General features: G+C 59.9%; 55 protein-coding genes (1 of these 55 only partly in view). 21 read left to right on the forward strand and 34 right to left on the reverse strand.

Annotation, left to right across the window (positions count from 1 at the left end; translation table 11 throughout):
- Positions 1-139 precede the first annotated feature (139 nt).
- A complete protein-coding gene (pepN, locus tag FHT86_RS11020; protein ID WP_133706763.1) occupies positions 140-2788 on the forward strand; it encodes an aminopeptidase N in 2649 nt (882 codons plus the stop codon).
- A gap of 230 nt (positions 2789-3018) precedes the next feature.
- Positions 3019-5334 (forward strand): PAS domain-containing sensor histidine kinase, encoded by a 2316-nt coding sequence (locus FHT86_RS11025; RefSeq protein ID WP_133706764.1) that lies wholly within the window; start codon positions 3019-3021, stop codon positions 5332-5334.
- A gap of 1 nt (position 5335) precedes the next feature.
- Here FHT86_RS11025 and FHT86_RS11030 read toward each other — a convergent pair whose 3' ends face one another.
- The 13 genes from FHT86_RS11030 to FHT86_RS11090 form a co-directional block, all read right to left on the reverse strand.
- Positions 5336-8296, reverse strand: coding sequence for a bifunctional [glutamine synthetase] adenylyltransferase/[glutamine synthetase]-adenylyl-L-tyrosine phosphorylase (locus FHT86_RS11030; protein WP_133706765.1), 2961 nt, complete (start codon positions 8294-8296; stop codon positions 5336-5338).
- Positions 8297-8434: 138 nt separating this feature from the next.
- Positions 8435-9850, reverse strand: a complete 1416-nt coding sequence (locus FHT86_RS11035; RefSeq protein WP_133706766.1) for a sensor histidine kinase — start codon at positions 9848-9850, stop codon at positions 8435-8437.
- Positions 9847-10605: a response regulator transcription factor gene (locus tag FHT86_RS11040; RefSeq protein WP_133706767.1), complete on the reverse strand. Its 759-nt coding sequence runs from the start codon at positions 10603-10605 to the stop codon at positions 9847-9849. Before FHT86_RS11040 ends, FHT86_RS11035 begins: the two co-directional genes overlap by 4 nt.
- A gap of 148 nt (positions 10606-10753) precedes the next feature.
- Complete coding sequence (locus tag FHT86_RS11045; protein ID WP_133706768.1) at positions 10754-12313, reverse strand: Do family serine endopeptidase; 1560 nt, start codon at positions 12311-12313, stop codon at positions 10754-10756.
- 175 nt (positions 12314-12488) lie between these two features.
- On the reverse strand, positions 12489-12944 hold the full coding sequence (locus FHT86_RS11050) for a cytochrome c-type biogenesis protein (RefSeq protein ID WP_133706769.1): 456 nt from the start codon (positions 12942-12944) through the stop codon (positions 12489-12491).
- Complete coding sequence (locus FHT86_RS11055; protein WP_133706770.1) at positions 12941-14929, reverse strand: heme lyase CcmF/NrfE family subunit; 1989 nt, start codon at positions 14927-14929, stop codon at positions 12941-12943. Before FHT86_RS11055 ends, FHT86_RS11050 begins: the two co-directional genes overlap by 4 nt.
- Positions 14926-15375: a cytochrome c maturation protein CcmE gene (ccmE, locus tag FHT86_RS11060; protein WP_133706771.1), complete on the reverse strand. Its 450-nt coding sequence runs from the start codon at positions 15373-15375 to the stop codon at positions 14926-14928. The genes FHT86_RS11055 and ccmE overlap by 4 nt, the downstream gene beginning before the upstream one ends.
- Positions 15372-16523, reverse strand: coding sequence for a c-type cytochrome biogenesis protein CcmI (ccmI, locus tag FHT86_RS11065; RefSeq protein ID WP_133706772.1), 1152 nt, complete (start codon positions 16521-16523; stop codon positions 15372-15374). The genes ccmE and ccmI overlap by 4 nt, the downstream gene beginning before the upstream one ends.
- Before the next feature lie 197 nt (positions 16524-16720).
- The gene (locus tag FHT86_RS11070) at positions 16721-17155 is read right to left on the reverse strand and encodes a hypothetical protein (protein ID WP_133706773.1); all 435 of its coding nucleotides are present in this window, start codon (positions 17153-17155) and stop codon (positions 16721-16723) included.
- A gap of 91 nt (positions 17156-17246) precedes the next feature.
- Entirely contained in the window at positions 17247-18644 is a 1398-nt protein-coding gene (locus tag FHT86_RS11075) for a sensor histidine kinase (RefSeq protein WP_133706774.1), read from the reverse strand.
- Positions 18634-19305, reverse strand: coding sequence for a response regulator transcription factor (locus FHT86_RS11080; RefSeq protein ID WP_133706775.1), 672 nt, complete (start codon positions 19303-19305; stop codon positions 18634-18636). Before FHT86_RS11080 ends, FHT86_RS11075 begins: the two co-directional genes overlap by 11 nt.
- A gap of 136 nt (positions 19306-19441) precedes the next feature.
- Positions 19442-19690 (reverse strand): hypothetical protein, encoded by a 249-nt coding sequence (locus tag FHT86_RS11085; protein WP_133706776.1) that lies wholly within the window; start codon positions 19688-19690, stop codon positions 19442-19444.
- A 562-nt stretch (positions 19691-20252) separates the two neighbouring features.
- On the reverse strand, positions 20253-20561 hold the full coding sequence (locus FHT86_RS11090) for a Dabb family protein (RefSeq protein ID WP_133706777.1): 309 nt from the start codon (positions 20559-20561) through the stop codon (positions 20253-20255).
- Positions 20562-20721: 160 nt separating this feature from the next.
- On the opposite strand from FHT86_RS11090, the gene FHT86_RS11095 reads away from it, so the two are divergent.
- The gene (locus FHT86_RS11095) at positions 20722-21051 is read left to right on the forward strand and encodes an MmcQ/YjbR family DNA-binding protein (RefSeq protein ID WP_133706778.1); all 330 of its coding nucleotides are present in this window, start codon (positions 20722-20724) and stop codon (positions 21049-21051) included.
- Here FHT86_RS11095 and FHT86_RS11100 read toward each other — a convergent pair.
- Positions 21029-21514, reverse strand: coding sequence for a YcgN family cysteine cluster protein (locus FHT86_RS11100; protein WP_133706779.1), 486 nt, complete (start codon positions 21512-21514; stop codon positions 21029-21031). The two genes, FHT86_RS11095 and FHT86_RS11100, sit on opposite strands and share 23 nt — an antisense overlap.
- A gap of 165 nt (positions 21515-21679) precedes the next feature.
- On the opposite strand from FHT86_RS11100, the gene FHT86_RS11105 reads away from it, so the two are divergent.
- The 3 genes from FHT86_RS11105 to FHT86_RS11115 all read left to right on the forward strand — a co-directional run bounded on the left by FHT86_RS11105 (position 21680) and on the right by FHT86_RS11115 (position 25318).
- Positions 21680-23875: a transglycosylase domain-containing protein gene (locus FHT86_RS11105; RefSeq protein WP_133706780.1), complete on the forward strand. Its 2196-nt coding sequence runs from the start codon at positions 21680-21682 to the stop codon at positions 23873-23875.
- A gap of 314 nt (positions 23876-24189) precedes the next feature.
- Positions 24190-24777, forward strand: a complete 588-nt coding sequence (locus FHT86_RS11110) for a DUF1214 domain-containing protein (RefSeq protein WP_133706781.1) — start codon at positions 24190-24192, stop codon at positions 24775-24777.
- The gene (locus FHT86_RS11115) at positions 24770-25318 is read left to right on the forward strand and encodes a DUF1254 domain-containing protein (RefSeq protein WP_133706782.1); all 549 of its coding nucleotides are present in this window, start codon (positions 24770-24772) and stop codon (positions 25316-25318) included. Before FHT86_RS11110 ends, FHT86_RS11115 begins: the two co-directional genes overlap by 8 nt.
- Positions 25319-25455: 137 nt before the next feature.
- Here the strand turns inward: FHT86_RS11115 and FHT86_RS11120 are convergent, their stop codons facing one another.
- Positions 25456-25623 (reverse strand): hypothetical protein, encoded by a 168-nt coding sequence (locus tag FHT86_RS11120; protein WP_166656783.1) that lies wholly within the window; start codon positions 25621-25623, stop codon positions 25456-25458.
- A gap of 536 nt (positions 25624-26159) precedes the next feature.
- On the opposite strand from FHT86_RS11120, the gene FHT86_RS11125 reads away from it, so the two are divergent.
- Complete coding sequence (locus FHT86_RS11125; RefSeq protein WP_133706783.1) at positions 26160-26366, forward strand: hypothetical protein; 207 nt, start codon at positions 26160-26162, stop codon at positions 26364-26366.
- Between the two features lie 478 nt (positions 26367-26844).
- Positions 26845-27873, forward strand: coding sequence for a DUF2336 domain-containing protein (locus FHT86_RS11130; RefSeq protein ID WP_312862286.1), 1029 nt, complete (start codon positions 26845-26847; stop codon positions 27871-27873).
- 7 nt (positions 27874-27880) lie between these two features.
- Here the strand turns inward: FHT86_RS11130 and FHT86_RS11135 are convergent, their stop codons facing one another.
- Genes FHT86_RS11135 through FHT86_RS11145 form a run of 3 tightly spaced genes read right to left on the reverse strand, consistent with a single transcriptional unit; the run spans position 27881 to position 30865 of the window.
- On the reverse strand, positions 27881-28243 hold the full coding sequence (locus tag FHT86_RS11135; protein WP_133706785.1) for a DUF1491 family protein: 363 nt from the start codon (positions 28241-28243) through the stop codon (positions 27881-27883).
- A gap of 47 nt (positions 28244-28290) precedes the next feature.
- Positions 28291-29358: a peptidoglycan-binding protein gene (locus tag FHT86_RS11140; RefSeq protein WP_133706786.1), complete on the reverse strand. Its 1068-nt coding sequence runs from the start codon at positions 29356-29358 to the stop codon at positions 28291-28293.
- Complete coding sequence (locus tag FHT86_RS11145; RefSeq protein WP_183868777.1) at positions 29330-30865, reverse strand: sensor histidine kinase; 1536 nt, start codon at positions 30863-30865, stop codon at positions 29330-29332. Before FHT86_RS11145 ends, FHT86_RS11140 begins: the two co-directional genes overlap by 29 nt.
- A 471-nt stretch (positions 30866-31336) precedes the next feature.
- On the opposite strand from FHT86_RS11145, the gene FHT86_RS11150 reads away from it, so the two are divergent.
- Positions 31337-31810: a DUF5330 domain-containing protein gene (locus FHT86_RS11150; protein ID WP_133706788.1), complete on the forward strand. Its 474-nt coding sequence runs from the start codon at positions 31337-31339 to the stop codon at positions 31808-31810.
- A gap of 129 nt (positions 31811-31939) precedes the next feature.
- Positions 31940-32362: a SufE family protein gene (locus tag FHT86_RS11155; protein ID WP_133706789.1), complete on the forward strand. Its 423-nt coding sequence runs from the start codon at positions 31940-31942 to the stop codon at positions 32360-32362.
- Positions 32363-32440: 78 nt separating this feature from the next.
- Here FHT86_RS11155 and FHT86_RS11160 read toward each other — a convergent pair whose 3' ends face one another.
- From FHT86_RS11160 to FHT86_RS11195, 8 genes are all read right to left on the reverse strand, one after another.
- Positions 32441-32872, reverse strand: coding sequence for a MucR family transcriptional regulator (locus FHT86_RS11160; RefSeq protein ID WP_028750805.1), 432 nt, complete (start codon positions 32870-32872; stop codon positions 32441-32443).
- A 534-nt stretch (positions 32873-33406) separates the two neighbouring features.
- Positions 33407-33769, reverse strand: coding sequence for a monovalent cation/H(+) antiporter subunit G (mnhG, locus tag FHT86_RS11165; RefSeq protein ID WP_133706790.1), 363 nt, complete (start codon positions 33767-33769; stop codon positions 33407-33409).
- A complete protein-coding gene (locus tag FHT86_RS11170) occupies positions 33769-34137 on the reverse strand; it encodes a cation:proton antiporter (RefSeq protein WP_133706791.1) in 369 nt (122 codons plus the stop codon). The genes mnhG and FHT86_RS11170 overlap by 1 nt, the downstream gene beginning before the upstream one ends.
- Positions 34134-34607, reverse strand: coding sequence for a Na+/H+ antiporter subunit E (locus FHT86_RS11175; protein WP_133706792.1), 474 nt, complete (start codon positions 34605-34607; stop codon positions 34134-34136). The genes FHT86_RS11170 and FHT86_RS11175 overlap by 4 nt, the downstream gene beginning before the upstream one ends.
- A complete protein-coding gene (locus FHT86_RS11180; protein WP_133706793.1) occupies positions 34604-36169 on the reverse strand; it encodes a Na+/H+ antiporter subunit D in 1566 nt (521 codons plus the stop codon). Before FHT86_RS11180 ends, FHT86_RS11175 begins: the two co-directional genes overlap by 4 nt.
- A gap of 4 nt (positions 36170-36173) precedes the next feature.
- Positions 36174-36554, reverse strand: coding sequence for a Na+/H+ antiporter subunit C (locus FHT86_RS11185; protein WP_409527575.1), 381 nt, complete (start codon positions 36552-36554; stop codon positions 36174-36176).
- Positions 36551-36970, reverse strand: coding sequence for a Na(+)/H(+) antiporter subunit B (locus FHT86_RS11190; protein ID WP_133706794.1), 420 nt, complete (start codon positions 36968-36970; stop codon positions 36551-36553). The genes FHT86_RS11185 and FHT86_RS11190 overlap by 4 nt, the downstream gene beginning before the upstream one ends.
- The gene (locus tag FHT86_RS11195) at positions 36967-39342 is read right to left on the reverse strand and encodes a putative monovalent cation/H+ antiporter subunit A (protein ID WP_133706795.1); all 2376 of its coding nucleotides are present in this window, start codon (positions 39340-39342) and stop codon (positions 36967-36969) included. Before FHT86_RS11195 ends, FHT86_RS11190 begins: the two co-directional genes overlap by 4 nt.
- 230 nt (positions 39343-39572) lie before the next feature.
- On the opposite strand from FHT86_RS11195, the gene msrB reads away from it, so the two are divergent.
- Entirely contained in the window at positions 39573-39983 is a 411-nt protein-coding gene (gene msrB, locus FHT86_RS11200) for a peptide-methionine (R)-S-oxide reductase MsrB (RefSeq protein WP_133706796.1), read from the forward strand.
- 12 nt (positions 39984-39995) lie between these two features.
- Here the strand turns inward: msrB and FHT86_RS11205 are convergent, their stop codons facing one another.
- Complete coding sequence (locus FHT86_RS11205) at positions 39996-41078, reverse strand: FAD-binding oxidoreductase (RefSeq protein ID WP_133706797.1); 1083 nt, start codon at positions 41076-41078, stop codon at positions 39996-39998.
- Between the two features lie 99 nt (positions 41079-41177).
- A complete protein-coding gene (locus tag FHT86_RS11210) occupies positions 41178-41684 on the reverse strand; it encodes a GNAT family N-acetyltransferase (RefSeq protein ID WP_133706798.1) in 507 nt (168 codons plus the stop codon).
- Between the two features lie 205 nt (positions 41685-41889).
- Here FHT86_RS11210 and FHT86_RS11215 point away from each other — a divergent pair, with 205 nt between their 5' ends.
- The gene (locus FHT86_RS11215) at positions 41890-42405 is read left to right on the forward strand and encodes a hypothetical protein (protein ID WP_133706799.1); all 516 of its coding nucleotides are present in this window, start codon (positions 41890-41892) and stop codon (positions 42403-42405) included.
- On the opposite strand, the gene trhA is transcribed toward FHT86_RS11215, so the two are convergent.
- A complete protein-coding gene (gene trhA / locus FHT86_RS11220) occupies positions 42380-43048 on the reverse strand; it encodes a PAQR family membrane homeostasis protein TrhA (protein ID WP_133706800.1) in 669 nt (222 codons plus the stop codon). The genes FHT86_RS11215 and trhA overlap by 26 nt on opposite strands.
- Before the next feature lie 330 nt (positions 43049-43378).
- On the opposite strand from trhA, the gene FHT86_RS11225 reads away from it, so the two are divergent.
- Positions 43379-44245, forward strand: coding sequence for a VOC family protein (locus FHT86_RS11225; RefSeq protein WP_133706801.1), 867 nt, complete (start codon positions 43379-43381; stop codon positions 44243-44245).
- A 103-nt stretch (positions 44246-44348) separates the two neighbouring features.
- Entirely contained in the window at positions 44349-45521 is a 1173-nt protein-coding gene (locus FHT86_RS11230; RefSeq protein ID WP_133706802.1) for an AI-2E family transporter, read from the forward strand.
- A 64-nt stretch (positions 45522-45585) separates the two neighbouring features.
- Here the strand turns inward: FHT86_RS11230 and FHT86_RS11235 are convergent, their stop codons facing one another.
- Positions 45586-46380, reverse strand: coding sequence for a polysaccharide deacetylase family protein (locus FHT86_RS11235; protein WP_133706803.1), 795 nt, complete (start codon positions 46378-46380; stop codon positions 45586-45588).
- 272 nt (positions 46381-46652) lie between these two features.
- Here FHT86_RS11235 and FHT86_RS11240 point away from each other — a divergent pair, with 272 nt between their 5' ends.
- Entirely contained in the window at positions 46653-47564 is a 912-nt protein-coding gene (locus FHT86_RS11240; protein ID WP_133706804.1) for a DnaJ C-terminal domain-containing protein, read from the forward strand.
- A 3-nt stretch (positions 47565-47567) separates the two neighbouring features.
- Positions 47568-47900, forward strand: coding sequence for a chaperone modulator CbpM (locus FHT86_RS11245; RefSeq protein ID WP_133706805.1), 333 nt, complete (start codon positions 47568-47570; stop codon positions 47898-47900).
- 107 nt (positions 47901-48007) lie between these two features.
- On the opposite strand, the gene FHT86_RS11250 is transcribed toward FHT86_RS11245, so the two are convergent.
- On the reverse strand, positions 48008-48397 hold the full coding sequence (locus FHT86_RS11250; RefSeq protein ID WP_133706806.1) for a DUF930 domain-containing protein: 390 nt from the start codon (positions 48395-48397) through the stop codon (positions 48008-48010).
- A 392-nt stretch (positions 48398-48789) separates the two neighbouring features.
- On the opposite strand from FHT86_RS11250, the gene FHT86_RS11255 reads away from it, so the two are divergent.
- A complete protein-coding gene (locus FHT86_RS11255; protein WP_133706807.1) occupies positions 48790-50883 on the forward strand; it encodes a S9 family peptidase in 2094 nt (697 codons plus the stop codon).
- Positions 50884-50903: 20 nt separating this feature from the next.
- Positions 50904-51422, forward strand: a complete 519-nt coding sequence (locus FHT86_RS11260; protein WP_133706808.1) for a DUF1697 domain-containing protein — start codon at positions 50904-50906, stop codon at positions 51420-51422.
- Here FHT86_RS11260 and FHT86_RS11265 read toward each other — a convergent pair.
- The gene (locus FHT86_RS11265; protein ID WP_133706809.1) at positions 51419-52036 is read right to left on the reverse strand and encodes a TetR/AcrR family transcriptional regulator; all 618 of its coding nucleotides are present in this window, start codon (positions 52034-52036) and stop codon (positions 51419-51421) included. The two genes, FHT86_RS11260 and FHT86_RS11265, sit on opposite strands and share 4 nt — an antisense overlap.
- Before the next feature lie 226 nt (positions 52037-52262).
- Between FHT86_RS11265 and FHT86_RS11270 the strand changes: the two genes are divergently transcribed.
- The 3 genes from FHT86_RS11270 to FHT86_RS11280 all read left to right on the forward strand — a co-directional run bounded on the left by FHT86_RS11270 (position 52263) and on the right by FHT86_RS11280 (position 55452).
- Entirely contained in the window at positions 52263-53225 is a 963-nt protein-coding gene (locus FHT86_RS11270; RefSeq protein WP_133706810.1) for a homocysteine S-methyltransferase family protein, read from the forward strand.
- Positions 53226-53342: 117 nt separating this feature from the next.
- The gene (locus FHT86_RS11275; protein ID WP_133706811.1) at positions 53343-54851 is read left to right on the forward strand and encodes a YdiU family protein; all 1509 of its coding nucleotides are present in this window, start codon (positions 53343-53345) and stop codon (positions 54849-54851) included.
- A gap of 73 nt (positions 54852-54924) precedes the next feature.
- Complete coding sequence (locus FHT86_RS11280; RefSeq protein WP_133706812.1) at positions 54925-55452, forward strand: hypothetical protein; 528 nt, start codon at positions 54925-54927, stop codon at positions 55450-55452.
- A gap of 90 nt (positions 55453-55542) precedes the next feature.
- Here FHT86_RS11280 and bla read toward each other — a convergent pair whose 3' ends face one another.
- Both bla and dmeF read right to left on the reverse strand, forming a co-directional pair.
- Positions 55543-56568 carry a class A beta-lactamase gene (gene bla / locus FHT86_RS11285; protein WP_133706813.1) on the reverse strand — a complete coding sequence of 342 codons (1026 nt, stop codon included), beginning with the start codon at positions 56566-56568 and terminating at the stop codon, positions 55543-55545.
- 85 nt (positions 56569-56653) lie between these two features.
- Positions 56654-56680, reverse strand: partial view of a CDF family Co(II)/Ni(II) efflux transporter DmeF gene (dmeF, locus tag FHT86_RS11290; RefSeq protein WP_133706814.1) — the end only. Its footprint extends 933 nt past the window's final position; 27 of the gene's 960 nt are visible here — the last part of the coding sequence; its start codon lies off the right edge, out of view; its stop codon occupies positions 56654-56656.

A 56680-nucleotide genomic window follows, 5' to 3' on the forward strand; every position in this document is an offset into this window, starting at 1 on the left:
TCACAAATTGTAGTGGTGCGATGATATGACTTTAGCTTTGGTTCAGATTTCGATGTAATGATGCGCGCGGATTTACCGTCTGGAGCGCCGCTCCGGATCAACGCCGCCCGCCGCAGTAGAAGCCTGATCAGGATAGACCATGCGAACAGACACCGGCCAGATCGTGTATCTGGCAGATTATCGTCCCACCGACTTCGTTCTGGAACGCGTGGACCTCACCTTCGAGCTGCATCCGACAGAGACCAAGGTCGAAGCGCGGTTGATCTTCCACCGGCGCGAGGGCACTGACCGACAAGCGCCGCTTGTGCTCGACGGTGACGAGCTGACCCTCTCGGGACTGCTGCTCGATCAAGTGGAAGTTCCGGCCGAGCAATACGAGGCGATGGCGGAAAGTCTGACCGTTCGCGACCTGCCGGAGAGCGCGCCTTTCGAGCTGACGATCACGACCGTCATCAATCCCGAAGCCAATACGCAGTTGATGGGCCTCTACCGCACGGGCAGCATCTATTGCACACAGTGCGAGGCCGAGGGCTTCCGCCGCATCACCTATTTCCCCGATCGGCCCGACGTGCTCGCTCCCTACACGGTCAACATCATCGCCGATAAAGCCGCAAATCCTCTGCTGCTGTCGAACGGCAATTTCCTCGGTGGCGCCGGTTATGGCGAAGGCAAGCATTTCGCCGCCTGGTTCGATCCGCATCCGAAGCCGAGCTATCTCTTCGCGCTCGTCGCCGGCGACCTCGGTGTTGTCGAGGATACGTTCGTTACGGCCTCCGGCCGGGAAGTGGCGCTGAAGATCTATGTCGAACATGGCAAGGAGCCGCGTGCGGCCTATGCCATGGATGCGCTCAAGCGTTCGATGAAATGGGATGAGGAGCGGTTCGGCCGCGAATACGATCTCGACATCTTCATGATCGTCGCCGTCTCCGATTTCAACATGGGGGCGATGGAGAACAAGGGCCTCAACGTCTTCAACGACAAATACGTCCTTGCCGATCCGGAAATTGCCACCGATGCCGACTATGCCAATATCGAGGCGATCATCGCGCATGAATATTTCCACAATTGGACCGGCAATCGTATCACCTGCCGCGATTGGTTCCAGCTTTGCCTCAAGGAAGGCTTGACGGTCTATCGCGACCACGAATTTTCTGCCGATCAGCGCTCGCGGCCGGTCAAGCGCATCGCCGAAGTCCGCCATCTGAAATCGGAGCAGTTTCCGGAGGACGGTGGGCCGCTTGCTCATCCGGTTCGCCCGACGAAATATCGCGAAATCAACAACTTCTACACGACGACGGTCTACGAGAAGGGCAGCGAAGTGACGCGCATGATCGCCACCCTCCTGGGTCGCGATCTGTTCAAGAAGGGCATGGATCTTTATTTCGACCGCCACGACGGCCAGGCCGTGACGATCGAGGATTTCGTCAAATGTTTCGAAGACGCCAGCGGCCGCGACCTGACGCAGTTCTCGCTCTGGTATCATCAGGCTGGCACGCCGTTGGTGACTGCTTCAGGCGCCTATGACGCGGCAGCCAAGACCTTCACTCTGTCGCTCGAACAGATGGTGCCGGCCACCCCGGGCCAGACGGCCAAGGAACCGATGCATATTCCGCTGCGCACGGCGCTTTTCGCCGAGGACGGCGCATTGCTGACGCCGACATCGGTGACCGGCGCGGAGCTGACCGACGACGTCCTGCACCTGACTGCGCGGACGCAGACGGCTGTCTTCCACGGCATTCCTTCGCGACCGGTACTGTCGGTGAATCGTAGCTTCTCGACACCGATCAATCTGCAATTCAGCCAGAGTGCCGAGGATCTGGCGTCGGTCGCCCGGTATGAGACCGATCATTTCGCCCGCTGGCAGGCGCTGATCGACCTTGGCCTGCCGAACCTGCTGCAGGCGGCCCGCGATGCCCGGCAGGGCATTCCGGTCACTTGCGACGCAGCCTTCGTCGATGCGCTTTTGGCGGCAGCAAGCGACGAGAGCCTCGAGCCAGCCTTCCGCGCCCAGGCGCTCGCCCTGCCGAGCGAGGCAGACATTGCCCGCGAGCTCGGCGGCGACAACGATCCCGATGCGATCCATGCCGGTCGTCAGGCGATCCTCTCACTGATCGCCGAAGCTGGAAAAGGCGTCTTCGCCGGCCTCTACGAGAGCATGCAGACGCCAGGCCCCTTCAGCCCGGACGCAGCCAGCGCCGGACGGAGGGCATTGCGTAATGCTGCTCTTACCTATCTGTCACAGTCCGACAATGCACCGGCCCGCGCCAAAACGGCCTTCGATGCGGCCAACAACATGACCGATCTCAGCGCAGCTCTGACGATCCTCGCCCACCGCTTCCCGGAGACGGCGGAGGCCAAGGCGGCGCTCGAGAACTTCCACGATCGCTTCACAGAAAACGCACTGGTCATCGACAAATGGCTTGCCGTCCAGGCGGCCATTCCAGGCGCAGCAACCCTGGAGCGCATCCAGGGTCTGATGGAAACGCCCCTCTTCAAGCGCACCAATCCGAACCGTATGCGCGCCCTCGTCGGCACCTTCGCCTTTGCCAATCCGACTGGGTTCGGCCGCGCCGACGGCGCCGGCTATCGTTTCCTCGCTCAGGAAATCCTCGATATCGACCAGCGCAATCCGCAGTTGGCTGCACGAATCCTGACCTCCATGCGCTCCTGGCGCTTGCTGGAGCCTGTTCGCGCCGATCATGCCCGCTCCGCTTTGATGCAAATCGAACGCGCCGGCAACCTTTCGACCGACGTTCGCGATATTGTGGATCGTATCCTCAAGGAGTGATTTTCTCCTTGCTTATTGGCGATCAAGGCGGGTGATTTGCATCCGCTTTTTTCAGCCAGAACGAGTCACGGACATCCGCGCCCTACCATTGCGAGTACAAAAAACCACGAAATCGCAGATGGTTAAGAAAGTTTTACCCTTGCCTCTGGACAAGGCGAATCACGAGTGATTCATTAAGACAGATTCGGGCGAGCGGCGCAGCGAATCACACGAGGGACAAGGCTAGAGCGATGGTGGACGTGCGGCGGGCAACCGCGGCCGATGGAAGGCTGCGTGTTAATTTCGACGGTCTGAAATCCTGGCATAGCGGTGTTACCGATCGCGCGGGAACGCGGGCGGAGACGGTTTCGCGCCGCTTTCCGAAGGCGGAACACATTCTGAAGCGGGTCATTCCTGTCCTCATCGTCTCCTTTCTGATGGTCGTCGCCGCCTCGCATTTCTTCGGCATGATGATGGAACATGGGCGAATGGCGGCTGCGGCGCGGCGCGCGACTTCGCTCTCCATCGCCGCCGCTTCCGCCGCCTTTTCCAATGATGCCAGCCTGTTCCAGATCGGCGACCGCAATGGCGCCGAAAAGAAACTTGCAACTTACCTTCCGCAGGATCGGCTCGACACCGGTGCATTCGTCCTTCTCGTTCAGGCGAGCGGCCGTGTCTTCGGTTCGTCGGCCGCTGGCTCCGCCTATATCGGCCTGACCATCTCCGATTTCTTTCCGGAGGTTTCAACCATCAGAAGCTTCGGCGATCATGCCGGTGTGATCGAGACAATGATCGACGGCGCGCCCTATTATGCGGCAATTTCGCTGATCGGCGACAAGGGCGATTTCGTCCTCTCAGCCGCCTCGATGGAGCAGATCGACAAGCTCTGGCGCGATGAGCTGACGCTCAATGTCACGCTTTTCGCCGGCATCTCCTCCATCCTGCTTGTCATTCTCTACGCCTACTATACCCAAGTGAAGCGGGCGCGCGATGCCGACGAGATCTTCCTCGAATCCAATCTGCGCGTCGAAACCGCGCTGTCGCGCGGCCGTTGCGGTCTCTGGGATTTCGATTTCGCCAGCCGCGAATTCTTCTGGTCACGGTCGATGTACGATATGCTCGGCCTGCCGGCTGCCGATCGGCCGCTGTCGTTCGTGGATGCGGCACGCATGATGCATCCCGATGACAATAGCCTGCATACGTTGGCGCGGTCGGTCACCCGCGGCAATGCCGGCCAGGTGGATCAGATCCTGCGCATTCGTCATGCCAAAGGGCACTATGTCTGGATGCGTGCCCGTGCGCAGGTCATCCGCACCAATTCCGGCCATGTCCATATGATCGGCATCGCCATGGACGTCACCGAACAGCATCGGCTGGCACAGCGTTATGCCGAGGCCGACCAACGCTTGGCGGACGCGATCGAGTGTACTTCGGAAGCCTTCGTGCTCTGGGACAAGAACGACCGCCTGGTGATGTGCAACGGCCATTTTCAGCAGGCTTACGGCCTACCGGACAACGTGCTGGTGCCGGGCACTGAGCGCGCTGCCGTCAACGCCGCCGCGGCCCGCCCCGTCATCGAGCGGCGCATCGTCGATCCCGACCGCTCCAATCACTCGCAAACGACGGAAGTGCAGCTTGCCGACGAGCGCTGGCTGCAGATCAACGAACGCCGCACCCGCGACGGCGGCCTCGTTTCCGTCGGCACCGACATCACGCAGTTGAAACGCAACCAGGAACGTCTGCGTGAGTCCGAGCGCAGGCTGATGGCGACGATCAACGATCTCTCAGCCTCCCGGCAGATCCTCGAGCGGCAGAAGGCGGAGCTTTCGACCGCCAACACCAATTATCTCGCGGAAAAGGAACGCGCCCAAGCCGCCAACAAGGCCAAGTCGGAATTCCTCGCCAACATGTCGCATGAGCTGCGTACGCCGCTCAACGCCATTCTCGGCTTTTCCGAAATCCTGCAGGACCAGATGTTCGGCCCACTGGGTTCGGCAAAATACAATGAATACGCCAAGGATATCCACGACAGCGGCAAGCATCTGCTGAACGTCATCAACGACATTCTCGACATGTCGAAGATCGAAGCGGGCCATATCAAGCTCTCCTGCGAGCGGATCGATCTTGCGCCGTTGATCGAGGAATGCCTGCGCTTCACCTCCATTCCGGCCGCCTATAAGAACATCCTCATCGAACAGCGCATCTCCTCCGGTATCAAGCTGACGGCCGACCGCCGCGCCATGAAACAGATCCTGCTCAATCTCCTCTCCAATGCCGTGAAGTTCACCAATGACGGCGGCCGCATCGCGGTGCGTACGCGCAAGGTCGAGGACGCCGTGATGCTGACGATCGCCGACACCGGCATCGGCATTCCGAAGTCGGCGCTTGGCAAGATCGGTCAGCCCTTCGAACAGGTGCAAAACCAATACGCCAAGAGCAAGGGAGGCTCAGGCCTTGGGCTTGCCATTTCGCGGTCGCTGACGACGCTGCACTGCGGCCGCATGCGCATCCGCTCACGCGAAGGCATCGGCACCGTGATTGCCATTCGTATCCCCGACATGGGTTGAGCTAGGCGCCCACGACCGACTGGAAGACTTTCCGCACGGCTTTCGAAAGCCGTTTCAGTTCCGCTTCCAGCGTACGAATGTCGGGGCAATCGCCGGCGCGGCAGACCAGCTCGATCAGCCCGGAAGGGGCTCTGTCCGGATCGAACGGCCCATCGACACAGAGCCGGATCAACTGCGACAATTCTGTATAGAGATGCAACGCCTCCAGGCAGAGGTCGAGATCGTTGCGGTCCATCAGGCTACCGCCGAGCAATTTCAGCGCCTCGGTAGTACTGAGGCCGTTGGCATCGATGCCGACGCCCCGGGCGGGTGCGATCAGCCGCAGATATTGCGCGATGAATTCGATATCGATCAGGCCGCCGGGGATGAGCTTCAAGTCCCAAATGCTCACGGGCGGCTTTTCCTGCTCGATCAAACCGCGCATCTCGGCGACATCCTTGGCGATCTTTGGGATATCTCGCCTTGCCGAAAGCACTTCGCTGATGATGCGCTCCGCATTCAGCACGAGATCCTCATCGCCGCAAATCAGGCGCGCGCGGGAAAGCGCCATATGCTCCCAGGTCCAGGCCTCCCCGCGCTGATACTTCTCGAAGGAATTGATGCGCGTTGCGACCGGACCCTTATTGCCGGACGGACGCAGGCGCAGGTCGACCTCATAGAGCACGCCCTCCGCCGTCGGCGCGGAGAGCGCCGCCATCAGCCGCTGGGTGATGCGGGTAAAATAGCGCGTCGCATCGAGCGGCTTCTGCCCGGAGGATTCATCAGCTTCATCGTCGTAGTCGTAGAGCAGGATGATATCGATATCCGAACCCGCGGTGAGCTCGAAACTGCCGAGCTTTCCCATGCCGACGACGGCTACGCGTCCGCCGGGATAGTCGCCATGTGCGGCCTGAATTTCCTTCATCACCGCGTTCAATGCCGCCTCGACGATCAGATCGGCAAGATAAGTGAATGCACGGGCCGCCATGGCACCGCCGATTGCGCCGGTCAGCAGGCGAATGCCAATCAGAAAACGCTGCTCCGAAGCGAAGATGCGCAACCGATCCAGCACCTCCTCGTAGTGCTGCGCCGGCGCCAGAAAGCTGTCGATGCGCTCGGCCAAATAGTCTCGTGTCGGCAGCTCTGCCATCAGGCCCGGGTCCAACATGCCATCGAAGACATGCGGCTTGGCGGCGATAATCTCGGCAAGTCGCGGTGCTGACGACATGATGTTGACGATGAGCGAGAGCAGCGTCGGATTTGTACTCAGCAGCGAAAAGAGCTGAATACCAGCCGGCAGGCCGGAGATGAAACTATCGAAACGCAGCAGCGCCTGATCCGCCCGCTTGCTCTCGCCGAAGACGCGTAGCAGCTCCGGCGTCAATTCGGTCAACCGCTCGCGCGCCTCGACCGATTGCGTGGCACGGTAGCGGCCGTAGTGCCATGTGCGGATGACATGGGAGATATCGGAAGGACGCTCGAAGCCCAGGCGGCGCAATGTTTCCAGCGTATCTGGATCATCGCCCTGGCCGGTAAAGACGAGGTTGCCGGTCTCGGTCGAAAGCTTGGTCTCCTGCTCGAACAGACGCGCATAGCGCCGCTCGACCGTCTTTAGCGTGGCGACCAACGCCTCGGCAAAGCTGGATAGATCGGGGAAGCCCATCATGAAGGCGATACGCTTCAGCTCGGCATCCGTTTCGGGAAGCAGATGCGTTTGCTCGTCGCGCACCATCTGGATGCGGTGCTCGACATCGCGCAGAAACCAATAGGCCTCCGTCAGTTCATCGCGCGTTTCCGCGTCGATCCACTTCGCCTTGGTCAGCTCCGCCAATGTTTCCTCGGTGGCGCGGCCGCGCAGCGCCGGCATGCGTCCGCCGGCGATCAATTGCTGCGTCTGCACGAAGAACTCGATCTCGCGGATGCCGCCGCGGCCGAGCTTGACATTGTGGCCTTTGACCGCAATCGCGCCGTGACCCTTATGCACATGGATCTGCCGCTTGATCGAATGGATATCCGATATCGCTGCATAGTCGAGATATTTGCGGAAGACGAAGGGTACAAGATCGCGAATGAAGGCTTGGCCGGCGGCAATATCGCCGCCGACGGCGCGCGCCTTGATGAAGGCGGCGCGCTCCCAATTCTGTCCCCTGCCCTCGTAATAGATCATTGCCGCATCGACGGGGATGGCAAGCGGCGTAGACCCGGGATCGGGGCGCAGACGGAGATCAGTTCGGAAGACGTAGCCGTCTGCAGTGCGCTCCTGCAGGATGCGCACCAGTCGGCGCATCAGCCGCGGGAAGATATCGATCGCATCGTCAGGGTTGGGAACGATGCCGGCCATCTCGTCGAAAAAAACGACCAGGTCGATATCGGAGGAATAATTCAGCTCCTCGGCGCCGAGCTTGCCCATGCCGAGCACGATAAGGCCAGAACCGCAGCTCGGCGTCGAAGGGTCGCGGACCGTGATCTTGCCGGCCTCGTGCGACGATAGCAACAGATGGTCGATCGTTGCTGAAATCGAGGCTTCGGCAAGGGCGCTCAGCCAGCGCGTCGTCGCTCTCCCGTCGAAGATGCGGGCGAGGTCGGCAAGCGCAATCAGGAAGGCGGCGCGGCGCTTGGCGATGCGCAAGCGGCTCATTACCTCTGATTCCGAGGGCGACGATGCATCATCGGAGGCCGGCAGCCAGGCGCGACGAGCATCGGCCACGAGAACCTCGATTTGCGGCGACAGCGGTTTGCTGATGGCTGCGGCGAGCAGCGCCGGGTCGAGATTGGCGGTTTCGCGGAGATAGGGTGAGAGTGTCAATGCGGCGGCAATGAAGTCGCGCAGCGGACCGTCGCTATTGAGAAGCGCGGCAATTAGCGGTTCCGATGCGGCGATATCCTTGAGGTCGGCGAGCGTCGATTTCAGCTCCGTCTGATTGAGCGGGCGAAGTCGCCCGGGCGGAACATCCTGCAACAAATCGCTTTCCGTCGTCGTCATCCAGCTCTCCCCAACTGCGCCGCGCCTCCGATTGAACGGGTAAAGACGCAAGTAACATCTTGAATCGATACATGATCTCTAAAATCGGGCGTCGATTTGGAGACGATGCACGGAGCAATCCGATAGTGCAGGATTAATCTATTGTTTCTGCGTGGGGAAGATCATGGTTACGGTCAGGCCGCGAGCGTCTGCACTGGCCGGGTCGGTATCGGAAAGTTCCAGCCGGCCGCCATGCAGCTCCATCACCGCTTCTACCAGTGCGAGACCAAGGCCGGTGCCGGGTTTGGAGCGGCTCTCGTCGAGGCGGAAGAAGCGTTTGACAACCTCCGTCCGCTGGTGGGCAGGAATACCCGGACCATGGTCCGCGACAGCAAGATTCACGGCATCGGGCGTACGCGACAGTCTCAGCACGACCGCCTGCTTGCCTGGGCAGCCGGAGGCATATTTGACGGCATTGTCGATCAGATTGAAGATCGCCTGGCCGATCAGCTCGCGATTGCCCTGCACCTCGACATCAGACTCGATATCGGTCGTCAGTGTCAGGCCTGCCTCTTCAGCGACCGGCTCATAAAGCTCGGCCGTGTCCGCAACAATGGTAGAGAGGTCGACGCCTGTCATCTCAGCAGCAACGGAACCTGCCTCGACGCGGGAGATCATCAGCAGCGCATTGAACGTGCGGATCAACTGGTCAGACTCGCCGATAATGCCTTCCAGAGCGACACGCCGGCCTTCGTTGTTGGCATTGTCGAGCGCATCAGCCGCTTTGTTGCGCAGCCGCGTCAGCGGCGTCTTCAAGTCGTGGGCGATGTTGTCAGAGACCTGCCGCAAGCCTTCGTTGAGCTTCTCAATGCGCTCCAGCATGGCGTTCAGCGATGTCGACATGCGATCGAATTCGTCGCCGGAGCCGCCGACCGGCAGCCGCTGCGAGAGATCACCGGCCATGATCTTGCGGCTGGCATCGGTCATGCGGTCGATGCGCTTCAGCGCGTTGCGGCCGATACCGAACCAGATGACCAGCGCACCGAGACCCATGATCGCCAGCGCCAGCATCAAGGCTTGGCGCACCAGCACGCGGAAGCGCTCCGGCTCGCCAAGGTCGCGGCCGATCAGGATGCGCAGGCCATTGTCGAGAAGGAAGATATTGGCGATCGCCAGATGCCGTCGTTCAGGGTCGGTGCCTGAGTCCGTATAGCGCTCATAGATGAAGGGCAATTCCGTCCAACCGGCTTCGCCGAGAACGCCAGGCTGCACCGACGCGACGTTGCCGGCGAGGATATCACCGGAGGGGCTGGCGATGACGTAGAGATTGGCGCCGGGTTGGCGCGCGCGGCGCTCCATCGTGCGCAGCAGCAGGTTCAAGCCGCCCACATCGTAAGCGCGCTTGACCTGGCTGACTTCCTGCTGCACGGCATCGCGGATCTGCCCGGTCAGCAACCGCTCCGACATGGCCGTGACGTAGAAGACGAGTGTAGCGGCGCAGAGCGCAAAGAGGAGGATGTAAAGGGCGGACAGGCGGACTGCGGTGGACTTGAAGAGAACGCGAAAGCGGCTCATCCCTCGTCCTTGATCATGTAGCCGGCGCCACGGATCGTCTTCAACAGCGGCTGGCTGAAATCTTTTTCGATCTTCGAACGCAGCCGCGAGACGTGCACGTCGATAACGTTCGTCTGCGGATCGAAATGGTAATCCCAGACATTTTCGAGCAGCATGGTGCGCGTCACCACCTGGCCGGCATTCTTCATCAGATATTCGAGCAGGCGGAATTCGCGCGGTTGCAAGAGTATCTCCTTGCCGCCGCGGCGAACCTCATGCGACAGCCGATCGAGCTCGAGATCGCCGACGCGGTAGAGCACATCCTGCTCCGGCGTGCCCTTGCGGCGACCGAGAACTTCGACGCGGGCGAGCAATTCACTGAAAGCATAGGGCTTCGGCAGGTAGTCATCGCCACCCGCACGAAGTCCGGTGACGCGATCGTCGACCTGACCGAGTGCGGACAGAATGAGAACCGGCGTATGCACACCCTTGCGACGCAGTTCGCTGATGACGGAAAGACCGTCGCGGCGCGGCAGCATGCGGTCGATGATGGCGACATCGTAGACGTTTTCAGTCGCCATGAAGAGGCCGCTCTCACCGTCGCTCGCATGGTCGGCAATAATGCCGGCCTCGCGAAACGCCTTGGTGAGATAAGCGGCGGCTTCGAGATCGTCTTCGATAATCAAAATCTTCATGTGAACAACATTACCCGTCGGCGATGCCTCAGCACAACCGGAATCGGAGGAGTTCACAGCATGTTGGCCAGCGGTTGTCATCTTCTACCTGCCCTGAAAGCCATTCGTCGATAAGCCATGGTCCTGTCCCAAAAATCACTATGCACTTTTGGAGACCACGCCTGGAAACAAAGGAGCCGCGCTAGCCGTGGCCTGCGCGGCTCCCAAATCACTTCAATTGGCCGAAATATCAGCCGGCGTTGATCGGCAGAGCGACGAAGCGGCTACCGTCGTTGGACTGAATCTGGAACAGCGCGCGGGTGCGGCCGTCCTTCTTCGCCTGGTCGATAACCTTGGCGATGTCGCCGGCATTGGAGACCTGCTGGTTGTTGACCGAGGTAATCTTCTCGCCTTCCTTCACGCCCTTGTCGGCAGCGTCGGAGTCCGGATCAACACCCGTAATCGCGACGCCCTTGCCATCATCGGATGGACCGACGGTGAGGCCGAGATCAGCAAGCGCCTTTTCCGAGGATGGCTGCTGCGGCTGGGGCTGCTGCGAGTTGTCGTCGTTCGAAGCCTGGTTCTGGTCGGCCGGCAGCGTGCCGAGTTCGACAGTAACCGACTGGGCCTTGCCGTCACGCCACAGCGAGACATCGACCTTGGAGCCCGGCTGCATCGCGCCGATACGGCGGGCGAGATCGCGCGGATCCTTGACCGGGTCGCCATTGACGGCGGTCACAACGTCGCCATTCTTGATGCCGGCCTTCTGGCCGGGAGAGCCGTCCTGCGGGGATACGACGAGCGCACCGCTCGGCTCGGACAGGCCGAGGGATTCGGCGATGTCCTTGGTCACCGGCTGGATCTGCACGCCGAGCCAGCCGCGCGACACGGTGCCGGTCTTGATCAGGTCGGTGACGACGTTCTTGGCGGTGGTCGCGGGGATTGCGAAGGCGATGCCGACGCTACCACCAGACGGAGAGAAGATGGCGGTGTTGATGCCGACAACCTGGCCGTTGAGGTTGAAGGTCGGGCCACCCGAGTTACCACGGTTCACCGCTGCGTCGACCTGAATGAAGTCGTCATAAGGCCCGGAGCCGATATCGCGGCCACGGGCCGAGACGATGCCGGCGGTGACTGTGCCGCCGAGGCCGAAGGGGTTGCCGACCGCAACGACCCAGTCGCCGACGCGAACCTTGTCGTCGTCAGCCCAATTGACGTAGGTGAACTTCTTGCCCTTGCCGTCGACCTTCAGCACGGCGAGGTCGGTGCGCGGGTCCTTGCCAACCAGCTTGGCATCGAGTTCCGTGCCGTCATTGAGCACGACGACGAAAGCTGCGCCGTCTGAAACGACGTGGTTGTTGGTAACGAGATAGCCGTCTTCGGAAATGAAGAAGCCGGAGCCCTGCGCAACCGGGCGCAGACGGCCCTTGCCATCCTGCTGGCCCTTCTGCTGGTTCTGGCCTTGCTGCTGGTTATGACCCTGCTGCTGTTCAAACTGCTTGAAGAACTTCTTCAGCGGATGATCGTCCGGCAGTTCGTCGAAACCGCGACCGAGGCCGAAGGAATCGTCTTCATCGGCGACCGGATTGACGCGCGACTCGACGCGAACGGAAACAACTGCCGGAGACACGGCGTCGACGACATTGGCGAAGCTCGGAACCTGCGGAGCCTGGACATTGACGGCATCGGCATAGGAACGGCTGATTTCAGCCGGAACGCCGGTGGCGAGGGCAGCGACAGCGAGGCCGGCGACGACAGAAGCCTTCATAGCGGTGCTACGGGACAGAACGTCCTTGATATTCCTGAACATATGCGAGTTACCTTCTCTTCTCTCGTCCGATTGTTCTTCTGCCGGTGGAACCGGCGGTGATGGGTTATGGGAAAGATATAGGGCTTCAGACCTTACAGCGAACTGTCCGACCAATGAAAAGTTCGTAATGTAGCGAAATGTCTTCGACGGGGTAAAGACAACTTGTCGTGCAACATCACTTGCCGAGGATCTCGTTGAGACGCGCTTCTTCCTCTGCCGTCAGCCGCGTCCCCGTCGGCTTACCCGCACGGCGTCGGGCATAGACGATAAGAGCAAGCCCGCCAACGAGGAAGAGCGTGGCCGGTGCGCCCCAGAGCAACAGCGTCTTTTCGCTGAAGCGCGGCTTCAATAGCACGAACTCGCCGTAACGAGAAACGAGATAGTCAATTACCTGCTTGTCGGTATCGCCGTCGACGAGGCGCTTGCGCACCAGAAGGCGCAGGTCGCGGGCAAGATCGGCATTGGAATCGTCGATCGACTGGTTCTGGCAGACCATGCAGCGCAACTCGGCCGAAATCGTTCGCGCGCGTGCTTCGAGGGTCTTGTCGGGCAGCACCTCGTCGGGATTGACTGCGAAGGCGGGTGCGGCGGCGAGGAGGACTGCCAGAGCCAGGACCAATTGCCGGATCATTCCGCCGGCTCCATAACTGGGCGGACCGGCTTCGCCTTACGGCTCGGCGCGCCGACGCGCAGGCGACGGTCACTGAGCGAGACGAAGCCGCCCAGCGCCATGACGATGGCGCCGCCCCAGATGCAGATGATGAAGGGCTTCCACCAGATGCGCACGACCATGCCGCCATCGTTGGTGGGATCGCCGAGCGAGACGTAGAGCTGGCTCGGACCAAGGGTCAGAATGCCGGCCTCGGTCGTGGCCGTTCGGCTGGCGGTGAAAAGGCGCTTGGAGGACGAGACGTTGGCGACGGCGACGCCACCGCGGGTAACCGTGAAGCGGGCACGATCCTCGGTATAATTCGGACCGACACCCGGTTGGATGCCGTCGAAACGCAGCGTATAGCCGCCGAGATCAGCGGTGCCACCCGGCTTCATCTCGGTGATGTTTTCGGTTTGGAATGTCGTGACCGCGACGATGCCGAGCACGGTGATGCCGAGCCCGGCATGCGCAAGCGCCGTCCCGAACGCCGAGCGCGGCAGACCCATCAGCCGCCGCCACGCAACGTTGCCCGCCACCTTGCCGACGCCGGCGCGATACCAGAGATCGGTGACCGCGCCGAAGACCAGGAAGAAGCCGGCCGCCAGACCGAGAACGGCAAGCACCGGCCCGCCATGGCGGAGGTAGAACAGGACCAGACCGGCGATCAAGGCAAGACCGGCAGCGACATAGAGCCGCTGCAGCACGCCGAGCAGGTCACCGCGCTTCCAGGCAAGCAGTGGCCCGAAAGGAACCGCAATCAGGATCGGCGTCATCAGCAGGCCGAAGGTCATGTTGAAGAAGGGCGGGCCGACGGAAATCTTGTCGCCGGTCAACGTCTCCAGCGCCAACGGATAGAGCGTGCCGGTCAACACCGTGCCGCAGGCGACCGTCAGGATAAGATTGTTCAGCACCAGCGATCCCTCGCGCGAAATCGGCGCGAACAGGCCGCCGGCAGCAAGCCGCGGTGCGCGGAAGGCAAAGAGCGCCAGGGCGCCGCCGATGAAGATCAACAGGATGCAGAGAATGAAGATGCCGCGGGTCGGATCGCTGGCGAAGGAATGCACCGAAGTCAACACACCGGAGCGCACCAGGAAGGTGCCGAGCAGCGACAGCGAGAAGGTCAGGATCGCCAGGAGAACCGTCCAGATCTTCAGCGCATCGCGCTTCTCCATGACGAGCGCGGAATGCAGGAGAGCCGTGCCGGCAAGCCAGGGCATGAACGAGGCATTCTCCACCGGATCCCAGAACCACCAGCCGCCCCAGCCAAGCTCGTAATAGGCCCAATAGGAACCCATGGCGATGCCCAGCGTCAGAAAAGTCCAGGCGGCGAGCGTCCAGGGACGAACCCAGCGCGCCCAGGCGGCATCGATACGGCCCTCCAGCAAGGCGGCGACGGCGAAGGAGAAGCAGACGGAGAAGCCAACATAGCCAAGATAAAGCAGCGGCGGATGGATCGCCAGGCCGATATCCTGCAGCACTGGATTGAGGTCTTTACCCTCGGCCGGGGCCGGATTGAGGCGGATGAACGGATTGGAGGTCAAAAGGATGAAGATCAGAAAGGCCGACGAGATCCAGGACTGCACGGCGAGCACATTGGCGCGCAGCGTGTCCGGCAGGTTGCGCCCGAACAGCGCCACCATGGCGCTGAACAGCGCCAGAATCAGCAGCCAGAGCATCATCGATCCCTCGTGATTGCCCCAGACGCCGGAGATCTTGAAGATCAGCGGCATCAGCGAATGAGAATTCTCCCAGACGTTCAGCACGGAAAAATCGGAGGCGACATAGGCATAGGTCAAAACGCCGAAGGAAAAGGCGACCAGTGCGAACATAACGACTGCGCCGATCGGTGCGATGTCCATCATCGACAACTCGCCCCGCCGCGCCCCGATCACAGGGATGATCGAGACGACGATCGCGGTCGCGAGCGCCAACACCAGCGCGTAGTGTCCGAGCTCGATGATCATTGGCTTGCTTCCTCACCCTTCCAGACGCCGTCCGCCTTCAGCTTGTCGGCGACTTCCTTCGGCATGTAACGCTCATCATGCTTGGCAAGCACGCTGTCGGCAACAAAGACATCGCTGCCCGGCTCGAACCTGCCTTCGGTAACGACCCCCTGCCCCTCGCGAAAGAGATCGGGCAGGATACCATTGTATTTGACTTTGATCGCATCGGTGCCGTCGGTCACGGAAAACTGAACCTGCGTTCCTTCGCCGCGCACCAAGCTACCCTGACCGACGAGGCCGCCGAGGCGGATCAGCGTGCCGGCGTTGACCGGGCTCTTGGCGAGATCGCCCGGCATGTAGAAATAGGCGACAGACTGGCTGAAGGCGAAGAGAACGAGCAGCACTGCGGCGGCGATGAAGCCCATGCCGCCGGCAATGACAGCCAGACGTTTCTGTTTGCGGGTCATTGCTGCGTCACCTCCGTCGGCAGTCCGAGCTCCTTCGCCAGTGCCAAAAGCTGTTGCCCTTCGCCGCCGTCAGCGGGGAAGGTCTTAAGGCCGCGCTTCAGGGCATCCACCGCGCGGTCCTTGTCGTTCAGCACGGCGTAGGAGCGGATCAACCGCATCCAGCCCTCGAAATTCCTGGGATCTTCCTTGAGCTTGGCGTCCAGGCTCTCGACCATGCCACGGATCATTTGCTGGCGATCGCCGTTGTTCATGGCATCTGCGGCAGCAACCTGCTCGGCGCTGGGATTGCCGGGCGCATTGGCGTTTGCCGGACCTGCCCCGGCCATATCGGCCGTGCCGCCGTTCTTGGCGATATGGTCGTTGACAGCAGCCATCCATGGCGCGTCGGCAGGCGATTGTTTCGCCAGCGCCTCGAAGGCAGTCTTGGCTTCCGCTGCCTTGCCGCCCTGCTCCAGCGCCAGCGCGAGGTAAAAAAGCGCGCGCGGGTTATCGGCATCAAGCGCCAGCGACTGCTGCAATGTAGCCCGCGCCTCTGCCGTCACGACGCCGTCGGCCTTCATGACCAGAACTTCGCCGAGATCACCGAGCCGCTCGGCGCTGGGGCCGAGCAGGCGAATGACATTGCGATAGGCAAGCTCAGCGTCGCCGATGCGGTTGGTCTTAAGGTAGATCGGCGCCAGCACTTCCCAACCCTTGCCGTCGTCCGGATGTTGCGCCAGATGCCGCTCGACCTTGACGATCGAGATGGCGAGATCGTTGCCGGGATGTTCGAGCCGCGCTTCCAGTGGCTGTGACGGCAGGCCGGGATTGCCCTTGGAAAGATAGAGACAGAGGCCGACGACCGGCAGCAGGATGATGATGAAAGCCTGCGAGAAGCGATTGCCGCCCGCAGGCGCTTTCGCGGCACTCGGTCCGGCATTCGAAACGGCAAGCAGGCGGCGGCCGATTTCGGCGCGGGCATAGCCCGCCTCTTCCGGAGAGATCAGGCCGCCCGCGAGATCGCGGCCCAGCTCGCGAAGCTGATCGCGATAAACGGCAGCCTCGCCGGCACGCCCGTCATCAGTCACCTTTGCTCCGCGCAGAAGGGGATAGAGCAGGACGGCGCCGACAATCGCCGTCAGAACGGCTACGAGAATCCAGAACAGCATAGACGCCCAATACTTTAACGGGGCGCTTATTCCAACCGCCAAAGCCACGTTGACGAAGATTTGAGGCGTTTGGCCGCGATTTTCGGGACCGCCGAATTCAAAAGCGCATCGCGATCCCTAGGATTCGCTCCTCGCGCTTTAGGCTCTTGATTTTGCGCATGTCGCGCAAAATCGTTGCGCACTTTGCGCGATATGCGTCAGTTCAATGGCGTCCAGGTGCCGTCGTCGTTGCGGCAGGCAGCGCCCCTCGCCTGGGTCGGTTTACCGTCGACGGTGATCGTGTGGGTGTATTGGCGGCAATTTTGCGAGCCGACCTGATAGGGTGCTGCGGCCACGACCTCGCCATTGACGTTCTTGCCGGTCCAGGCGACGGGCTGGCCGAGCGGTGCGGTTTCCAGTGCCCGATATTCCGCTTCCAGCGCTCGTTGCTTGTCGTTGTCGCTGAGCTTGATGCCGGTGCGACCGACGATGCCTCCATCCAAGGCCGCGATGTAGCGCGTCGAGGCAGCTGGTTTGGCGGAGGAGGAGAGAAATCCGGTGACGCCACCTTTGCCGCTCGTTGTCGAGCAGGCGGAAAGGGCGATGGCGGCGAGAAGGGACGGAGCAATCAGAAAAAAGGTGCGAAGCTTCATACAACCGAACCAGTATCAACGAGCAAAACTAGAGGTACTGCGATGCGGCATCACCATGGCGCACCGCATCTTTCTGGCATCATGCCGCGCATCACGCAACATCCTTTGTTACCCCCGGTAGAATTAGGCTGGCGCGAAGTCCACCCCAGGAACCTCGGGACAGTTCCAGCCGCCCCTGATATTCGTTGGTGATCTCGCTGACGATCGACAGGCCGAGACCGGTGCCAGGTTTGCTTTCATCGAGCCGGCGGCCGCGCTTCATCGCCTCGCGAATCTGATCCGGTTCCAGGCCCGGGCCATCGTCCTCGACCACCAGTTCCACCCAGTGACGTCGTGCCGGATCGATGCCCTTCACCTCGGCCGGCGCTTCGTTGGCCGCGACGCGCACCTTATGCTCGGCAAAGCGCGCGGCATTTTCCAGGAGATTGCCGACCGTTTCCTCCAGATCCTGCTGCTCCATGGCAAGCGACAGGTTCGGCGAAACGAAAAGCTCGAATTCCTTATCGGCATTGAGCCGCCGCATGACGCGCACCAGCCGCTCCAGCGCCGGCTCCGCGTCGGTGCGGGCGAGCACGGATTCGCGCTGCGCGGCGATGCGGGCGCGGTTGAGATAGGATTGCACCTGCCCCTGCATGACCTCGGCCTGGTTCTTGACGAGGTCGCCGTGCGAACGCTCCAGTACGCGGGATTCGTTAAGCAGGACCGCGATCGGCGTCTTCAGCGAATGGGCGAGATTGCCGACCTGCATGCGCGCCCGCTCGACGATGCGGCGGTTGCTGTCAATCAGCGCATTGACCTCGTTGGCGAGCGGCAGGATTTCACGCGGGAAATCCCCCTGCAATCGCTCGCTCTCGCCGGCACGGATGCGCTCCAGTGCCGCGCGCGCCTTGTCGAGTGGCTTGAGGCCATAGAGAATGGCGAGCGCGTTGACGACAAGGCTGCCGACGCCGAAACCGACGAGCGCGAAATAGAGGCTGTGAGAGAAATTGCGGACGTCGTCCTCGACCACGGCGACGTTGCCGGTGACACGGAAGCGCGCGGCGCGGCCGTCAGTGTCGAGCACGACCTCGGTCTCGGCGACCTGCACCTGATTTCCGAAGGCGTCGGTGACGATGTAATAGCGCTCGTAATTCTTGTCGAAAGGCGCTTCCAGGACCGAAAGAACGGGTAGGCTCGAGGCGCCGAGCGAGGGGGAAACCAACGGCGTTGCCGTATAGGTGCCGAGCGGTTCAACCATCCAGTACCAACCGGTCTTCGGCTGGGCGAAACGCAGGTCGCCAAGCTGCGGGCTGCCGGACAGCGCCCCCTGATCGCCGATCGTGACCGAGTTGATGACATTATAAAGCTGCGCCCTCAGTAGATCCTGAAAACCGCGTTCGGCGCTCTTGCGATAGATATTTGAGATGACAAGGCCAATCACCACCAGCGCCACGGCGGACCAAAGTGTGGTCAACAGCAGAACACGAGCAGTGAGCGACTTAATTCGCATTGGTCGGCGCTTGGATGCGATAGCCGAGACCGCGGACGGTTTCGATCAGGTCGACGCCCATCTTCTTGCGCAGGCGGCCGACAAAAACCTCGATCGTATTGGAATCGCGATCGAAATCCTGATCGTACATATGCTCGACCAGCTCCGTGCGCGAGACGACCTCGCCCTTGTGGTGCATGAGGTAAGCAAGCAGCCGGTATTCATGCGAGGTAAGCTTCAGCGGTTTGCCGTTGACCGTGGCCTTCGAGCTTTTGGTATCGAGGCGCACCGGGCCACAGATGATTTCAGACGAAGAGTGGCCGGCGGCGCGGCGGATCAACGCCCGGATGCGGGCCAGCACTTCTTCCACGTGGAAGGGTTTGGCGACATAATCGTCGGCGCCTGCATCGATGCCGGCGACCTTGTCGCTCCAACGGTCGCGGGCCGTCAGGATCAGCACCGGCGTCCCCCTGCCTGCGCCGCGCCATTTCTCCAGTACGGTGATCCCGTCCATTTCCGGCAGGCCTATATCGAGGATGATCGCGTCATAGGGCTCGGTCTCGCCGAGGAAGTGCCCTTCCTCGCCGTCGAAGGCGGTATCGACAACATATCCTGCTTCCTTCAAGGCTTCGGCAAGCTGGCGGTTCAAATTGATATCGTCTTCGACTATGAGAATGCGCATATTCCGACCCAATTTCCCCGGTTCGAGAAATAGTACTGCAAATCAGGCCCGAGTGGAATCTGGCGGCCATAAAGATTTTGCGTGAGATTCAAAGCGTTAGAGTGTCCTTTGCGTGTCGGCGTGAAAGTGTTTCCACCTACATCGGCACCTTCATGGTCACCTTGCGCGGCCGCTGACCATTGCCCTGGACGAGAACGGTAATGACGCAGCTATCGCCTGACGGCTGTGCAGAAAGGAGCTGTCCCCCGGTCTTGGCAACTACCTCAGCGGCAGCCTCGCTGCAGTCGCTATTCGCACGCGCCACCAGGGTCGGCGTCGGCGTCGGCAAAACAGCCGAGCCGGCCATGACGGCGGCCGCTGCTGCTATGCTCAGAAATGATGCCATGCTCCAGACTTCCCATGGGGACATTAACTTGAGCGAATATTTACCCAAACGCGTCTGAATGGCAAATGAATGGGCCGTAATTTTCCACGCGCAGAACGTGCGCGCAGGCCTCCATCCCCTTTAAGTCCTTGCGTTTATTCGACCTGAAGACGACGATATCAGCGATACGAAGGCAGCGGCTCGCCGAATGCTCAGAACCTCGGCCGCTGACCCGCGTCGATGATGGGCTGACGCTTGCGACAAAGGTTTCCGAGGGCACTCGGAAAAGTCAGGCATTTTTAATCTTTCTTGATTATCATCAACTCATAGGCACGCCATGATCGGCGATGCTCTCCAGGCCGATGCAACCGGCCTTCAAGTGTTTTACCAACGTAAAACACGACGGTTTCCTTGAGTCTTTTGAATCGCTTGCCGCGACGTTTTCCAGCGTTGAATCGAAGGCGTGAGAAAGTGAGTCAGGGACTTCGCGCAGTGAATCCAACTGCAGCGAATTGGATTCCGCGAGACTATCCAGCCTTTTGAAAAGACTGCCGAATAGCCGTGTTCGCCGCGAAGGATCCCGCTACACTGGTTCCCGCACCGCCGTCGTGCTTTCATAATCCGCCGCGATCCGCATTTCACGCAACGGGCGGACACGTTCGATGGAAAGCTGGTAGTTCGGATGCGCCTTGTAAGCGGCAAGCGCCGCTTCGTCGTCGAATTCACCGTAGACCACAAGATCGACGTCGGTGCCGAGCTGATCAGTCTTTACATTCGTGCCGATCTCCAGCAGGCGTGCATGCGGAATAGCCGTCAGGATCGACAGCCCGGACCTTACTGCCTCCAGATTGGCGCGATCGGGAACGGTGAAGAAGACGATGTGGCGGATCACGCGGAGGCTCCTTGTGCGTTGGCGAAGGCACCGCGCGATATCATGCGGGCACGGTTATTTCAACGAGGAGCCAGTTCCGGCAGGGTGGCCGTTTCGTCGCAAGAGGCGAAGAGATGCTGGTACCTACAGCGTAGTTCCTTCCTATGCTAATCTTTCAGTCATGACCGACGACGACCTTATTGGCTTGGCACTTAGCCTGCCGGAAACGGTGGAGAGCTCGCATTTCGGAAACCGGGATTTTCGCGTTCGCGGAAAGATTTACCTGACGCTTCCGAGCCCGGAATTCTGTGTCGTCAAGCTGACACCCGATCAGCAGCAGATGCTGCTGGCAACCGTACCGGAGCACGTCCTTGCCGTGCCGGGTGGCTGGGGGCTCAAGGGCTGGACGCGGCTTTTCCATCATATCTTGGTTGACGAAACGATATGCACGCTCGTGCGACAGGCGTGGCGCAATGTAGCGCCGAAAACTATGACTTTGCCGGAGGACTAGCTTCCATGTCGTCTTCCACCGTCAACGGCCAATCGACGATGTAATCCTCGAAATCATCGAGATCGACATCGCTTTCACTCACCGTGCGACCGCGTGCGGAGACGCCGGCTATATGAACCGTTTCGGGATCGCCCGATACCAGCGGATGCCACCAATAGAGGTCGCGACCCTCGTTGACGAGGCGATAGGCGCAGGTGGGCGGCAACCATTCCAGCTCCGGAACTTTTTCCGGCGTCAGTTGCACGCAATCAGGCACAAAATCCCAGCGGTTCGGATAGCTGGTGCAGCGACAGCTTTCGCCGTCCATCAACTTGCAGCGGATCGAGGTGAAATAGATGTCGCCCGAATCCCACTCCTCGATCTTGTTGAGACAACAGAGACCGCAGCCGTCGCAGAGGCTCTCCCATTCGGGCGTGCTCATCTCCGTCAGCGTCTTATTTTTCCAGAAAGGTATGTCGTCCATCGTTGTCGTCCTCGCTGCTCGCGAGGGAAATGCGGGCTGCGGCATGCATGTCTCTTGTTCTTTTCCCTAAATCAACCAATTATTCAATCCGCCGGTCTATGAGAGAATAGGCTTTGCGTGTCCTAAGGGAATACGCGATGCGGCATTGCGGTCGGGAAGTAGAGCGTGGAAGACCCATCCAATCCAGAGAGCGGGCCAGAGACCAAGCCCGATACACAACCGGAGGGCCAAGCGGAGCAGCGGCCGCGCCGGAAGCGCCATATTTTCCTGCGCATCGATTCCTGGATCGACTCCACCTTGTGGAACGCGGGCTTTCGCCTCGCCGAACTCTGGGAAGACATTACCATTTTCTTCCGCCGTTTTCGCGCCCGCGGCTGGAGGCGCATCCTGTTCGAACTGCTTGGCGAGGGACTGACGCTCGGTACCGCCGGTTCCGTGGTCATGCTGATGCTCGCCATGCCGGCTTTCGAAGCCACGCAAGGGGACTGGCGCAACCGCGGCAACTTCGCCGTCACTTTCCTCGATCGCTATGGCAATGTTATCGGTCATCGTGGCATTATTCATGAGAATTCAGTGCCGGTCGACCAATTGCCGGACTATTTCGTCAAGGCGGTTCTGGCGACCGAAGACCGCCGCTTCTTCGACCACTTCGGCATCGATGTCTTCGGCCTCTTCCGGGCGCTGACCGTCAACGCGCAGGCTGGCGGCGTCGTTCAAGGCGGTTCGACGCTGACGCAACAGCTCGCCAAGAACGTCTTCCTCAGCAACGAGCGTTCGATCGACCGCAAGATCAAGGAAGCCTTCCTCGCAATCTGGCTGGAGGCCAATCTCTCCAAGAAGGAAATCCTCAGCCTCTATCTCGACCGCACATATATGGGTGGCGGAACCTTCGGCGCTGCCGCAGCAGCGCAATTCTATTTCGGCAAGAGCATCACCGACGTCAATCTGGCCGAGGCCGCCATGCTCGCAGGTTTGTTCAAGGCGCCGGCGAAATATGCGCCGCATGTCAACCTGCCGGCAGCACGCGCTCGCGCCAACGACGTCCTGACCAATCTGGTACAAAGCGGGCTGATGACCGAGGGACAAGTCATCGCCGCCAGGCGCAACCCCGCCTCCGTCGTCGATCGCGCCCAGATCGAATCCCCCGATTTCTTCCTCGATTGGGCCTTCGACGAAGTGCAGCGGCTTGCCACCCGCTTCCCGGAGCGCTCGCTGATCGTTCGTACGACCATCGACATGGGCCTGCAGAAGGCAGCGGAGGATTCAGTCGAATCGAGCCTGATGGAATACGGCGAGCGCTATCACGCCAAACAGGGCGCGAGCGTCATCATCGAAAACGGCGGCGCGGTACGCGCCATGGTCGGCGGCCGGGATTACGGCGAAAGCCAGTTCAACCGCGCCACCAAGGCACTGCGCCAACCGGGTTCGTCTTTCAAGATCTACACCTATTCTGTCGCCATGGAGAGCGGCATGACGCCGACATCGACCATCGTCGACGCGCCGATCACCTGGGGCAACTGGAGCCCGCACAACTACGAAAACCGCTATGAAGGCAAAGTGACGCTGACACAGGCGATCGCGCAGTCGATCAATACCGTTCCAGTGCGCCTCGCCAAGGAGAAATTCGGTATCCAGCCGATCCGCGACATGGCGAAGGCCTTGGGCGTCGAAACCCCGATCCGCAATGACAAGACCATTCCGATCGGCACATCCGAAGTGACCGTGCTCGATCAAGCGACCGCATATGCCGTATTCCCGGCGGATGGCATGCAATCGCGCCGCCACGGCATCGCTCAGATCATGGGCTATGACGGCAAGGTGCTCTACGACTTCAATCGCGATGAGCCTCCGGCCAAACGGGTGCTCTCCGAAAAAGCCAACTCCTACATGAACCAGATGTTGACGCAGATCCCGGTGATCGGCACAGGCCGCAGGGCAGCCCTCGACCGCGGCATCGTCGTCGGCGGCAAGACCGGCACGACGCAAGCCTATCGCGATGCCTGGTTCATCGGGTTCACCGGCAACTACACCTGCGCCGTCTGGTTCGGCAACGACGACTATACATCCACCAACAACATGACGGGCGGCACGCTGCCGGCGATGACTTTCAAGAAGATCATGGATTATGCCCACCAGGGTATCGTGCTGAAACCGATCCCCGGCATCGACAACCCCTTCCCGGTGCAAAAGCCACAGACCGTAGCCGCCAAGAAAGCGGCGACACCGGCCGAAAACACGCTACCCCCACTCATCCGGCCGCGCTCGTTATCGGTGGATTCCACGAAGATCCTGCGCGATATCGGCGAGAAGCTGAAGGAGGCAGCGCCGCTCGCGGTGCAGAAGGTTGCGGCGGCGGAATAGCTTTCACAGCTGACAAAAGAGCGGAAGGTCTACTGTCCAAGTCAGATGGGGATAGATGTTAACGGCTCGATCGTTAGCTAAATCTGTTTAGTTTGCCGGATTTCCACCGAAAAGATGCCTCAACAAAATAGCCTTGGTAGAGGTCGTTTCGGAAGCAAACAACCGACCTTGCGCCTATGCTCTGGGCGTTCGTCGTTGCAATCTAGTCGCTGGATCGAATGTCCCGAGCTTGGCCAAACCACTGCTCGCCCTTCCCCCACCCGTCAGAATCAGGGATAAATCGCCCTCTGATTGGTCACGAGGACGATCTTAGAGTGTTCCGGGTTCCCCTTCTTGTTGCGCTTTCGCTGCTGATCGCCTTCGGCGGGGGGATCGTATTCACGCTTTTTGCACTGGATGCGACCTCCGGTTTCGGCGCGATCAAGCTTGGCGCCTGGCAGGCATTTCCGGAAATGCACACGGCCGACGCTGATCCTTATGCGAAATCGCATCGCGCTCGCGCCGGGCGATTGCTTTACGGCAGCGCAGAGGGGCTGGTGTTTACCGCCTCCGATGACAGTGCCGGCGCGCGGCTGACGGCGGGCTGCAGCTATCGCATCAGCGGCCAGACACCGCCGGCGCGGCTGTGGACGCTGTTCATCGCGGGTAATGACGGCGAGCCTCTCGACGAATCCCCTGGCCGGCCGGCTGCGCTCAATTCCTGGATCGTGCTGCGCAATCCGGATTCGAGCTTCACCATCACCGTTTCGCCGGACGCGCAAGCTGGCAATTGGCTGGCGCTGCCGGCCTCGGGCAACTTCCGTCTGGTGTGGACGCTGCTGGATTCGCCTGCAGCCGGCAATTCCGGCCTCATCGATCTGTCCATGCCGAAGCTCGAGAAAATCGGGTGCGGCCATGTTTAGGGCTGTTTTCGCCATCCTTACCGGCGTGCTTGGTGCCGCACTGTTGCATGTCATCATCATCCTCTCCCTGCCGCATTTTTCCGACCGCGACGCCTATACCCGCGTCGAGGACGAAGGCGATGAAAACCATTTCTACATGCTGGACGACAAGGATGACGATGCAGGGCTTTCCAACAATGATCCGTATATCCGTACCGCCGTCTGCGCCTTCGACATCGGAACCCAGCCGATCCGCCTGACGGCCAAGGGAAACGTGCCGTTCTGGTCTCTGTCGGTCTATGACGCCGCGTCGAACGAGGTGTTCAGCATGAGCGACCGCACCTCGGTCGGTGGCGTGCTGGATTTGCTGATCGCCTCGCCGATCCAGCTCACAGGAATCCGCAAAGCACTGCCGCCGTCGCTTGCTCAATCGATCCTCGTCGAGGCTCCGCGCGCCCAGGGGTATGTCGTGCTGCGCACGATGGAGCCGCAGGCAAGTTTTGGTGATGCCGCCCGAGATTTTCTGTCGGAAGCCGGATGCGATGTGTTTGATGGACAGTGAAATTTCGCGGAAAGCTGGAGGCTGGCCGGATCTGGCAAGGACAAGCAGCCGACCTCACGACTAACACAGCTCAAGCCATGATATTGACAAACGCCCTAACGGGCGTCGCCGGCGCATATCGCCAGCACAATGCCGGACTATTTACCCTTCGCCCGCTTCGGTCCCGTTCCGGGACGGTGGGAGCTGACGTCAAGGCGTTCATAGCGCACGCCGGTGAACAGAAGAATTTTCGCCTCGACCGGCTCCTTTTGAGCTCGTAGCGGCAATCGTGACCTTCGGTCCAACAGGGATATGATCTCTGCCATTCTCGTCTCCATTTATGGCCCGAGACGGATGAACTTGCGACTAATTTCACCCTGCCCGCTTTCCAAGCGGGCTGGCGTTCCCTCCAGTCTTTGCCACCTCCCTGCGGCTCCGACAAAAGGGCATTCACGCCATTCTCACGGCATTCCTCAGACACCGTGACATGGGCGCCCAAATGAGGCGACCATGCGAACAATCATGCAACTAAACTCTGCAAATCGCTGTTTTCACCCGAATTGAGACATACTGTAGTTAACAGAATGCTAATCATTGCCACGCCTCGCCTGGGCTATCCCTGGGCTGTCGCGGCATCGTGATTATCTAACGCTGAGTGGGCGGATTTGGTTTCATATACGATGTAAAAATCTTCAGAATCATTTTAGCGACAAAACTTCGCGAAATCATATCCTTAGGCAAACAAAAGCCACTATCCGCCAATAATCGCGCAAGCTCGCGCGTTGCAGAAAAGTGTCACGCAAATATTATTTGCGACAACGAAAATTTAACGTATTGTAACGAGCGAAACAGAGGGCGGGCAATGTCAGCGACGGCCAATTCCTTCTTCTCCCCGGAGGACGTCATCGTGCTGCGCGGCGCGCTGGATAAATGGTGCCTGGAGAAGCGGGTAGATATCAAAAGCACCGAGGCCCAATTCGCGGCAACGGCAGCGCTCGGCCTGTTTCAATCCGGCTACAACACGTCCGAGAAGCTGCTGGCGGCCCTGCGCGAGCACAAGGGCCTTTGAGCCGTTGATGCTTGGCGCCAAAATTCCCAGAACTCTCAAAAGAAGACCGGTTTTGGACCGCCGAAAGCTTTCGCTCGCGGCAACTTTTCCTCCATGCCGACAAGACAAACCAGCGAAGCTCTTATAAGTTGAATGTGGTAGTCAGCGCATCACGGCGAAACAGTTTCCACGAAGGTTGAGCGCCCGCAGACGCAACCACTCCAGCGAAAATTCGCCCGTTTTCCTGGCGCAAGCTTAGCGCGCAATTTTTATTCGGATTTTAATAAAGTTTTCACCAACCGTTAACCCTGCGCACCTTACTCTCCCGAAAAAGCCAGATCAGGACGACCGTGTCCACGCCCGTTTCGACAGCCACCGCCAATTGCGCCCGCGGGAACCAAAGCGCGATCCGGTTCGGCCATAGACAGACGCAGCGTCGCACGGACTTGCCGATCAGGCTCCCGTCTTTTTTGTTTCGCGTATCAGTATGGGTGTTGGCGTGCGTGACCGGTTTCGAGACCTCGAAGAGCCTGCGACTGTCCGCAAGAAGGATGTGGTTCTGATGGCGACGGTCACCAGTTTCGAGGGTTTGACTCATCCGTCGAAATCGGAGCTTCGCCAGTTTGCAGAGCTTTTTACTCCTCTCTTCCAGGCCTCGTCCGACGAGGCAAAACGTCAGGCGGTCGCGGCGCTGTCGCAATGCCTGACGGTGCCTCCGGCCGTCTCCCTCTTCATCGGCTGCCAGCCGATTGCCATCGCCGCTCCGTTTCTCACAAGTTCGCAGGCGATCGATGACGACACGCTGATCACCATCGCACGCACGCAGGGCGCCGCCCATGCGAAAGCGATCGTCCGCCGTCCCTCTCTGTCTCCCAAAGTCATCGACGCCCTTGTGAGCCTGCACCAGGCCGAGCCGGAGCGCGGCATGACCATATCCGAGACCTCGATGGACTTCTCCGTTCAGGCTGCAAAGCCCGAACCGAGCGCAGCGGATACCGAGGCCGAGCGGCTCGCCCGTGAGGAAGCCCTGCGGCAGAAGATCAAACAGGTCGCCCGCCATCTCGCCCGTGACGATAATGATCGTCTGGGTTTGCGCAATCTTTCCGACGTGCAGGAAGCGTTGCTCGTGCGTTTCGCCCGTGAGCGCGAGGCGCAGCAATTTGCCGCCACGCTCGCCGACGCGCTTTCCTCCAGCCGCTGGCTTGCCGAGCGCATCATGATCGACACGTCCGGCCAGCAGCTCGCGGTGACGCTGGTGAGCCTCGGTATGGGCTTTGCCGACGCCGTCTATGCGCTGGAGCGCTTCTATCCTCATCTGGCCGAACAGCACGGCAGCGTCAGCCGCGCCTGGCTGGTGCTTGACAGCATCGATGCTGAGGAAAGTCAGGCCCGTGTCGAAGCCTGGCGTCGCGCCGACAGCTACACCTATCTGCCGCCGGAACAAAAGCCCGCGCCGCGCTCCGGTGCACCGCTCTTCGGCGCCAAGGCAAGTCCGATCCGCGAATTGCGCGTCGTGAGCCGGCGATAGGTCGTCGTCAGCCGTCGAGCGGGTTGCTTCGCTGATCGGCCACGGGGACAATATCGGCGATATCATCAGTCTCCAGCTCGATTATCCAGAGATCGGGATCGAATTTCATCTCACGGTCGAGCATCTGCCTGACATCTTCAGGTTCCCTGCGATCCATACGGACCTCAAACAGGCGCGTCCCGCTTTCCTCTTCATCGAAGAAGCTTTGCGGAGCGGGGGCATACAGTGTTTCCAGCCCGTCGCGAAAACGCTGGCGGATGAAGATCGCTCCAGCTTCCTCGGCGCCCCTGTGTTCGACAGCGGCAAAATCGCCGCGGGCGAAAAGGCGGCGGGTCAAAGCCGAAACGAAGATGTCGCTGCGCAATCTCATGGTTGAGCTATAACGGCCAGCCAGGGACGACGCAATCAAGGGAAGAACTAAAGCGCGCCGATGTCCTGCAGTTTCTTCAGAACCGCCATATCGGGCTCACCGGTTTCCGGCAACCGGTAGTGCTTCTGAAACCGGCGGATGGCCGCCTTGGTCTGTTCGCCGGCGACGCCGTCGACGCTGACACTGCTATAGGCGATGTTGCTCAAACCCTTCTGGATCTGCATCACCATGTTAACGGTGTTGGCCGCGTCGCTTGGCGCGCTCTTGGGCGCAGCGTTCGTCTTGATATTCTTCTCGGCGCTCTGAATGGCAGCAGCGACGGGATCGATGGCGGAGGCGTTGGCCGAGACGTTGACGGGCCGCTCCACAGGGACGGCCGCGACGGTTGCCTTGTTGGTTGTGTGGGCGCCTATGCCGGCATCGTTGGCCTTCAGCGCGGCCAGTAGCTCAGGGCTTGCCTCGCCAGTCTGCGCCAGGCCGGACGCTTCCTGGAAGAACAGGATGGCGGCCGTCGTGCGCGATCCGACGACACCGTCGGCGGAACCGTCATAAAGGCCGCGGCGGATCAGTTCGGCCTGCACGTCAGCAACCAGTTTCGATGGCGCTGCGGTGGCCGCGGTCGGTGTTTGCGTTGCCGGCAAGCTGGCGGTTTGAATCGTTTCGGCGGGAGCCGCCGCCCGCTGTTTGGACACGGCGGCATTCGCCGTCGCCGGGTCCTGCCGCTCTATGCGGAAGGTGGTGACGTTGCCGGCATCGGCCTGCTGCGCATGCGGGAAAGGCTTACGGCCGGGGATCTGATACGGAGAGTTGGGATCGCGCGTGCGCAGCAGCGGCGACGGGTGTACGCCTGGCTGATACCAGAGCGCATTGGTAGTAACGAAACCGAAGACCGCGAAAAAGATTGCGACACCGCCGGCGATCGCCGGATGCCGGCCGACAGCGCCGCCGAACAAACCGGCCAGCGCACTCACGCCGCGCACACCGAGGCCGCCCAGCGCGCCAGCACCGCGCAGGCCAAGGCTGCCGACGGCAACCGCCCCCCGGGAAGCAAGGCCGGGCTGCTTACGCCTGCCCCTGCCCTTTCCCTTAGGCGATTTTCGCTTTTGCGGGGCCATTCACCTCTTCCTCTTTTCGCCTCTCATTCATCTCCAGATTATGTTTCAGACGTGGCGGAAAATCGACCGTGCGACTGACATCCACAGGCGACTGTACCGCCACAGCACCGGAACCGTCGAAAGGGATAAGGATCGTTATGACCGTGCCCTCGCCTGGTGCGCTGGCGATGGCAAAGCTGCCGCCATGCAGCGCCACCAGCCCCTTGACTAGCGACAGGCCGAGCCCGGTGCCGGCATAGCGGCGGGTGTAATCGTTCTGGATCTGCACGAAAGGCTGACCCAGCGAGGCGAGCCGCTCGTTAGCGATACCGATTCCGGTGTCGCTGACCGCGAGCTTCAGCATTCCGTCGGTGATTGCCGCATCGATTGTGACAGCGCCACCAGCATCGGTGAATTTGATAGCGTTGCCGACAAGGTTGATGAGAATTTGCTGGACGGCGCGCTGGTCGGCGACGATATCACCGAGGCCGCGCTGCACGCGGCTCGTCAACGTCAGTCCCTTTTCCTTTGCCTGCAGAGCCAGCATAGCTTCGCAAGCACCGATGGAGGCTTCAATCGGGAAAGGCTCGAGCAGAAGTTCATAGCGGCCAGCCTCGATCTTGCTCATGTCAAGCATGGTGTTGACGACAGAAAGCAAGTGCGCGCCGGACTGACGGATCAGGCCGACATATTCACGTTGGCGATTGTTCTCGAGCTTGCCGAAATATTCGCCGCTGAGGATATCTGAGAAGCCGAGGATAGCGTTGAGCGGCGTGCGCAGCTCATGGCTGACGGCGGCGAGGAAGCGTGACTTGGCATCATTGGCCGATTCGGCCTCGGCCGCCTTGCGATCAGCCTCCTCGCGAAGTTGCTGATCGTAGGAAATATCGCGCGACTGGCTGACGATCGCGGTCAACCGGCCTTCGCTGTCTCGCCGCGCACTCATTTCCATGCGGATATGGACGAACTGATCGTTGCCCTCGACAACGGCCGAGCGCTCCAAACGCAAGTCAACACCAAGGGCATCGCGGCCCTGGCGAAGCTTATCGACGGCCTGCACGAAGAGGATGCGGTCGGAGACATGTATCTGCTCGACAAAGCCGCGGCCGGAGGGGTCACGCATCCAGCTCAGGAATTCGGCGCGGTCGCGGCCACCGACGCCGGTGACATTACCCTGCGGATCGAACAGGAGCACGAGACCACAAGCCGCCTCCAACATCAGATCACGATGTTCGACGACGACGGCATCGACCGGCCCGGAGGCAGGGCGCTGACGCGACAGCGCAATGCTGCCGACGGCGGAAAACAGGAAAGCGGCGCAAACCGTGGCGACGCCAACCGGCAATGCCACGGCAGGGCTGGTGATGAAGGAGAGTCCTGCCGGAACAACGACAAGAGCCGCAGACGAGGCGAGCGCGAGGCGACGCAGGATCGCCAATTCCTGTCCACGGACCTCGCCATTCCCGCTTGTCCGGGAGAGCCAGCTTCCGCCTGCCCGGTCCACGAGGGCTCCAGCCCTGCCAGCCATGTTACTCAATACGCGCACACCAAAACCCGTACAAACGGTCACTTATTCAACCGCACAATAGGCCTTGGCGACTTAAGGAAAGAATAAAGGACGGACGCGCAGATCAGGCGAAAAAGCCCGAAAATCTCGTTTTGACGCACATTGCGAGACCTTTGGCTTTTGTGGTTAACAGCGGGTAAGCAGCGGATTTTATTTAGATTTCCGTCACACGTTAACCTTTGCACGGAGATCGATGCCCGCAAGCCCCGGGATATCAGGCAGATCGGCCGAGACATGCTTAACAGCAATCGCTACAATTCGATGCAAATGCGCTTGAAATGCCGAAAGCTACAATTTGAATCAAATTTGCCGAAAATACATCCAAGTTTTGAAAAGCGATGTTGTCCTCTGCCGCGATAGGGTCTGAGCAACATCAGATAAACGAGTTCGAATCGGCGACAAGACCGAGCGAAATAAAGGATGGGCAAGGCAATGTGGTTTCTCATTAGAGCAGGGTTCTGGTTTTCGCTGGTTCTCATGTTCCTGCCGATCTTCGCCAAACCGGAGGGCGCTCCACAGTCGGCAGACGAACCGAAGGTACAGGTTTCCGCTGCATTGTCGGCCGCGACCGGTGTCGTGCAATATGTCGGCGCCATGTGCACGGAAAAGCCCGATGTCTGCCTGAAAGGCGGCGAAACGCTCACCGCACTCGGCTATCAGGCCCGTGACGGCGCCCGGGTTGCCTACGATCTCCTGGGCCAGCATTTTAAGGACGACAAGTCCGGCGAGCAGGCATCTGCCAATCAGGCTGCATCGGCCACGGTCAGCCATGAACAGGCGGCAGCCGAAGCACAGCCGATGCCCGCCAAGCGCACGATCAACACCGAGACTGCCGATGCGGTCGTCACCGGCACGGTCAAGCTGCCGTCCTATATCCCGATACCGTTGCCGAAACCCAGAACCTGATCCGTTCCGTCGATACCTGCCCTGCGCGCCGTGAGCTTGCCCATCGCTCACGGCGTTCTTTTTTGTCATGGGTTCAAATCATCGACTGTTTCGCCTATATCCAAGCAAGTAGATAATTGGACTGGCATGATGGCGACGCTTGAGCAGATCATTGACGATTTCTCCTTCCTGGACGACTGGGAGGATCGCTATCGCTATGTGATCGAACTCGGCAAGGCGCTGCCGGATCTGCCGGAAGAGAAACGGACGCTGGAAAACAAAGTGCAGGGCTGCGCCAGCCAGGTCTGGCTTGTCACCCACGCCGCGGGCAATCCGGAAAATCCGGTACTGACCTTCGAAGGCGATTCGGATGCGCATATCGTGCGCGGGCTGGTGGCCATCGTACTAGCCACTTATTCCGGCAAGCCCGCTTCCGAGATTTCTGCGCTCGATGCTCTCGAGGTCTTCGGCAAGATCGGCCTTGTCGAACATCTTTCCTCGCAGCGCGCCAACGGATTGCGCTCGATGATCAAGCGAATTCGCGAAGAGGCGAGAGTACGGGCTGCGGCATAGATTTTACCGCGCAGGGATACGACAAAAACCCGACTCGAGAGCCGGGTTTTTTTGTCGATAGTATCAGGCTCGGGAACTTTAGCGGCTACCGCGCTTGCGGCGCTGACCAAGACCCATTTCCTTCGCGAGACGCGAACGGGCTTCGGCATAGGCGGGCGCGACCATCGGGTAGTCGGCCGCGAGATCCCACTTCTCACGGTATTCTTCAGGCGAAAGACCGTGATGAGTCATCAGGTGGCGCTTCAACGACTTGAAGCTACCGCCGCATTCCAGGCAGGTGATCTGATCATCCTGCACCGATTTACGAACGGATACGGCCGGCTTCTGCTTTTCAACCACGGTGACGGCAGGAGCCGGAGCCGAGGTGTTGCTCAAGGCGGAATGTACGTCGGAAATCAGATTCGGAAGGTCGCTGACCGGGACTACATGATTGCTGACGTAAGCCGCCACGATGTCGGCGGTTAGCTCAACCAGCAAATCCTGGCCATTGCCAAGGGCCGTATCTGTCATTTTGTTCTCCTGTTCATCGGCTTGCCCACTGCGCCACGCCTCCAACGGAGAACGCAAACACAGCATTACTTTAGCGTTTCCGCATAATCCTTCTGAAAACCATTCAGCTTTCAAAGGTATGCGATGGACATTCCGCGTGAACGGCTTTGCCCATATTCGTAGCAGCCATCAGCAAAAAACGGGGCTTTTCATGCCATATTGCCCGCAACACAAAATCCACCCCTAGACTTTGTACGACGAAACCCGTTCATATACCGCCTGATGTAGAATCAGTCGTGACGGAGGTAGGTCCGCCAATCCTTAACCGGAAGAAAGTTTTGCCCGCCGTTGTTTGAAAGAAAGATCAAAGCATTGGGCACTTAAAGCCGGCTGAGACTAACTCAACATCAAAACTCTACTTGAATCTGGATTACCACTCTTTATCCAAATGTCCAGTTTTTAATTCTATCATTTCTTCGTAAAATTCTCATCTATTAAAAATAGGTAACTAACGGCGAGAATTTGTATTCACTTTGTTAGCAATCCACACGTTTGTTAGCTTTTCATTTTGTAAGAACGTCGCTCGATCTCGTCCTTAAAGAGATCGTCACGCACCGACGGCGGTGTCAGCCGCTGGCCGGCCTTGTGGGCGGCCCGTGCGAGAAGATGGGCCGAAATCGGCGCAGTCAGAACGAAGAACACGAAACCGGCCAGCGCCCGCGCCAATATCGGCAGATCCTGCGAATGAACACCGACTGCAAGTAGCAATAGACCGGAACCGACTGTGCCGGCCTTCGAAGCAGCATGCATGCGGCTATAGAGATCCGGCAGGCGGACGATACCAATCGAGGCGACCAGCGAAAACAACGCGCCCGCCAAGAGCAGGAAGGCGACGATGATGGCAACGACCAGTTCCATTACCGCCGTCCTTTCTTGCGTCGACCGTCTTTGCGCAGTTTTTTGCCCTCTGCCGCGACCGTCGGCGAAGGCTGCTCCCCGGCCCGCCCTGACGCGCCATGAGTCAGAATGAACCGGGCAAAGGCGACGGTGGCAAGGAAACCGATGAGACCGAGCGAGATTGCGATGTCGATATAAAGCGTGAAGCCGGTCTTGATGGCGATGACGGCGATGAAGCCAATCGCGACCGCCACCAGCATGTCGAGCGCCAGTACTCGATCCGGCAAGGTCGGACCCACCACCACGCGAAAGACCGTGAGCAGGAAGGCCACGCCGAGAATAGCGAGCGCCACCATGGCAGCGGCCGACACGATGGAAGCGGCCATCATCGGAAAGCCTCCATGATCCGGCGTTCGAAACCGTCGGCGATGCTGCGCTTCACCGCCTCCGGGTCGGAGCAGTCGAGCGCATGCACGTAGAGCGTCTTGCGGTCGTCGGAAACGTCGACCGAAAGCGTGCCGGGCGTCAGCGTGATGAGATTGGCAAGCAGTGTGATCTCGAAATCGCGGTCGACGGTCAGCGGAAAGGCGAAGATGCCGGGCTTCACATCCATTTTCGGGCTCATGACGGTCACCGCGACGGCCCATGCGGATTTGGCGAGTTCGCGCAGGAACAGGAGCAACAGTGCCAGAATCCGTCTCACGCGCTCGAGATACAATACGCCACCGTAGGACTCACGCACCGTCGCGAGGGCGAGCGCCGAGAGGACAAAACCAAAGACGAGATTGAGGAAAGAGGCGCTCCCGGTGACTGCGACCCAGACGATGGCGAGCAGCAGGTTGAAGACGAACAGGATCATTGTGCCCCTGCCCTTTCAGGAAAGACGGAATGCATATAGGCCGAAGGATCGTCGAGACCGCCGGCGGCAAGTTGCGTCAGATGCAATAACCGCTCCGGAAACAGACCAAACCCGATGACCAAGGCTGTGAGGGCGACAAGAGGCAGGGCCGCCTGCCAGGCGATCGGCCCCGGCACGGTGGCGTCCTGCGCGGATCTCGGACGCCAATAGGCAAGCAGAAAGACGCGGCCAAAGACGATGGTTGTGAGAAAACCCGTCAAAAGGATCGCAGCGGCGATCCACCAGGCGCCCGTGTCGAGAGCCGCCTTCACCAGGATGACCTTGGGCCAGAAACCGGAAAATGGCGGCAGGCCGCAAGCGGCGAAAAACAGCATCAGCGAGAGGCCCGCGAACCAGCCGCTTTGCCGGTAAAGCCCGCCGAGTGCGGCAAGCGAGAAGCTGCCGGCGAGCCGGGCCGCTTGGCCTGCCAGCAGGTAGAGCGCCGTCATCAGCACCATCGAATGCAGCGCATAGAAGATCGCACCGCTGAGGCCACTGGTACTGCCAAGCGCGACGCCCGCCAGCATCGTGCCGATACCGGAAATGACGACATAGCCGAGCAGACGGCGGATATCGCTTTCGCCGAGCGCGCCGAGCACGCCGACCAGCATGGTCGCAATAGCAACGATCGCGGTGATCGGGCCAAGTCCGACACGCTCGACCGGCAACAGCATGACTAGAACCCTGATCAACGCATAGATGCCCACCTTGGTGAGCAGGCCCGCGAAAAGCGCCGAAACGGTGATGCGCGGTGTGTGGTAGGAGGCGGGTAGCCAGAAATTGACCGGGAAGGCCGCGGCCTTCATGCCGAAAGCCAGCAGGAACAAGCCCGCAAGTGTCATCAGCGGCGCCACATTGCCGGGCGCCCTCGCCTTCATCGCAATATCGGCCATGTTGAGCGTGCCGAAGACTGCATAGATATACCCGACCGAAACGAGAAACAGCGTCGTGGCGATGAGGTTCAGCACCGCATATTTCAAAGCACCGTCGATCTGCTCACGCTCCGAGCCGAGGATCAGCAGGCCGAAAGAGGAAATCAGCAGCACTTCGAACCAGACATAGAGGTTGAAGATGTCGCCGGTCAGAAATGCGCCGCTGACGCCGGCAAGCAGCAGCATGAGGAAAGGAAAGAAGCCGTAACGACGGCCGCTGGTCGTAATCTCGCCGAGCGCGTAGAGGCTTGCCGCTAGCGCCACGACCGCCGCGGCCAGCGCCATGATCGCACCGAGAAGATCGACGCTGAATGCGATGCCGAAGGGCGGCAGCCAGCGGCCCATGACCATGGTCACAGGTCCCTCGGTGGCGACCTTGTAAAGCAGAGCAGCATCGATCAACACCAGCAGTGCCAGGCCGGGAATGGCGATCCAGCCGTGCATAGCGGTGCGGTCGCGCAGCATCATCAGAATCGCGCCGAGGGCGATGCATAGGCCCACCGGCAGGATGACCAACCAATGATCGGCCTGCACCGGCGCTGTCACCAGCGCGGCGGAAAGATCGACAGCGGTGTTGGCCGGCGCCGCCATATCGCTAGTACCCCAAAGGCGGCAATGGCCGCTCTTCCGGTTCTGCTACCCGCATGTCGCCGGTATTGTCGGTCTTCAGATCCTGATAGGCCCGATAGGTCAGCACCAGCAGGAAGGCGAAGAAGGAGAAGGAAATGACGATCGCGGTCAGGATCAAAGCCTGCGGTAACGGATTGGCGGCGTCGGCATTGAGTGTATCGGCGCCGGCCGGAATGATGGGCGGCACTTCGCGCGTCACCCTCCCGGCGGTGAAAAGCAGAAGGTTGACGGCGTTTCCGAGAATCGCGATGCCGAGCATGATGCGGATCGAAAATTTCGACAGCATCAGGTAGATCGCTGCAGCGAAGAACAGGCCGATGAGCGTAGCGAAGACAGTCTCCATCATTCCACCTCCCGCTCTTCCAGCGCCAGCGCGATCGAGGTGATGGCGCCGACAACGACCAGATAGACACCGGCATCGAACAGCGTGACGCTGGAGAGCGGCACCTCGACACCGAAGAGATGCGGATAGATCCAGATCCCGGTCATGAAGGGCACGTGGGAGAAGACTGACAAAAACCCGGCAACCGTCGACGCCAACAGACCGAAACCGGCAATCGCAAGTGGATGGAAGATGATGGCGCGGCGCACCGCCGTCACACCGCAGGCAATGCCGTAGATCGCCAGCGCCGAGGCCGCGATCAACCCGCCGATGAAGCCGCCGCCCGGTTCATTATGGCCGCGCAGCAGCACGAAGACCGAAAAGAGCAGCATCAGGGCTGTAAGGAAAGGCGCCACGGTGCGGAAGATTAGGGTGTTCACGAACGCCTTGCCTCCATCGTCTCTTCCACATCCGGGTCGTTGGCCGCAAGCTTGCGTTCACCACCGGCGCGGATGCGGATCAGCGCTAGGATGGCAAGGCCGGTGATGGTGACGACAGCGATTTCGCCGAGCGTATCCGTGCCGCGGAAGTCGACGATGATCACGTTGACGACGTTGGAACCGTGGGCGACCAGCTTGGAATAATGGTTAAAGAATGCCGTTAGCGTCAGGTCGAAGGGTGCTTGCGTAGCCTTCAAAAGCAGCAATCCGAAACCTAGGCCGCAGGCGATGGCGAGCGCCGCATGCAAAAGCATCTGCAATGGCGAACGGCGATCGGCGGTCGATAGACGCAGCCGCGTCATCACCAGCGCCAGGATGACGACGGATAGCGTCTCGACCATGAACTGCGTGAAGGACAAGTCCGGCGCGCCGAAGAGCAGGAAGATGACGGCGACGGCAAAGCCCTGAATGCCGAGCGAGACGATCGCCGTCAGCCGGTCGCGGGCCGTAACGACGGCAGCAAGGCCGATGACGGCGATGAGGAAAATCGCAGCCTCATGCCACTGCATGTCGGGCCAGGAGGGAATGGCCGGCAACTCGCCATAGAGCACCGGCGGCACCAGCAGCATGGCGGCAAGGCAAAGAAACGTGACGGTAACGTAGATCTCCAGCCGGCCGGGCTGCAGGAAACGGGAGACGGCATGCGACAGGCGCACAAGTCCGGAAATGAGGCCATCGAAGCCGCGATCCGGTCCCGGCCCGAGCCTGCGCAGCACCACCACCATCAGGAATCGCGCACGGTCGAGCTTCCAGTAGACAAATACGCCTGTCAGCACGGTCAGTGCGGACAGCGCCAGGGGCACACCGATATGCGGAACAAGTGAGACCGATATCTCCACTGTCTTGCCGCTGACAGCACTTGCCATCGGCGAGGATATATAGGTGTGCCAAGAGCCAGAGAGCATGGCCGAAGCCAGGCCGAGAATGGCGAGCACAGTCGGGCCGAGCCACAGCAGCGGCGGCGCCTCGTGCGGATGTTTCGGTGTCTCGACGCGCGCGCCGATAAAGGGCTTCAGCGCCACGGCGAAGGCGATGGCGAACATCAGCGCGTTACCGGCAATCGCAACGAGCGTCAGAACGGCCGGCCAGGGAGAGGCTTGGGCCAGCGCAGCATAGATCTCCTCCTTGGCCAGAAAACCGAAAGCGGGCGGCAGGCCACCCATGGAGATTGCTGCCGTCAGCGCCGCCACAAACGTCAACGGCATGGCGGTGCGCAAACCGCCGAGATGGTTGATGTCACGCGTGCCCGTCTCATGATCGACGATGCCGGCGACCATGAACAGTGCGCCTTTAAATAGCGAATGCGCCACCAGATAGAGCACAGCCGCCTCGACCGCATAATCCGTGCCGAAGCCGGTTAGCAACACCAACAGGCCGAGAGAGGAGACCGTCGTATAGGCGAGCTTCAGCTTCAGGTCGGTCTGACGAATGGCGAGCAGCGTCCCAACCATCAATGTCATGCCACCGAAGACCGGCAGGATCGTCTCCCAGGCCATCGTACCACCCATAGCCGGGTTGAGTCGCATGAGGAGGTAGACGCCGGCCTTCACCATGGTTGCGGAATGCAGGTAGGCCGACACCGGCGTCGGCGCCTCCATGGCGTTCGGCAACCAGAAATGGAAAGGAAACTGCGCAGACTTGGTAAAGGCGCCGCCGAGTATCAGGATCAGCGCGCCGAGGTAAAGTGGGCTTTCGCGCAGCACGCCGCCGGCTTTCAAGAGGCTGGACATATCTGCGGCGCCGGTGATCTGCCAGATCAGCAACAGCCCCGCGAGCAACAGCAGCCCGCCCCCGCCGGTGACCACCAGCGCCTGCAACGCAGCCCGCCGCGCGGCCGCCCGCTGATGATCGAACCCGATCAGCAGGAAAGAGGTGATCGACGTCAGCTCCCAGAAAACGAACAGCGTCAGGAAACTGTCCGATACAACTAACCCGAGCATCGAACCCATAAACAGGAAGATGAAGGAGAAAAAGCGCCCCTGGTCCACATGCCCCTTCAGATAGCCGCCAGAATAAAACACGATCAGCGCGCCGATGCCGGTGATCAGCAGCGCGAAGGTCAACGACAGGCCGTCGAGCAGCCAGGAAAAGCGCAAGCTAAGGCTCGGCACCCAATCGAAGCCGTCCCGGACATTGTGGCCCGCGGCGATGTCAGGAAGGAAACCCGCGAAATGCAGAAAGGCGAGTGCGGGAAAAAGCGCCAGCGGCCATGCTGCGTTGTGGCCGAGATAGCGGACAGCGACGGGTGCGATGATCGCACCGAGAAAGGGCAGACACAAAGCCAGGAATGTCAGGCCGGTGACACTGGCCATGTCTTCTCCCTGCTGAACGATCGCGCGGAATCCGGCAAAGCCGTAAGTCCCCATTGGGATAGGCTAAAGGCTTGATTGCCTCAAGCCCTGCGCGAGAAAAACCGGAGGGTAAGCCACCGGAATCATTTTTTTGGCATCACGACAAGGAATTGAAGAAGGAGCAAGCTGCGCCACATTATGCCCGCGGGACTCGCCCAATACATTGGGTGATGGGGAAAGGGATGACGTTCATGTCTGCTACGATGACCGGGCCTAGAATCGAGAAGACCGATGCCGAATGGCGAGAACAACTGACGCCGGAACAATATCGCATCACCCGGCAGCACGGCACGGAACGCGCCTTTACAGGCCCTTATTGGGACTCTTCCGAAACCGGCCTCTACCGCTGCGTCTGCTGCAACACACCGCTTTTTCGTTCCGACACGAAATTCGATGCCGGCTGTGGCTGGCCGAGCTATTTCGAGCCGGTTTCGCCGGATGCGGTAAAGGAATATCGGGACGAGTCCTATGGCATGGTGCGCACCGAGATCCGCTGCGGCGCCTGCGAAGCCCATCTCGGCCACGTTTTCCCCGACGGCCCGCCGCCGACCGGGCTGCGCTATTGCATCAACGGTCATGCCATGGTGTTCGAGGCAGGGTAATAAGCAGGCGCGTTAGCTGTCCGGAAACGCAGCTACATTAAACCCAGGCACCAGCATCGACCGCTGTCCCTCGACAATCTCTTCCATCGCTAGGCGGCCGAGCAGCGGCGCCAGAATGACGCCGGGGTGGGCGACGGCGACATAGATGCCGTCGGCGCCCGGCAGAAAACCGAGCCGCGGAAAGCCATCGGCGAAGACTGGACGGTAGCCAACGGTCGCCTGCCTCAGTTCGACGCCTTCGGGCAATGCAAGCTTTCGTTTCATCACATCGAGCATACGATGTCCGATCGCCGTCGGCCCGTTCTCCTCGGAGTCGCCCCTATAGCTTGCGGCGGCGACCAGCGAATGGTCGGGCCGCTGGCGAACTTCCAAATCCGGTCCGCGGAGAATGCGATTCAGGAAAGGCCGGTCGGCGGAAAATTGCAGCAGCACGGCGGGCGAGCTTTCGACGCCGATAGCCAATCCGAACGACGAGATCAGCGCGTCGACAGATGTGCCGGTGGCCAGGACGACGACATCGGCCGAAACGGCACCCTCTGCCGTCCGAACACCCGTGACCCGGCCATCAGATGTTTCGAGAGCGACAATCTTCTGATTGAAATCCGCCCGCGCTCCGAAGGCGATCGCTGCGTGCACCAATGTCTGCGTGAGCTGCGTGGGATCCAGCGCCAGATCGTCGGGAGAAAAAGCGGCGCATTCCGGCACTTCGCGAAGCTCCGGCTCCCACCAGGCGATCGTCTTGGCGTCGACCAGTTCGACCGTTGCACCCGCAGCCTGATGCTCCTGCACCAACGCCTCAGTCTCTGCCACTGTCGCATGCCAGATCAGCGAACCGGACCGCGCATGCTGCAGTGCATCTGGAAGGGCGGCCTTCAAACGTTGGTATTCAGTGATCGCCTCGCGCCAGATGCGGTAATTTCCATAATTCGTCGTCGGCTCACCATTGATGAGATTGACCCAACCAAACGCCTTGCCGGTCACGCCCGCGGCTGGAGCTGGACCTTCATCGAACAAATGCACCCGCGCCCCGCGGCGGGCCAGATGATAGGCAATGGATGCCCCGACAATCCCTGCGCCGACGACGGCTATCTGCATTTTCGAAGGATGCAACGGAGGATACCCGCGATGGAAATCACGATTCAGATCTACCTTGCTTGGATAACGTCAGGGTATGACGTGGCAATGACTGCCGAGCTAGACCGTTATGCGCAGCTCCATGCAGGTCAGATCGAGCCAGCGACCGAACTTGGTACCAACTTCCGAAAACTGGCCGACGGTACGGAACCCGAGCTTTTCATGCAAGCGGATGGAGGTAGTGTTGCCGGTCTCGATGGCTGCGATCATGACGTGGATATTGCCTTTGGCGGCACGAGCGACGAGTTCGCGCAGTAAGCCTTCGCCTATGCCGAGACCGCGGTGGTCCTTGTCGACATAGACGGAATTTTCCACCGTATGGCGGTAGCCGTCGAAGGCGCGCCAATCGCCATAGGAAGCATAGCCGGCAACCCTGCCGTCCTTCTCCGCGACGATGACCGGAAACCCCCTCGCCTTGCGCGCTTTCAGCCACTCTATGCGGTTGTCGACATCGACCAGCGTGTCGTTCCAGATCGCAGTCGTGTGTACAACGGCGTGGTTATAGATCTCGCAAATCGCAGGCAGATCGGCCTCGGTGGCATCGCGAAGCAGCACGGCTTGGTCCATAATCGCATTGTCCGGTTGTTTTAAGATACGATCGCGGCATACTCCGCGACATTGATGAAGTAAATCCGCCATTCCTGCATGGCTCGCAATGAAACCGTAACGAATTAAAGCTATTTTATTATCATTCTTAGAATCACTATGGAATTTCTGCTGAAAAATGCGCTATTCGTAGCTGGTTTATAGATCCCGCCTCCCGGAAACCGCAATGCTCGCGCGCCTGACCGCTCTCCTGCTCTTTTCCGCCGCGCCGGCGCTCGCCGCCGACTGGTGGTCCTATGAGAATGCACGGTTTGGCTATGCGATTGAACTACCGTCGGAATTTCGCCTTTTGACCCGTCCCAATGACGGCGACGGACTGACCTTGACGCCGGCCGATCAGTCGGCGCGGCTGTTGGTTTTCGGCACCAACATTCCCAGTGGCGACTTTTCAACCCAAGCGAATATTCGCGTCGCGCTCGCCAAGGATGACGGCTGGCAGATCTCCTATTCGAAATCGACCTCGCGGGGCATCAGCTTCTCGGGCACGAAGCAGGGTCGCATCGTCTATGTGCGCGGCGTAGCCCTCTGCAATGGCGCCGCCGCCTTCTTCCAGATGGATTATCCGAAGGCGAACATGCAGCGATATGACGCCGTCGTCATGCGCCTCGTGCGCAGCCTGCATCCGACGAAGAAATGTGCGCCGACAACCCAGATCGTCAAAAGTTTTCCGGTGACAGGCTGAAGCAGGTCAGCACCGCCGAATAATGCACGGCGGCCGCCGCGATGACGAAGCCGTGCCAGATGGCGTTCTGGAAGCGCAATTTCTCCCAGACATGAAAGATGACGCCAAGCGAGTAGATGACGCCGCCGATCACGATCAGTAGCATCGACGCGAAAGGTATATGCAGGGAAACGGGCCTGGCCACCAGCACGCCGCTCCAACCCATGGCGAGATAAAGCAGGATCGCCAGCCGATCATACCGTCCCGGAAAAACGCATTTCAGCATGATGCCGAAGGCGGCGAAGACCCAGATGGCGATCAGCATGGCAAACAGCAGCGGGTCCTCGGCGCCACGCTCCAGGAACGGCGTATAAGTAGCGGCGATCAGCACGAAGATGGCGGAATGATCGAAACGCCGCAGAAACCACTTTGTCTGCGACACCGGCCAGAGATTGTAGGCGAAGGACATTGCCAGCGTCAGGACGAGCCCGACGCCATAGATCCAGGCGGCGGCAATCTCGCCATTGGAACTCCACACCGTCGCATAGAAGATCAGCACGGTTGCGCCGATAAGGGCAAAGACCACACCGACACCGTTGACGATGCTGTCAACGATTACTTCATATCGGTCATAGGCCCAACGGATGCCCTTGAACTCGGCCATGCATGCGTGTCCCAATTGATCTATACTTGGCTTGATCGTTGCATCCCACAGACATGGAGGCAACAGCGTGGGATCGGCATATAGGTAAATCTTCGTGAATGGCGAGAGGGTGCTGCTGATGCTGTTGTCAACAAGCAGCGAACGCTCAATCCGCAATTTCTGGTCTTCTGTGAACAATCAGAATCCGCCATATCTGTGAGCAAGTACAGCGGGCCAGAGGATCCAAAGAGGCAAATCAACCGGCGAAAGCTCTCAGGCCCTGCCATTGGCGGTGTTTTCGCCGCCCACGCCGGTTGCTCTTTTCCAGAACATTGAGGTTGGAACACTCCCATGACCGAAATCGCCCCCTCCTATGCGCTGACGCGTCCCGCCTATGTCGGGCAGTCCCATCTTGTCGTTACAGACTTGGCGCTGGTGTCGCGCTTTTATCAGGACATGCTGGGTCTGAAGGTCGTCGAGAAAACAGCGAGCGGCGAGGTGCTAGGCGTTGCCGGCCACCCGCTTCTAACGCTGACCACGGATCGCGCGGCCAAACGCGCGCCGCAGACGGCGGCCGGTCTGTTCCATACCGCCTTTTTGATGCCCGATCGTATCGAACTTGCCCGTTGGCTCCGACACGCGGCGCATAATGGCGTCGCCCTCGAAGGCGCATCCGACCATATCGTCAGCGAGGCGATCTATCTTTCCGACCCCGAGGGCAACGGCATCGAGATTTATGCAGACCGGCCGCATGAACAGTGGAAATTCCACAGCGACGGCATGGTCGAGATGGCGACACTGAGGCTCGATTTGCAGAAGCTTTACGAAAGCGCACCGCAGGATCGCTGGGACGGCATGGCCGAGGGTTCGGCGATCGGCCATATCCATTTGCAGGTCGGCGATGTCGCGGAGGCGAATGCCTTTTATCGCGATGTGCTCGGAATGAAAGTGATGGCGGCGCGTTATCCCGGCGCGACGTTCCTCGCAACCGGCGGCTATCACCATCATCTCGGCGCCAACACTTGGAACAGCCGCGGCGCCGGTGTCCGTTCCGAACACATGACCGGCCTTTCCGACTACACTCTGCGCTTTAATGACAGAGACGCGCTAGGCAAAGCGCTCGCTGCACTCGACGCGCATGAGATCAAGACGGAAAAGCGCGACGGCGGCATTTCGCTGCGCGATCCCTGGGGCATCGGCCTGAATTTAATCGCCTGATCGTGTATTCGCTGACCTAGGATGTCAAAGGCCCGCTCCGGAACCAGGACGGGCCTTTCGCGTTTGCTTACCGAGGCAATGGGGTTTCGGGGACATGTCAGGGATGGATATCGCCAACGGCATACGCAAACAGGCGCGCAGACTGACGATAGCGCGCGAAGGGCGTTCCAGCGCCTGGGTGGAAGCGTTGCGAGCGGATACCGAGCGTTTGGAGAATGCCGCCTCCTCCCACCACATCGAAAAAGACGCGCTGGATATCGCCTCGGCCTGGGCCGTAATCGGCATCTTCCTCGTCCTGGCATTGGCGGGCGTTTCCATGATGTCGATCATCCTCATCCCAGTGACGCTCGCCATCGTCGTCGGCATGATCCTCGGGCTGGCGGCTGAAAAGCTCAGCAAGCTCGGCGTGCCGCGCGTCCTCAACGCCGTTCTATTGTCATCAGCGGTGGCGCTGGTCATCTTCCTGATCATCAATTCACTCGCCGGGCCGATGGCGACGCTGGCGCAGGAGGGGCCTGACGTTTTCCAACGCACCGTCGATCGGCTCATGCCTTATCTCGAGCGGATAAAATGGTTGCACATCACGCCGCAGACCTTTGAAAGCGGACCGATGTCAATGAATGTGCTGCTCGAAAATACCGGCAATGTACTGCATGTTCTCACCAACAGCCTGACGCCTGCCATCGTCCAGGGCCTGATCTTTTTCGCGGCGTTGCTGCTGTTCCTCGCCGGCCGCATCACTCTGCGCAAAACGATCATCATGACCTTCGCCACTAGGACATCGCGGCTGACTGCGATCCGTATCATCAATGCAGTGGAGCAAGTGCTCGGCTTCTATTTCGCGACAGCCGCGCTGATCTATGCCGGCCTCGGCGTGGTCATGACCGTTATCGCCTATTTTGGCGGCATGAGCATGCCGATCCTTTGGGGTGTCTTTGCCTTTCTCTCCAGCTTCGTTCCTTTCGTCGGGATCGCGACGATAACGATCGCGCTGGCGATCGCCGGCATCATCACCCATGACGATATTGTCTTCGGTCTCGCACCCGCCGTCGCCTTCTTCTCCGTCCATCTCGCCGTGGAAAACCTGGTGTTTCCGGCGGTCATGGGCCGGCAATGGGAACTCAATCCCTTTGTCGTCTTCCTCGCCATCATCTTCTGGACCTGGATGTGGGGCGCAGTCGGCGCCATGCTTGCCCTGCCGCTATCGCTGATCGTCATGACCGTCGTCAACGAACTGTTTTTCGACGAAAAAGTGCAGCCGCAATTGCCGGAGTGAGAACGTCGGCTAAGGGCGGTTGTCGCTTTTCGGATGCTTGCTTCAGCAGGGCATCCAACACACCTCAGTTGGTAGTGTCGTCATCCCCCTTCTCGGGGATATCCTGCAGACGGACGAACTGTACACCCTTGGCCTTCAGCGCGAGAATGCTTGCGGCGACGCCTTCGCCTGCGGCATGAGTCGGCTGGTTGATGTGAGAGATGATGACGTCGCCATCCTTGGCGGAGGCATATTGCTTTTCCACCATCTTGGCCGGCAGCAGGGAGCCGCTGTCGCCGTTCACCGAATAGCCCGCAATGCGATAACCCATGCCACGGATCTGTGCGATGGCCGACAGACTGTATTTCGCCGTCGCGCCCCGGAACCAACGCGGCTGTGGAATACCGGCGGCGACCATGGCATCGGCGCCACCTTTGACTTCCTGCGCCACCGCCTGTGGCGAGCCGGCGGCGGGAATGCCATAGACCTTGGTCGGGACATCAACCGCGGGAATATGATTCTGGCCATGATCTTCAAGTTCGAAGATGTCGGGATGAGCGAGGAAGACGGCGAGCGTTTCGGGGTTGCTCCGCAGCCAGCGGGCGGTGACGAAGATCGTCGCCGGGATCTGCTGATCGACCAAAGTGCTGAGGATGCGCGGATCGGTCTTGCCCATGCAGGCATCAAAGGTCAGGGCAATGCGCGGTGCGCCCTTGCCAGCGCGATTGACGTGGAGATGAGGCTCGACGAGCTTGACGTTTGAGGTTGGAGCCTTTGGCGGAAGCTGCGGCCAGACGACGGGCTGCGCTGCAGGCTCGGCGGCAAAGGCAGCCGGAACGGCGGCGAGCAGGAATGCGGACGTCAGCAGAAAACGGTTCATCAGGCAGCTACCCGTCAGATCGAACGAAATAAAGTCTGGCGGAAAAGGTGCACAATTACCATAGGCTCCTTGCCGCTCTGCCCGCCATCGTCCGGCAAGGCGACGGAAATATGGCAGCCTGCCCATAACGCCGGCTATTCTTCATCACAAATGCGCCAACGGTCACACCACCGCAGTCGCGGCCACAGCGTTCTATCATTTATGGTACGATTGATACGAGGCCGGCCTATCACTATCTGCGTATTTTCCTGTGCTCCCAAAGGGAAACATTCATGAGCCGTGATCCCTATGACATTCTGGGCGTAAAACGGGACGCCCCGCAAAAAGATATTCAAAGCGCCTATCGCAAGCTTGCGAAAAAGCTGCATCCCGATCTCAACCCCGGCGACAAACAGGCCGAGGACAAGTTCAAGGAAGTCTCCGCGGCCTACGGCATCCTCGGCGACGAGGAGAAGCGCGCGCGCTTCGACCGCGGCGAAATCGACGGCAGCGGTGCGGAACAGCCGCCACGCAGCTACTATCGCGATTACGCGACGAGCGAAGGCCAGCGCGGCCCCTACCGCAATGCCGGAGGTTTCGCTGATTTCGGCGATACCGACGATATACTTTCCAGCTTCTTCTCACGTCGCAGCCGAGGTCAGTCCGGAATGCAGGGTCAGGATCGCCACTATTCCATGGAGGTCGACTTTCTCGACTCCATCAACGGCGCGAAAAAACAGATAAGCTTGCCGGAAGGACCAGCACTCGACGTGCAGATACCGCCGGGAACCCGCGACGGACAGACGCTGCGCCTACGTGGCAAGGGCGATCCCGGTTTTGGTGGCGGTGCGCCTGGGGATGCGCTGATCGAAGTGCATGTGCGCCCGCACCGCTTTTTCGTTCGAGATGGCGACGACATCAGACTGGAATTGCCGATTTCCCTCACGGAGGCAGTGCTCGGCGGCAAGATCCGCGTGCCCACACCCTCCGGCCCGGTCACCGTCACGCTTCAACCGAACTCCAACACCGGCAAGGTCTTGCGGCTGAAGGGCAAAGGTGTGCCCGTGCGTGGCAAGGAAAGCGGCGACGCCTATGTTTCGTTGAAGATCGTCTTGCCGGACGCGCCGGATAGCGAGCTTACGGCCTTCGCTTCCGAATGGCCGGCCGGCAAGATGCATGATCCCAGAAAGACCATGGGAGGCTGAGCGATGAACGAGAGCGAGTTTCGTTTGCGTCTCGAGATCGACAACACGGTGCTGGAAGTCTGGATTGAACAGGGCTGGCTCGTTCCCGAAACCACGGGGGAAGGCCGGCATTTCCGCGAGGCGGACCTGGCGCGCGGGCAGTTGATCCTAGACCTGATCAACGCAATGGGTGTCAACGAGCCCGGCGTCGATCTGGTAATGGATTTGGTGGATCAGCTTCATGGGCTGAGGGGCACGCTACGCGACCTGACGGACGCCGTCTGTCGCCAGAACGCTGATGTACAGGAGCATATTCTCTCCGATCTCTATCGACTGGAGCGCCAAAGACGGCGTTAAGGCAATTCCAAGGAAAAGTGCGAAGCGGTTTTCCGCCCGGAATTGCCAAAAAACGAAAGATGGAGCGGTTCTGCGATTCCGTGAGAAGCTGAACCACTCCCAAGGCATCAATCGTAGAGATAATATTTTTGCCAGCTATCGCGCGGCACCTTGTCCCCTATCTCGTAATTCAGGTCCCGTACATGAATGTGCTGCGGGCCTGTCGTGCACTTATAGGAGAGATGATACCAGTCTCCCTTGCTGCGAAAGACCGCGCCAGGAGCATTCATCGAATCCGGAGCCATGTTCGGGTCGCCGAAGGTATAGGCGATGACCTTGTCTGGCTTGAAGCCGGTCTTCTCGGTGCCGATGCGTTTCATCGCCTCAGCATCGCAGGTCTGCTCCATCCGCTCTGACGGATCGAGCTTTTCCAGTTCCTTTTTCATGGTCGCATCAACAGCGAAAGCGGAGGTCGCAATGGAGGCCAACGGCACAAGAATGGCAATGAATTTCAGCATGAAGACCGATCCCTTGCTTACTTCCGGGCTAGAACATCCCGCTTTCAGGTGGAATCACCGGAAAGCGAATAGGATGCTCTAAATTCAAAGAGCCAGAGCGACCTTTGTGCGTTCGAATGAACGCATGGCGCTCTAGGCAGCGTCTGTTCCATCAGGGAAGGCGGTTCAAGCCGCCGTCATTATCGACGCAACGCTAAGCGGACTTCGTTAAAGAATGTGGTCACATCAAGGCAGCTCTAAGCGAGCGCTTCTGCCTTTATCGGCTGCACTTAAGCTTATTATCATCTGCTTGCGCGGGGCTTGAGCGGGCAATTGCCGCTTGAACGTCAGGCAAGCGCCCTCTATCTCTTCCTCACCTCATATCCGACTTTTATTCCGGAGAAAGCCTTCTCGTGTCTTCATTCAAGAACCTCCCCACCCCGCCTGCCGCTCAGAAAAAACCGGTCACGGACACGCGCCACGGCATTAGCCGCAGCGACGATTACGCTTGGCTGCGCGCCGACAATTGGCAGGCGATGTTCAAGGACACGTCGATCCTCGACCCCGAAATCCGCGCGCATCTGGAGGCCGAGAATGCCTATATGAACGCGGCCATGGCGGATACGAAAGAGCTGCAGAAGGTGCTCTTTGCCGAGATGAAGGGCCGCATCAAGGAGGATGACAGCTCGGTGCCGGTCAAGGACGGTCCCTATGCCTACGGCACGCTCTACGTCACCGGCGGCGAGCAGCCGCACTATTTCCGCGAGGCGCGCGACGGCGGCGAGCGCAAGCTGCTTCTGAACGGCGACAAGGAAAACGAGGGAAAGTCCTATTTTCGCCTTTCCGGCATCGACCATTCCACAGACCATAGCCACGGCATCTGGGGCTACGACGACAAGGGTTCGGAATATTTCACGCTGAAGGTCCGCAATCTCGAGACCGGCGAAGATCTGGCCGACGTGATCGAGAATACCGGCGGCGGCGGTGTCTGGGCGCCCGACGGTAAGAGTTTCTTCTACACGCTGCAGGACGAAAATCATCGTCCTTCGAAGATCTTCCATCACATCGTCGGCACGCAGCAGTCGGAAGACCGGCTGGTGTACGAAGAGGAGGATTCCGGCTTCTTCATGGGGGTCGGCGGCTCGCTGCTCGACGACTACATCTTCATCGACATCCACGATCACGAGACCAGCGAATACCGCATCATTCCGACCTCGGACCTTGCGGCCGAGCCAAAGCTGGTGGCCCCGCGCGACACCGGCATCGAATATGAAATGGCGGAGGGCGGCGATGTCTTTTACATCCTCACCAACGACGGCGACGCCAAGGATTTCAAGATCATGGAAACGCCGGTCGACAAGCCGGGCAAGGAAAACTGGCGCGATGTCGTGGCTCACAAGCCAGGCACGCTGATCCTCAATCACATGGCCTATGCCCGCCATCTCATCTGGCTTGAACGCAAGGACGGCCTGCCCCGGATCATCATCCGCGACCGCCGCTCCGGCGAAGAACACGCTATCGCCTTCGACGAAGAAGCCTATTCGCTGGGCTTGCAGGGTGCCGCCGAATACGACACCGACGTCATCCGCTTCTCCTATTCCTCGATGACGACGCCAAGCCAGCTCTACGACTACAACATGGTGACGCGCGAGCGCACTTTGTTGAAGACGCAGGAAGTCCCCTCGGGCCACAATCCCGACGACTATGTCACGCGCCGCGTCTTCGCCCCCGCCTGGGATGGCGAGCAGGTGCCGGTGACCCTGCTCTATCGCAAGGATACACCGCTCGACGGCTCCGCACCCTGCCTGCTCTATGGCTACGGCGCCTACGGCATCACCATTCCCGCCGGGTTCAATACCAATTGCCTGTCGCTCGCCGACCGCGGCTTCGTCTATGCCATCGCCCATATCCGCGGCGGCAAGGACAAGGGCTTTGCCTGGTACGAAGACGGAAAGATGGACAAGAAGACCAATACCTTCAAGGACTTCATAGCCGCAGCCGACTATTTGAATCAGGAGAGGTTCACCTCGTACGCGAAGATCATCGCCGAGGGCGGCTCCGCCGGCGGCATGCTGATGGGCGCGGTCGCCAACATGGCGCCGGAGAAATTCGCCGGCATCATAGCTGCCGTACCCTTCGTCGATGTGCTCAACACCATGCTGGACGACACGCTGCCGCTGACGCCGCCGGAATGGCCGGAATGGGGCAATCCGATCGACAGCAAGGAAGAGTACGACCAGATCGCCGCCTACAGCCCGTATGACAATGTCGGCGAAAAGCCCTACCCTCCGATCTTGGCGCTTGGCGGCTTGACCGATCCGCGCGTCACCTATTGGGAGCCGGCGAAATGGGTGGCCAAGCTGCGTGAGAAGACCACCGGCGATGCGCCGATCCTCTTGAAGACGAACATGGATGCCGGCCATGGCGGCGCCTCCGGCCGCTTCCAGCGCCTGGAAGAAATCGCCTTCGAATATAGCTTCGCCATCAAGGTTGCTGAGAAGATCTAGCAAGACTTTGGGAGGAACTCATGCCGGTCTATGTCGCCCTGCTGCGTGCCGTCAACGTCGGCGGCACCGGCACTCTGCCGATGGCCGAGCTGAAAGCGCTCTGCGAGGACATCGGCTTCACCGATGTGAAGACCTATATCCAGAGCGGCAATGTGCTCTTTCAGTCCGACAAGGACGAGATAGCGGTGCAGAAGCATCTGGAAGAAGCACTGGCGGTCAAGATGGGCAAATCGCCGGGCGTTATCCTGCGTAGCCGTCAAGAAATGGAGGCCGCGGCGGAAGGCTCGCCCTTCCCGCATGCCAAGCCGAACTATCTGCTCGTCAACTTCCTCCCCGAACATCCACCGGCGGACGCTCTCGACAAGTTGGTTGCGCCTGGCGGCGAAGAGGTGCATGTCGCCGGCAAGGAGATCTACGTTCATTATCCCGATGGCTCCGGACGCTCGAAATTGAAGCTGCCGGCGCTGAAAGCCGGGACGTCGCGGAACCTCAATACTGTCCGAAAACTGGTGGAAATGGCGCGGGAGATGGAAAGCTAGCTAAAGCGAGGCCGGAACAGCAGCTTGATAAAACTGCGAAACACCAGGATCTGGTCCGACAAGCTATTGGGTTCCTTCAGCGCCTTCGATAACACAATGCCGCCTTCAAGCACGGTCGACACCATATCCGCGAGCTGATCGACATCCAGCGGCTCGCGTGGCTCGTAGACAACCATGATCTCTTCAAACATCCCCCGGAAACGTCGCCGCCATGTCAGCGCCGCCTCGCGGTTGATCTCCTGGATCTCGCGATCGAATAGCCGTTCGTAGTAGCAAAAGCCTGCGACAAGGCATCCGGGATGGCCGTTCGGCAGATCGGACAACAATTCTGACAGCATTTTCAAGCCAAGCATGAAAGATTGCAGCGGATCGTCCATCAGTTCACGGGCGCGCCCGAAAATCTCGTCATAGATCCGGTTGTCGTTTTCGATGTAGCGCTGGATGAGCGCCTTGGCGAGTTCGTTTTTGTCGCGGAAGTGATAGAAGAACCCGCTTTTGGTGATGCCGGTTTCGGCGATCAGTTCATCGATTGAGGTGCCGCCGAAACCCTTTGCCAGCACGGCGGCTTCGGCAACCTCCAGCAGCCGGCTGCGCGTTTCGTCACCCTTTCGCATGATCCCCTCCTGTACCAGCGGTACAGTATTGTTGCACAAACCCAGGGCCGCGCCTCCGGATCAGCGCGAGATCGAGGCCATAAGCCATTGAATAAAAAACGAAATGTCATTTCATATGTGTAGTATACCGCAAATCCTCTATTTTAGCAGATGTTAAATAAGCGAAAATCGACCCTTCTGCAGTGCCAGCGTATGGCCGGGAGATATCAAGGGGTGGAGATCAAAAATGGCCAAATCCAAATACAGAAACGATCTGCCGCAGCAGAGAAGCGGTATGTTCCTGACAGATGGTGGCATGGAAACGGTGCTGATATTTCATGAGGGCGTCGAGTTGCCGCAATTTGCTTCCTTCGTGCTGATGGCGACGCCGGAGGGCCGGCAGAAGGCCAAGGATTACTATCGGCGCTATCTCGACATCGCCAATCGCCACGGTACCGGCTTCGTGCTTGAGACCCCCACATGGCGGGCCAGCGCCGACTGGGGCGAAAAGCTCGGCTATGATGCTCGTGCACTCAAGGCGGTCAACGAGGATGCGGTGGCAATGCTTTGCGAGCTACGCTCGGAGTATGAACGTCCCACGACCCCAGTCGTTATCAGCGGCAACATCGGCCCGCGCGGCGACGGGTACAAGGCGGGTAGGATGAACGCGACAGAAGCCGAGGACTTTCACAGCGCACAAATCGCGAGCTTCGCCGGCACGGAAGCGGACATGGTGACCGCTCTGACGATCAATAACATCAATGAGGCGATTGGCATCGCCCGCGCCGCCAAGACGCACGGCATGCCATGTGCGATCGCCTTCACCGTGGAGACGGATGGCAGGCTTGTGACCGGGCGAACTATACAGGAGGCGATCGAAAGCACTGATGCCGCAAGCGACGGGTCACCCGTCTACTACATGATCAACTGCGCCCATCCCAGCCATTTCGATAGCGCGCTCGATGATGACAGTGCTTGGGTCAAACGCATCTGGGGTCTGCGCGCCAACGCCTCAATGATGAGCCATGCCGAACTCGACGAGAGCGAGACGCTCGATGATGGCGACCCAGCCGATCTCGGCCGTCGCTACCGGCAGCTTACCCGTCGTATGCCGCAGTTGCGTGTGCTCGGCGGCTGCTGCGGCACCGACCATCGCCATGTTGCGGCAATCTGCGAAGCCTGCCTGCCACGCGAGGCGGCGAGCGCCTGAGATAGCCTGCAAGGTTGGAGTGCAACGATCAAATGCCTTGACCGCGGACAACGACGACGACGTGCTTTCCCCGCGCAGAACCTTGCGTGTCGTCCTCGCCAGCCCTACCTTAGAGCCATGAGCTCACCCCTTCACGACAATGCGGTGCTAGATGCACCGCCGATACCGTTCGACAACAGCTATGTGCGCCTGCCGCCGCAGTTTTTTGCGGAACAGGCGCCTACGCCGGTCGCAGCGCCACGGCTGATCAAATTCAACACGGTTTTGGCACGCGATCTAGGGCTCGACGCAGACGTACTGGAGCGGGATGGAGCGGCGATCTTTTCCGGGAACAAGCTCCTGCCGGGTTCCGAGCCGATTGCAATGGCCTATGCCGGCCATCAGTTCGGCGGTTTTGTGCCGCAGCTCGGGGATGGCCGGGCGATTCTGCTCGGCGAAGTCACCGACCACAGCGGCAGGCGTCGCGATATCCAGCTCAAGGGGGCCGGGCCAACGCCATTTTCGCGGCGCGGTGACGGACGAGCGGCGCTTGGGCCGGTCTTGCGCGAATATATCGTCAGTGAAGCCATGTATGCGCTCGGCATTCCAACGACACGGGCACTGGCGGCTGTCACCACTGGCGAGCGCGTCTATCGTGAAGAAGTGCTGCCCGGTGCCGTTTTCACCCGCGTCGCGGCAAGCCATATCCGTGTCGGCACTTTCCAGTACTTCGCCGCACGCGGCGATACGGACAGTCTGCGCATCCTCGCCGACCATGTCGTCGACCGGCATTATCCGGAGATCAAGGACAGACAAAACCGCTATCTCGCACTAATGGAAGCCGTTGCGGAACGGCAGGCAGCCTTGATCGCCCGCTGGCTGCATGTCGGCTTCATCCATGGGGTGATGAACACCGACAATATGACTATTTCCGGCGAAACGATCGACTACGGCCCCTGCGCCTTCATGGACAGCTACAATCCGGCAACTGTTTTTTCTTCGATCGATCGCCATGGCCGCTACGCCTATGCCAACCAACCGGCGATCGGCCAATGGAACATCGCTAGGCTCGGCGAAACGCTGCTGTCATTGATCGACCCGTCGCTGGACGCGGCCGTCGACCTGGCAAATGGCGTGATCAAGACCTATGGCGAGCGTTTTCAGGCCCATTGGCTTGCCGGCATGCGCGGCAAGATCGGTCTTGCAACCGAGGAAGACGACGATCTCGATCTAATCCAGGCACTGTTGGCGTTGATGCAACAGCAAGAAGCGGATTTCACGCTAACCTTCCGGCGGCTCTCCACTCTCGCTGAAAGCGACGACAGCGAGGCCCCTTTTACGGCCAGTTTCAAGGATCCAGATTCCGCTGCGCCATGGCTGGTTCGCTGGCGAGAGCGACTCAATCGTGAACCACAATTGCCCAGCGAACGTGCACGGGCGATGCGGGGGGTGAATCCGGCTTTCATTCCGCGCAATCATCGAGTCGAACAGGCTATTGAAGCGGCGGTCGAGGACGATGATTTTTCACTGTTCGAGGTGCTGCTGACGGTGCTTGCCAAGCCCTACGAGGACCAGCCGGCTTTCGCGCCCTATGCCGAACCACCGCAGCCGGCGGAGCGGGTGCTGCAGACCTTCTGCGGAACGTAAGAGAGACTTAGCACACAAGCCCCGGACATGTTTGCGGAGTCATCGTCGCGTCAACCCACAGGGAGATATGACGATGAAAGTTCATCACAGCACCCAGAGTTTTTTCAGCAGCCCGATAAAGAGCCAGCAGGATACAGAGACTGACGACAGCACGGCGTTTATGCTGCCCGACGACAGCGACCAGCAGCAGGCGCAGGCGCCGTCGATCACATCCAGCGGCGTCCCCTCCTCCATTTCGTCCGCCTTTTGGCTCAGCCAGACCGGTCAGACGGCGCCATCGACATCAGATGTCGACGCCGACCAGAGCGATGGCGCGGCTCCCAGCATCGACGGTTCCGAATCATCGAGCGAATCTTCGAGCCAGGATATCCTGGACGAGTTCGCCAAGCTGGCGAACATGACGCCGGCAGAAAAGATCCGCGCTCAATATCTGGAACAACACAATTTGACGGAAGATTCATTCAGCAAGTTGCCGGCGGACCAGCAGAAGGCGATCAACGATGAGATCGCCAATCAAATCAAGCAGCAGCTCGGCAACGACAACCAGGCCGACGACGGCGACGAAACGGATAGTGCGGCCGCCGCCTTATCCATCGCTTGAGCTTCCTCGAAATGACATGAAGGCGATACGATCCTGATTCACATCAAGTTTGTATCGCCTTGATTTTACTATTTACATTTCAAGACGCTACTATTTTACCCCCACCATGCCCGCGATGATCTTGGCGACTTCGGCGAAGACGGCTTCGATATCTTTTGCCGGTGCAGTTGCTTCGCCGACATAGGTAGTGACGAGAATCGGGCCGCGGTCGGTCGGCCATATGACGGCGACGTCGGCATAAGAGCCGTTCTGACCGGTGCCGGTCTTGTCGCCGACCTTCCATTCCTTCGGCAGACCGGCGCGCAGACGGGCATTGCCGGTGGTGTTGTTGACCAGCCAGTTCGACAATTGATCGCGCGAGGTCTCCGACAGCGTATTGCCGAGCGTCAGAAGCCCGATCGTATCCAGCATGGAATCAGGCGTCGTCGTGTCGCGCGGATCGTCCTTGATTGCCTGGTTGACGTCAGGCTCTTTGCGGTCGAGCCGGGTTTCGGTGTCGCCGGTCGTACGCAGCCATGCGGTTAGCGCCGACGGCCCCCCGAAGCTGTCGAGCAGCAGATTGCCGGCGGTGTTGTCGCTCAGCGTGATTGCAGCCCCACAAAGTTGGGCGATCGTCATACCGTCGGTACCGGCATGCTTTTCGGTCTCCGGCGAATAGGTGACGACCACGTCCTTGCCGTAAGTGACACGGCGATCGAGCTTCTCTACGCCTTGGTCGACACGGGCAAGCACGAAGCCGACAGCAAGCGCCTTATAGGTGCTGCACAGCGCAAATCGCTCCGCTTCGCGATAGCCGAGCGAAATGTTGGTTTCCGTATCCAGCACGGAAACACCGAGACGGCCGCCTGTCTTCTTTTCCAGATCCGCCAACTGCTTGTCGGCATCATCCGTCAATTGAGAATTGTCGGGACCTTGGTCGTCATCCATGTCCGGACCGTCGTCGGGTGCCACGGAATTATCCTGGGTATCGGATGCGTCGGGCACGGGAGCTGTCGCGTTGGGGCTCTTGTTGGCGCTGGCGTCCTGCGCAAACAGGGCTTTGGGCCCAAATGTCAGAGCGGGAAGAAGCAACGCCGAGCCTGCCAAGAGGCGGCGGCGGGTAAGCAGTATGCGCATGCGGAAGCCTCCAGCGGAATCAGGCGAATTCTGAGCTAAGCGAGGAATATGGCAAGCCTCTGACGCGCCCAGTTTCCATCAGACTTTATGCTGCTTTTTTGACCGTGACTTC

Source organism: Rhizobium sp. BK313 (assembly GCF_014193655.1).
In the GTDB taxonomy this organism is placed as follows: domain Bacteria; phylum Pseudomonadota; class Alphaproteobacteria; order Rhizobiales; family Rhizobiaceae; genus Rhizobium.

Coding starts and splice junctions, on each gene's coding strand:
- pepN (WP_133706763.1), top strand. CDS start 140: ATGCGAACAGACACCGGCCAGATCGTGTATCTGGCAGATTATCGTCCC.
- FHT86_RS11025 (WP_133706764.1), top strand. CDS start 3,019: ATGGTGGACGTGCGGCGGGCAACCGCGGCCGATGGAAGGCTGCGTGTT.
- FHT86_RS11030 (WP_133706765.1), bottom strand. CDS start 8,296: ATGACGACGACGGAAAGCGATTTGTTGCAGGATGTTCCGCCCGGGCGA.
- FHT86_RS11035 (WP_133706766.1), bottom strand. CDS start 9,850: ATGAGCCGCTTTCGCGTTCTCTTCAAGTCCACCGCAGTCCGCCTGTCC.
- FHT86_RS11040 (WP_133706767.1), bottom strand. CDS start 10,605: ATGACAACCGCTGGCCAACATGCTGTGAACTCCTCCGATTCCGGTTGT.
- FHT86_RS11045 (WP_133706768.1), bottom strand. CDS start 12,313: ATGTTCAGGAATATCAAGGACGTTCTGTCCCGTAGCACCGCTATGAAG.
- FHT86_RS11050 (WP_133706769.1), bottom strand. CDS start 12,944: ATGATCCGGCAATTGGTCCTGGCTCTGGCAGTCCTCCTCGCCGCCGCA.
- FHT86_RS11055 (WP_133706770.1), bottom strand. CDS start 14,929: ATGATCATCGAGCTCGGACACTACGCGCTGGTGTTGGCGCTCGCGACC.
- ccmE (WP_133706771.1), bottom strand. CDS start 15,375: ATGACCCGCAAACAGAAACGTCTGGCTGTCATTGCCGGCGGCATGGGC.
- ccmI (WP_133706772.1), bottom strand. CDS start 16,523: ATGCTGTTCTGGATTCTCGTAGCCGTTCTGACGGCGATTGTCGGCGCC.
- FHT86_RS11070 (WP_133706773.1), bottom strand. CDS start 17,155: ATGAAGCTTCGCACCTTTTTTCTGATTGCTCCGTCCCTTCTCGCCGCC.
- FHT86_RS11075 (WP_133706774.1), bottom strand. CDS start 18,644: ATGCGAATTAAGTCGCTCACTGCTCGTGTTCTGCTGTTGACCACACTT.
- FHT86_RS11080 (WP_133706775.1), bottom strand. CDS start 19,305: ATGCGCATTCTCATAGTCGAAGACGATATCAATTTGAACCGCCAGCTT.
- FHT86_RS11085 (WP_133706776.1), bottom strand. CDS start 19,690: ATGGCATCATTTCTGAGCATAGCAGCAGCGGCCGCCGTCATGGCCGGC.
- FHT86_RS11095 (WP_133706778.1), top strand. CDS start 20,722: ATGACCGACGACGACCTTATTGGCTTGGCACTTAGCCTGCCGGAAACG.
- FHT86_RS11100 (WP_133706779.1), bottom strand. CDS start 21,514: ATGGACGACATACCTTTCTGGAAAAATAAGACGCTGACGGAGATGAGC.
- FHT86_RS11115 (WP_133706782.1), top strand. CDS start 24,770: ATGTTTAGGGCTGTTTTCGCCATCCTTACCGGCGTGCTTGGTGCCGCA.
- FHT86_RS11120 (WP_166656783.1), bottom strand. CDS start 25,623: ATGGCAGAGATCATATCCCTGTTGGACCGAAGGTCACGATTGCCGCTA.
- FHT86_RS11125 (WP_133706783.1), top strand. CDS start 26,160: ATGTCAGCGACGGCCAATTCCTTCTTCTCCCCGGAGGACGTCATCGTG.
- FHT86_RS11135 (WP_133706785.1), bottom strand. CDS start 28,243: ATGAGATTGCGCAGCGACATCTTCGTTTCGGCTTTGACCCGCCGCCTT.
- FHT86_RS11140 (WP_133706786.1), bottom strand. CDS start 29,358: ATGGCCCCGCAAAAGCGAAAATCGCCTAAGGGAAAGGGCAGGGGCAGG.
- FHT86_RS11145 (WP_183868777.1), bottom strand. CDS start 30,865: ATGGCTGGCAGGGCTGGAGCCCTCGTGGACCGGGCAGGCGGAAGCTGG.
- FHT86_RS11150 (WP_133706788.1), top strand. CDS start 31,337: ATGTGGTTTCTCATTAGAGCAGGGTTCTGGTTTTCGCTGGTTCTCATG.
- FHT86_RS11155 (WP_133706789.1), top strand. CDS start 31,940: ATGGCGACGCTTGAGCAGATCATTGACGATTTCTCCTTCCTGGACGAC.
- FHT86_RS11160 (WP_028750805.1), bottom strand. CDS start 32,872: ATGACAGATACGGCCCTTGGCAATGGCCAGGATTTGCTGGTTGAGCTA.
- mnhG (WP_133706790.1), bottom strand. CDS start 33,769: ATGGAACTGGTCGTTGCCATCATCGTCGCCTTCCTGCTCTTGGCGGGC.
- FHT86_RS11170 (WP_133706791.1), bottom strand. CDS start 34,137: ATGATGGCCGCTTCCATCGTGTCGGCCGCTGCCATGGTGGCGCTCGCT.
- FHT86_RS11175 (WP_133706792.1), bottom strand. CDS start 34,607: ATGATCCTGTTCGTCTTCAACCTGCTGCTCGCCATCGTCTGGGTCGCA.
- FHT86_RS11180 (WP_133706793.1), bottom strand. CDS start 36,169: ATGGCGGCGCCGGCCAACACCGCTGTCGATCTTTCCGCCGCGCTGGTG.
- FHT86_RS11185 (WP_409527575.1), bottom strand. CDS start 36,554: ATGATGGAGACTGTCTTCGCTACGCTCATCGGCCTGTTCTTCGCTGCA.
- FHT86_RS11195 (WP_133706795.1), bottom strand. CDS start 39,342: ATGGCCAGTGTCACCGGCCTGACATTCCTGGCTTTGTGTCTGCCCTTT.
- msrB (WP_133706796.1), top strand. CDS start 39,573: ATGTCTGCTACGATGACCGGGCCTAGAATCGAGAAGACCGATGCCGAA.
- FHT86_RS11205 (WP_133706797.1), bottom strand. CDS start 41,078: ATGCAGATAGCCGTCGTCGGCGCAGGGATTGTCGGGGCATCCATTGCC.
- FHT86_RS11210 (WP_133706798.1), bottom strand. CDS start 41,684: ATGGACCAAGCCGTGCTGCTTCGCGATGCCACCGAGGCCGATCTGCCT.
- FHT86_RS11215 (WP_133706799.1), top strand. CDS start 41,890: ATGCTCGCGCGCCTGACCGCTCTCCTGCTCTTTTCCGCCGCGCCGGCG.
- trhA (WP_133706800.1), bottom strand. CDS start 43,048: ATGGCCGAGTTCAAGGGCATCCGTTGGGCCTATGACCGATATGAAGTA.
- FHT86_RS11225 (WP_133706801.1), top strand. CDS start 43,379: ATGACCGAAATCGCCCCCTCCTATGCGCTGACGCGTCCCGCCTATGTC.
- FHT86_RS11230 (WP_133706802.1), top strand. CDS start 44,349: ATGGATATCGCCAACGGCATACGCAAACAGGCGCGCAGACTGACGATA.
- FHT86_RS11235 (WP_133706803.1), bottom strand. CDS start 46,380: ATGAACCGTTTTCTGCTGACGTCCGCATTCCTGCTCGCCGCCGTTCCG.
- FHT86_RS11240 (WP_133706804.1), top strand. CDS start 46,653: ATGAGCCGTGATCCCTATGACATTCTGGGCGTAAAACGGGACGCCCCG.
- FHT86_RS11245 (WP_133706805.1), top strand. CDS start 47,568: ATGAACGAGAGCGAGTTTCGTTTGCGTCTCGAGATCGACAACACGGTG.
- FHT86_RS11250 (WP_133706806.1), bottom strand. CDS start 48,397: ATGCTGAAATTCATTGCCATTCTTGTGCCGTTGGCCTCCATTGCGACC.
- FHT86_RS11260 (WP_133706808.1), top strand. CDS start 50,904: ATGCCGGTCTATGTCGCCCTGCTGCGTGCCGTCAACGTCGGCGGCACC.
- FHT86_RS11265 (WP_133706809.1), bottom strand. CDS start 52,036: ATGCGAAAGGGTGACGAAACGCGCAGCCGGCTGCTGGAGGTTGCCGAA.
- FHT86_RS11270 (WP_133706810.1), top strand. CDS start 52,263: ATGGCCAAATCCAAATACAGAAACGATCTGCCGCAGCAGAGAAGCGGT.
- FHT86_RS11275 (WP_133706811.1), top strand. CDS start 53,343: ATGAGCTCACCCCTTCACGACAATGCGGTGCTAGATGCACCGCCGATA.
- FHT86_RS11280 (WP_133706812.1), top strand. CDS start 54,925: ATGAAAGTTCATCACAGCACCCAGAGTTTTTTCAGCAGCCCGATAAAG.
- bla (WP_133706813.1), bottom strand. CDS start 56,568: ATGCGCATACTGCTTACCCGCCGCCGCCTCTTGGCAGGCTCGGCGTTG.